Source organism: Flavobacterium xizangense (assembly GCF_054075145.1).
In genome coordinates, this window is sequence record NZ_JBSIPG010000008.1 from 115,343 (window position 1) to 173,013 (window position 57,671).

Consider the following 57,671-nt stretch of genomic DNA (forward strand, 5'->3'; position numbering starts at 1 on the left):
AAGAAAGATCTCTTGTTTGAAACGGACATTCTTTCAGAATATCAAAATCATATTTCTTTGGATAAATAATCTGAAAATTAAGCGATCGCAAAGTCGCAACAATCTTCTTATTAAAATAAACATCTTTGAAACTGTCAAACGGAACATTAAAATGGGCAGCCAATCTTTTAGCCTGAACTTCATGTTCGTTGCCCGAAAATAATCGTGCTGCTTTTACCGGTTTTTCGGTGTATTGCATGTAGCACAAACAATCCTGCTGTAATTCCTCAAAAGTCAATGGTTTATTATTGAAAGGATTCAGTGAAATACTCCAGGTTCCTGTCGATAATAAAACAAAAGGCTCCGTAAAATTAATTGTATACGGAATTATTGCCGATGAACTGTCATGAAGACCAACTCCAATTGCCAGATCATTTTCTTTTTTCAAAACATCTTTTCCGTAATGCAACGGCGGAATTTTAGCTGAAATACCTTCGTTTTGAAGCCATTTATGATACTTCATCTTTTTAAAATTCCAAAGATTCGTATGACAGCCAATACTTGTAATATCGGCGAAAGCTTCATTTGTCAGCAGAAAACTCAAATATTGCGGTAAATGAAGACAATATTTTACCTTTTCAAACAACTCTGGCTTTTCTTCCTTAAGCCTGTAAATCTGCATTCCAGAATTAAGACTTCCTAAAACCGGAGAAGCTGTTTTGACTGCAAATTTTTCTTCGCCTTTATACTTGTTGTAAAACCCTTTTTTTAATTCCTCTGGATAATCTTTTAGATAATTATACAGAGGAGTCAAAACTTTTCCGTTTTCATCAATGTACACAAAACTAGCACCGTATGTACTAAAATTGATTGCTTTTAAAACATAGCTGGTCAGCTCTTTTATTTCTGATAATCGATCGAGTATCCAGTTTTTCAGAACATCAATATCTTCACAAGGAAAACCATCTTCATCTGTGGTTTCATCAAGATTTACTGATTTTTCCCAAACAATCTTATAATTTTCATCAAATAAAAAAACCTTTTTGTTTGTTTTACCAATATCAAAAATTGCAACTACATTCATTTTTTTTAATTGTAAATTGTTAATTATCAATTGTTAATTTTAGATTCATAATTTATAATTAAACAATTAATAATTTATAATTATAACCCTGTTGCCATTGTTTTTAATCCTCTTTCACCAATTAGATTGCTTCTAACGGCAAGAGAGCGATACAATTCAACTGGATTTAAAGCGGCTCCAGAACGCAAACGAGCTTCAGCAACTAATGCGCGAACATCTGTACGGAAAGCATTTTGAAGAATTTCCTGTGCTTTTACTACGTCATTTTCTTCTTGAGCTTGTTCCAATGCTTTTCTGTCAACAGAAAGTGCTTGAGCATATGCAATCATAATTGCTTCTACAGATTGCAATAAATCTTCTAAAGGATCTTTAATATTGTGAGATGCATCAATCATCCAGCCTAAATCTTTGGCGTGGTTCATTCCTCTTGCATCCATTCCTTCTACTAATTCATTGAAAATCAAAAACAACTGATAAGGTTTTAAAGCTCCAGCAGTTAAATCGTCGTCTCCGTATTTTGAATCATTAAAGTGGAAACCTCCTAATTTATTATCCATCAATAAAATAGAAACAATTTGCTCAATGTTTGCATTTGGCAAATGATGTCCTAAATCAACAAGCGTTTTTGCTTTGTCACCTAATTTTTGAACGTAGGAATACGACTGTCCCCAATCGGCAACAGTTGTGGAGTAAAAATTTGGTTCAGCACATTTGTATTCCAAGAATAATTTCCAGTTTGAAGGCAATGCATCGTAGATTTCTTCTAAACTTTCTAATGTATTTTGATACGCTTTACGGAAGTTTAATTGTCCAGGGAAATTAGATCCGTCAGCCAACCAAACCGTTAATGAATCAGATCCTAATTCGATTCCGTGTTTGATAACCTCGATATTGTGAGCAATTGCTTGTTTACGAACTGCTTTATTTACGTTTTGAAGCGAACCATATCTGTAAGTATGCTCTGCACTTGCCTGATCCTGAAACGTGTTCGAGTTCATGGCATCAAACTTTAATCCGTGCTGTGCTGCAAGCGTTTTGATTGCTTTATAATCAGTCGGGATATCCCACGGAATATGAAGCGAAATCGCTCCAGAAGCATTGTTTAATTTATGAAGCAAACCTACATCTTCAATTTTTTCTTCTAATGAACGAGGTTCTCCTCCACCTGCAAAACGTCCAAATCTAGTTCCTCCAGTTCCTAAAGCCCAAGATGGAATCGCGATTTGAAAGTCAATTAATTTTTGAATAATCGATTCTGCATTTTCTATTTCTGATGCTGTAAAAGCAAATTTATTTTGATGTTTTTTCAGCAATCCCTCGTTATGAGATGCAATATTGTTTGATTCAATTAACATAGCATTTTATTTTATTAGCGCACAATTTAACACATTATATCGATTGCGCTCTTGGTTAATCATAATTATTTTTTTGCGTTTTTTTAGTTCTTAAATTTTAAAAAAATCTAACGCTCGAAAATTTCCGAACGTTAGATTACAAAAAACCACCTTTGTTTTAAACTTAAAAAAACTAAACAATCTATCTGTAAAAGCCCATTCCGACACCGCCATCAACGTTTAGAGCGTTTCCTGTAGATTTACCTAATAAACCACCAACGAAAGCAAAACACGCGTTTGCGATATCATCTGGCAATATAATTTCATTTAATAATGTACGTTTTGCATAGTAAGCCGGCAATTCTTCAACTGTAATTCCGTATGCTTTTGCACGTCCTTCTGCCCATCCGCCAGACCAAATGTTTGAGTCTGAAATTACAGCATCTGGATTAACTGTGTTTACACGAATTTTATCAGCTCCAAGTTCAGCAGCCATTAAACGTGTTAAATGCGCCTGAGCTGCTTTTGCAGAACCGTATCCAGGATTATTTGGACCCGCAACTACTGCATTTTTAGAAACAATATTTACGATATCTCCTCCAAAACCTTGTTTACGCATTACTTCGATTCCGGCTTTAGAAACAATAAATTGTCCTTTTACCAAAATATCATATAATCTGTCCCACTCTTCTAAGGTATGCTCAGCAATAGATTTAGAAATACTGATTCCGGCATTATTTACCACAATATCAGCACCTCCAAAAGCTAGAGAAGCTTCATCGAATGCTTTTTCTGTACTATTAGGATCTGTAACATTCAATAAAGTACTTGAAACAGCATCTTTACCAAATAATTTCACAAACTCAGCTGTAGCCGATTCTAAGCGCTCTTCGTTAATATCATTGATAACCACACAAGCACCCTCCTGAGCAAATTTCTTCGCGATAGCTTTACCAATTCCGCCGGCAGAACCTGTAATTACAGCTACTCTTCCTGACAATGCTTTTGGTTTCGGCATACGCTGTAATTTAGCTTCTTCCAATAACCAATATTCGATATCAAATGCTTCTTGATGAGGCAATGAAGTATATTCTGAAACTGCTTCAGCACCTTTCATTACGTTTACGGCATTGATATAATATTCTGACGCCAAACGCGCCATTGTTTTATCTTTTGCAAAAGTGAACATTCCAACTCCAGGGTATAAAATCACAACTGGATTTGGGTCACGCATTGCAGGTGAATTTGATTTTTTGCATGCATTGTAATAGTTTTTGTACATTGCACGATATGCTTCAAATGCTGGTTTTAATTTCGCTTTAATTGCATCAACATCAGACAAATCTTCGTTTGGGTCTAATTCTAAAACCAGTGGACTGATTTTAGTTCTTAAAAAGTGATCCGGGCAAGAAGTTCCAAGCGGTGCTAATTTTGAAAGATCATTAGAGTTAATGAATTCCAAAACTCTTGCATCATCTGTATAATGTCCAATCATTTGACGCTCTGAGGAACAGAAACCTCTTAAGATTGGAGCTACTTTTGCTGCTTTTAATTTACGATCGGCTTCTGGAAGACTATCGATTTTTTTACCTCCAAAAACTGGACGTTTTTTTCCGTAATTGCTTTCTAAATATTCAGCACATTTTTCGATTACTTCCAGCGTATTAATGTAACTTTCATATGCAGTATCTCCCCAAGTGAATAAACCGTGAGATCCTAGCATAATACCGCGAAGTTTTTTTCCTTTCTTTTCAGCTTCTTCCAAACAGCTTCTTAATTGAAGTCCAAGGTCAAAACCAGGGCGTTGCCAACCTACCCAGCCAATTTCACCGTCAAATAATTCTTCTGTGATTTTCTTTCCATCTTTTGCTGCAGCGATTGCAATTGCCGCATCTGGATGCAAGTGATCGATATGCTTGAAAGGCAAGAAACCGTGCAAAGGTGTATCAATTGAAGGTGCTTTTGAAGCTAAATCAAAAATACAATGATTGAACAATTCCACCATTTCATCTTCAAACTCAATTCCTCTGTACACATTTTCAAGGTTGCGCAATCTGTCTAAATAAAGCGCTGCACAGCCTGATTTTGTCAATGTTCCGATATCTCCACCAGAACCTTTAATCCACATAACCTCAGAACTTTCGCCTGTTAATGGATCTTTATCTGTAATTTTTACCGACGTGTTTCCACCTCCGTAGTTTGTCAATCTTAAATCGGCTCCAAGTAAATTAGAGCGATAAATAAAAAGCGCTACTTCATCACCAGCTAATTCTTTTGCTTTAGCGTCATCCCAAAGATAGCTTACGTGCTTAAAATTCATATTAGTTGTATTTATATTCGACATTTGGTTGTTTTGATTTTAGTTGATTTTTATAATGAATTCCCGATTCCTACTACAACAATCGAAAGCATGATTAATCCAATTCCCCACACAAAAGTTCTCATTGTTTTTTTAGAAACTCCTGTCCATTCTTTCAGATAGAATCCCCAGAAATTGGCTGTCAAAATGATAGTCGACATGTGCAGAATCCAAGAACTTGCACCATTTCCTAATTTGCTTTCCCCCATACCGTAAAAGAAAAACTGCAAAAACCACATTGTTCCTGCAATTGCTGAAAACAAAATATTTTTTGAAATTGGTGTTGTGGTATCTGTATAATTACCAAAGGTTTTATTCTTGAAATTCAGATAAATACACCATAAAAAGTTAGTTGTTAAGCCACCCCAAAGTATAACGATATAACTAACATTGTTTTGGAACAAAAACTCACCTTGATTTGGATTTGCTAATTTCCATGCTTCGTTGGCAACATCAGCCATTGGTTTTGCTGCTTCAATTCCGAAGTTGAAAAACGAACTTAAAATACCTGATATAATAGCAATAATAAGTCCTTTTACCAGACTAAAATCTTTGTCTTTATCTTCATGGCCTGTTGCAAAATCCTTTTCTTTCAGCATTCCTGCTTTTCCTAGAATTGCAATACCGATAATACATATTAAGACTCCAGCTAAAACCATTTGTCCACCTGAGTTCGCAAACATACCACTGATTGACTCTTTTCCTTCAACTGCATTAAAATGATAATAAATTGGTGGAATCAAAGCGCCGAAAGCAGAACAAAAACCTAAAGTGATTGAGTTTCCTAATGACATTCCTAAATAACGAACTCCAAGACCATAAGTAAGTCCGCCTACTCCCCAAATTAATCCCATTATAAATGCTAATGCTTTAACAGATGGAGCGGCTTCTGCAATAATTTCAGTAAAATTTGGAATAGTCAAATAAGCAGCAATTGGTGGAACGATCAACCAAGAGAAAAAACCTCCTATAAGCCAATAGCTTTCCCATGCCCAATTTTTTACTTTCTTGAATGGCATATAAAAACTGCCCGAAGAGAAACCTCCAATGGAGTGAAAAATAATACCTAGTAATGATTCCATTTAATAATTTTAGTTTGTGGTTATTGATAGTTAATCTGGTTTTGTAAAATAAGAGAATGTAAAAAAGAAAACTGTCCTGTACTATCCTTTATGATTTTAGGAATTATGTTAAAACCAAAGAATATTGCGAAGAAGAATGGTTTTTAAGTAGAAAAATAAATTTAAAATTTCTATTTTAGCAATCGATTTCGTAATTATTATATCATCAATTTGTAATAATGAAGCAAATCTCCAAAAACATAAAATTAGCCTTATTTAATTCTTTCTCTTTGTGAGAAAAGTAGCAATTACAGCACTTTATCGGATTTTAAGTAAAGCTTATATCCAAATTTTAATTCAGAATTATGCTCGTGAATTTTTCAGCATAATTTTCAATACCTGCAAAATGATTAAACTTATTAAAATTGATGAAGATTCAAGGGTTCCAAAATACAAGCAGATTGTAGATTCAATTTTACAGAATATTGCCAACGGAAATCTAAAAATAAATCAAAAAATACCTTCCATTAACAGTTTCAGCGAGGAGTTTTATATGTCTCGTGATACTGTCGAAAAGGCTTATAATATCTTAAAAGAGCGAAAAATTATTTCTTCTATCAGAGGAAAAGGCTATTATATTACCCGAACAAAACTCGAATCAAAGGTAAATGTTCTTTTTCTGTTCAATAAACTGAGCGCATATAAAATGAAAACCTACAGTTCATTTATTAATACTGTTGGTGCAAATGCGCATACTGATCTTCATATTTATCATTGTGACGAAACCTTATTTCTAAACCTGCTTGACAAATTCGAAGGCGCTTATGATTATTATGTCATCACAACACACTTTAAAACAGATGAATTAAAACATTTAAGTTTTACTGATGATGTTGTAAAAGCAATCGAACGCATTCCGAAAGAGAAATTGGTCATTATGGATAATATCAAACTCGGAATGGAAGGCGAAATCATCAAAATTTATCAGGATTTTGAGAATGATATTTATAATGCTCTAAAAGAAGGTTTATCGAAAATTACTAAATACAAAAGGCTGATTTTGGTTTATCCTGAAAAAGCGGTTTATCCTTATCCAAGAAGAATCTTGCACGGATTCAGAAAATTTTGTGTGGAGCACGAAATCAATTTTGAGATTCTGAGCGAAGTTTACGATGATATGATTCTGAAAAAAGGTGATCTATTTATTACTATTGAAGAATCGGATTTGGTGAATTTAATGAAACAGATTCGCGATGAAGAGTATATTTTAGGAAAAGAAATTGGCGTAATCTCTTATAACGACACACCTCTAAAAGAATTACTAGGCATCACGGTTATGTCAACCGACTTCAACGTCATGGGAGAAACAGCAGCCCGAATGATTTTAAATAAAGAAAAAGGTGAAGTGAAAGTGCCTTTTAATTTTATTGATAGAAATTCTATCTAAGGGGCTAAGGTTCTAAGGGACTGAGGTTCTAAGGTTTTTCAAAGTTTGTCATTTCGAGGAACGAGAAATCACACTCGTTTATCGACACAGATTTTCGTCATTCTTTGTAGAGTTTCTAGTGTGATTTCTCGTTCCTCGAAATGACAATATTGCGTTCATAAAATGCGAAAGACGCACTGCTGTGCGTCTCTACAATAAAACCTCTTATAAAAAAAAACTTAGAACCTCAGTCCCTTAGAATCTTAGCACCTAAAAGAAAACTATTTCTTAACCACCAAAGAAATATTCGGTTTTGGCGCTGGTTTCATGTCTTTTCCCATATAAAAACTTGTATGTGGAGGCTGATTATAACCTACATTCTGCCACGCAATACTCAATCTGTATTGTGGATCATGCATTAAAGTATATTGTCTTATACCAGTCGGAATTGTGGTCGAATAAATTCTCAATTCTTTATTATCCTCAGATCTTAAAATTAGTTCTTCACGCCAGTCGCCTAGAATATCTGCAGAAAGTGCCGGAGTTGATTTTGTTCCATTATTAGAAACGGCTCCTGTTGCAGTAAACAATCTTCCTTTATTGTATTTATCGATGTAATTTGAATTCAGAATTTCTCTTGAAGTGTCACCATCCCAATAAATTAAAAAATTGATTGAACTTGGCGCTTTTCCAACAACTTTCCCTTTCATATTGTATAAATCTGGCGAACCCGAATACCAAAACTGCGCCCCTTTCAGCTCAGGGTCAATATTATCTGCAACGCCTCTTCCAACATCTTCATTTATAGAACCTGTAAATAAAACTTTTCCATCTTTCGCAGCAAAAATAGTTGCACCAGGACCCGTTGTGCCATTTTCAATTTCGTGAATTCCAAAAACTTCGAGACCTGGAAGATCTGGATCTAAGTCTGAAACGTGGATAGCATCACCATGTCTGAAACCTGTTGTATATAAACCTTCTCCATTATCATCCACACACATTGATCCATAAATAATTTCATCTTTGCCATCATTATCAACATCTGCAACGGTAAGATTATGATTTCCCATTCCGGAATATGGATTTTCAGCATCTTTACTGTCAAAAACCCATCTCGAAATCAGGTTGCCATTTTTAAAATCCCAAGCCGCTAAAACCGTTCTTCCGTAATAACCACGGCACATTACAACACTCGGATGAACGCCATCTAAATAAGCAACACAAGCCGTAAAGCGATCAATTCTATTTCCTTTTGTGTCGTTTCCTCCACTTCCGCCATGTCCGCCCCAGCCTGCCAAATCGCCTCTTTCAGCAATATAATCAACAGTTGTAACAATCTTTCCAGTTCTTCCGTCAAAAACAGAAAGATATTCTGGACCTTTCAAAATCTTCCCATAAGTTCCTGAATTCGGATCTCGGTCAACCCAATCTTTTGAAGCATCGCCAACAACATTATTCTGACTGTCTGTGGTTCCATCGGCAGTTTTGCAAACCAATTCAGCAATTCCGTCTCCATCCAAATCATACACCATAAACTGTGTATAATGTGCGCCTTCGCGAATGTTTTTTCCTAAATTAATCTGCCATAAAAATTTTCCTTCTAAAGTATAAGCCTGAAATATGGGCGGATCTGTAATTCCTGTATGCGAATTGTCATGTGCTTTTCCGGTCATATGTATGATTAAATCGTATTTTCCATCGCCGTCTAAATCTCCAACCGAAAGATCATTTGCAATATATCCTTCAATTGGTTTTAATACTATTGACAAATAATCTTTATCAGAACTTGAAGCAGGAATCGTAAAACTTCCTTTTGCATCTGATTCTTTTCCTTTTAAAACTGTTTTTACAAACCAAGTATTTTCTTCCTGAGCATTTGCTTTTGCATCAACAAAATTAGTAGCACCCAAAATTGGTTTGTCATTTAATTTAACTGCTTTTTTACTACCACTTTTACGATATAAATTAAAAGCAAGATTATCAGGATCAGTTCCTAAAACGCGCCAGCTTATAAAAAACTGGCCTTTATCTTTTAAGGCAATAACGCCTCGATCAAGATTTTCCATTTGCCTTTGTGCAAAAATAGAAACAGATAAAAGTGATAGTATTAATAGAGTTATTTTTTTCATGATTGGTTTAATTATTTGAATAGTAAAAATTTCACGCAGATTTAAAATGATTTTAGCAGATTGACGCAGATTTTTTAATTTATTTCTATCGTTCCTCGGAATGACAAAAACTTAGAACCTTAGTATCTTAGCACCTTAGAATCTTAGAAATCAAAACATCTTTTGGAATCCTTCGCTTTGCACTTTCCAGGTTCCATCTTTTGGGAAACCCGGATTTGGTTCAATTGCTCCGTCCCAGCCGGCGCACATCATGGCAACGGCTGTTAATAATCCGCCATTTCCTGGGAGATATAATGTCAATCTTTCTGCCTGATAATTATGTCCGTTTTTCAAATACGTATTTGTGGTTACATTCATAAACAAGGCATCAATAGCTTTTTCTGGCATATTTAATCTTGCTGCGGTCATTGCTGTCATCGGGAAATCCCAACCCCAAGTTTTGTCCCATGACCACGTTTTCCATACCAAATCAAAAGTATTTTTCATGATTTTTTTATCCAAAAGAGAAGTTTCAGGAAGCATTCCGAAAGTTCCTAAAACTGATGGATGATCCGTTTTGAATTCTGGATTTGTATACGAATCTGTTGCGCTTTCTGTTGCCAGATAGACATCTCCAGAAACCGGAAGTTTTGATAATTTAGCCAAAACTTTTTCCCATTTTTCAGGCACATCTTGGTTTAACCCCTGTTTCCATGAAATTGCCGTTTTTAATGCCCAATTCCAATAAGCCAATTCATAAGTTGGATTAAAAGTTTCCATCGCCTTAAAGCGTTCTTGAGCCGGAATAACGCCCGGGCCTAAAACAAAACGATCGTTTTTAGCATCATAATTTGCAAACGAAGCCATAAAATCGGCGGTTGCAAAAACGCGTTCACTATATAGCTTCAAGGTAGCAGCTGTTGGATTTGCACGATAAATCAATTCAGCATAAGTTATAAAATGCGGCTGCTGCCAAATCAAAAATGAGCCTACAGATGACGGGCTTTCATTTCCATCAGGATCAGTCATTTTTTGCCATCTTGCGCCTTCAAAACCTTGTCTTTTGGCAATATTTTTAGCTTTATCAAAAACTTTTTGATACCAAGGAAGACTTTTTTCCAACAATTCTGCTCGGTTCCAAAGTGCAAAATGAACACCGTGCCACCAATGCATTTCTAAATGCGGTTTTCCGTACCAGCTATTATATGTCAAACCGGTTTCCTGAGGCGGTACTTTTCCTGTACATTGTACTTTTGTCAAATATTGCGAAAGAATCACTCTTCGTTCCAACTCCTTCGCACGCGGATCTGTGCTTCCAAAAAAATCAACTGCTGCACCGCTTTTCCAGAAATTTTCCCAGCCTTTTATACTGCTGTTTTGAATATTTTCAAAAGAAGAGTTTTCAGTTTTATTTTCTGCCAAAGCAAAAAGACAACTCAATTCTAATGTATTGGTGTTTGAGACTTCCACAACAAAATAATGATCTGAAGTTTTTTTAATTTGGGCATTTCCTTTCCACATTAAATCAACGTTGTACGAAATACTGTCCATTACATGCGTTACAACAGCTTCAGTTTTTGATTTTTGTTTTAATGTACTTGTATAATTTTGCGTTCCTTCATATTTAGTTCCGAAATCTGACCAGTCACCAGTTGGAAACGGAATTCTCAAACTAATTTTTAAGCGTTTTTGCTGTAGTAAATCGGACTTTACTTTTACGCCAATTGCATCTTTTTCCTGATGGGAAGCTGTTAAAACCGTTACAGGAATTCCTTCTACTTCAAAATAACTTTCAATTTCGCCTGTCCATAAATTCAGTTTTTGAGAAATTGATTTAATATCTGAAACTTTTGCTTGACTTCCATCTTTCTTCAAAATTTCAAAACCCAAATTCCCCAATTGGACTAAATGCGGATTCTGTCTGAACCAATTTATAGCATCGACTTTTCTTTTTGGCTCTTTAATCTGAACGGTATACGAAATATTTCTTCCGTACTGCTGATACTCTTTTAAAGTCTCAGAAAACTTAAAATTCTCCGTATTTTTATAACTGTCCCAACCCCACTCCGACTCCGTTCCTAACGGAATTCCGTTTTGATAAGTTTTCGGAAAAGTCTGCAATCCCGTTGCATCGACCGTAAAGGCAAAAGCACCATTTCCAACTGTCAAAGAAGCCAAAGTATCGATAGCTGTGATTTGAACATTGTGACGATTTACTAATGCTTTTCGATCTATTTTTTGAGCGGACAACGAAATCGCAAAGAGAAATAAAGTAATTAATTGATATTTTTTCATTTGGTTATTTTTTGGTTTCAGTTTTCAAGTTTAAGTTTCAAAAAGGCTCATTTTACATTTGACAATTATCAAATTGACACATTTTCTAATTAAAAAAATTATCTAATTAAAGTAACACTCATCAAACCAATCACCACATCATTGGCAATTGTCTTAAGAGTCATATTTTTCAATGTTTTATTTTTATCTAATGGCAAATCCAGAATTGTTCCAGCACCACCGTCAACGCCATAATTTGTAAATCCTTTTATTACGGTGAAATCTGTAAAATCCCTTGAAATTTCTCCGGTTTTCAAATATACTCTTGGCGGTTTCGGCGCATCGGTTGTAAAAGCAAGTCCGTCAACGAAATAATCCTGTTCGATTGGCCACCAGTTTTCTGGGTTTTTCAACTCTAAAATTTCAGATGTTCCGTCGCTGTAATTTACTGCAATTTCTCCGTTTGTGATTCGGCTTTGCATTGGGTTTGTTGTTCCAGCCATCATAAAATAAGCATGTGAAGCTTTTCCGTTTAACGGAATATCACTACTTTTCGGATAATTATCCCACATCGAAGTAAAAATGATATTTTTCTGATTTTCTTCTGAAGGTGTCTTGAACGGAATTCCGTTTGAGGCCTTAATTTCTCCAGTTTGTTTTGCTTTTTCACGCAAACCTTTATCATCAATTTTTACCGAAATATTAGGATAACACCAATTTCCAATTCCTTGTTTTGGAAGCTGTAAAGTCACCGTTTGTGGCCTTGGAGATAAATATTCATTCGTAAAAATATCTATCACTTTTGCATTGAAATAAGAAGAAAGCGAAATGGTTTCAGCTCGTTCTGATTTCTCCAAAGGAATATCCCAATCTGTCACTTTCTCTAACTCTTTGTTGCCTTTTAAAGTAAATTCAATTGATTTCCACCAAGAAAAATCACCTTGTTTTAATTGAATGAAAAATGTTTTATTTCCCTCGCCATTTACAATTGATTGAAAAGTTCGTTCTGATTTTACAATTTCACCCAAAACCGCCTGCGGATCATAAACGGAAACAATTTCTCCTTTTCCAATAAGAATATTTAAAGCATCTCCAGAATTGTATGAATCTTTAGTAATCATTGTTGCCAAAGTGCCACTTTTCCAATTAACAACTACATCATAAATTGCATTATACGAAACTTCAATACTGATTCTTGGATTTCCAATACTTTCGGGAATTACTTTCCATGAAACACTTTTGCCGTTTACTTTAATACTGTCAATTCCGTCATAATAGGCATTCAAAATCAAATTCAAATTCATTTTTGGTGCAAAATGGTTTTCAATATGATAATTATCTTGTCTATTTTTTCTGTTGAAAGCAATTGAAATATCCGGAACTTCTAAAGACGCTTCGTTCCATTCTGATGGAAAACCGGGCTGAATCGTCAAAACTTCTGCAACCGCATCAGGCTTAATTCCAAAAAGTCCTTCGACCAAAGTTCGAGATGCCATTCCGATTGGGTCAGCAAAATCACGATACAATTCGCCACGCATTTTATCCTGATACAAAAGCTGTTCAAAACCTCCCGGAGAAGCGCCCAAATACATACTTTCGATCAAAACACTTTCCCAAATTTTAAAAGCTTTTTCCGGCTGTCCACCTTGCCAAAATGCTAGTGAAGTATGCAATTGCTCCGCCAAAGCCACATTATTAATGGACCAAGTATAAGGTTGCCAATTTGTTGTACTGATTACATACAGCTCTTTCTTATCTAATCCATCTGCCGTAACTGGAATATGCGGAATTTGATTATTTACATAATTCAGCATTTGATAACTCTCAAAAGGATTTGACAATTCTGAATCTATCGTGTGATAAATGCTCCAGACTCCTGGTGAATCGTGCAATAATCTGTTTCCTAAAGCATCTTTATATTCGGCAAAAATTCCTTTTTTAGAAAGCCAAAGCTGTTCATTTGAAGCTTTTAAAATTTTTGCCGCTTCGTTTTCGTAAGGAGTTGGATCTTTTTGAATTTTTCTTGCCAATTCAGCGACCGTTTTATTCGCATAATAATTATAAGCCGAAGAATGAATTACGGCGCCACCGCTATATTGCAAAGCGTCGCTTGCCCAAATTGTGGCGTAAGCATCATAAAGTCCGTCGTTATCCGGATCAAAATTCCTTTTTTCCCAATTTAAATGACGTTCAATTGTGGGCCACATTTCCTTTAAAAAAGCAACATCACCCGTCCATTTAAAATGTCGCAACATCTGATCAATAAAAACCAAATTCATATCATAATGATGCGCAACAGTATTTTTATTTGGATTTCGGGAAATGTAACCACTGCTGAACATTGAAGTTCCTATTTCTTCTTTTTGGCGTGCCAGATTTTTTTCTTCATCAAAAACAATCGGACCACTTTTTGGCGAAGTTACTTGCGAATTACTGTAACTTGTAAAATGAGTTTTTGCTCTGTCGTGCCATCCTAACGGATCTGCTGTATATGCTCCACGCCAAGCATTTAAGTACATTCGCCACGCAATTGCGCCATGAAGATACGCTGGATTTTCCCAAATTCCATCAGAAGCAATTGCAAGTGCAGCTCCTAAATTATTGATATAAGGATCAGGCGTTTTGACTTTAACTCGATTTGCCAAAATCTGTGTTTCCTGAACTGATTTTTCATAAAGCTGCGCCATTTGTTTTTGAGAAACAACCGTTTTTATTTCTTCTGGAGAAAAAAGCCAATACATTGCTTTTTCAGAAATACTGCTTGTGTTACCTGAAATAACCGGCAAATTTTCTGCACTTGAATTATATAATTCTAAAGGTGAATTTTGATTTTTTGCGTTTGCCAAAACCACTTTCGATTCGGGAAAAAAGCCACTTAAAGTTTTATTATTTCCTGTTTTCTGTTTGTTGCTTTCAGAACCGTATTCCAGCAAAAAAGACTGCTTCTGCAAAGTGTATTTATTATTAAGACAATAATCAGGCTGTAAATAAAATACCGATTCCGGATCGGCACCTATGTCGCCGTCACGACTAAATTTCTTTCCAGTTGCGCCACCAAAAACCCAAATAATATTCACATTTTTAGAAACCGAATTTCCATAAACTTTTACAATAAAACCTTCTTTTTCTTTTAAAGCAACAACATCAACAAATAATTTTCCGCTTCCTAAAATCGCATCTTCAATTGTGTAATGCATTGTTCCTAAAACGTAACGCGTATCAATTTTAGAAGATTCAGTAATCCATTTGCTCTCTTTTCCGTTTACAATTCCGAATTTAAAGTTTCCTCCCATTCCCGGCATGTACATGGCAAATTCTGGCAAATCGCCTGTTTCAACTCGAAATCCGGTATTCGAACCATATAAAGCTCGATTGAATTTTCGCGTGCCATTTTTTAAAACAAAACTATTTTCTTCTGGCGCATAATGCAGTTTGCGAACTTCTTTATTTTGTCCAAAAGTCAAGACAGGAAATAAAAAAAACAAACTTAAAAACGTTATAAAAAAATATTTTTTTGTTTTCATAAAGCAGTAAAAAAGGGCTAAAACTAAATAAGAATTAAATAAAATTAAAATCGCTTTTTTTTATCAATTCAATAATTATGATGCAATTTCTTTGTTTTTTTGTGGTATACTATCCTGTACCTTCCTGATTTACGAAATATAAAAAGTATATTAATTTTTAGCGTTTTTAAATTCTTTTTAACATCATAGTACAGGATACTATATCAAAAATGAACCATTAAGTTTGAAAATAAAAAAATTAAAATCTCAAAAAATTGGTAAAAATCAGTACTTTCTTATCGATGGTTGTTTGTTTGGCAATACCGAATCAGTTCTTTGCTATGCATTCTAATTTGCCTATCAATAATACTGTTTATTCTTCTTCAGAAAATAAAAATGACAGCATAAAAAACAATGCAGAATCACAGCTTTTTGTCTTTGGAAATTTGCCAAAAAGCAAAAAAAACACTTTAATAGACAATGCATTAGTTTATACAGATACAAAAGGTTTTGGCTTTGATTTTAATTCGGCTTCGAATGTAAAAATCAATGCGAATTCTTTCTCAGTTACAAAACCAACTTACTTTTCAGTTGCCGTTCCGGAAGGCAATTATCAAGTTGAAGTTACAATAGGAAGCACCGAAAAAGATTCAAAAGTGACCATAAAAGCAGAATCAAGACGATTAATGCTAAACGAATTTGTTGTAAAAAAAGGACAAAAAATCACTCAGACTATTAATGTCAATGTCCGAAATATTAAAATTGACGATCAAACCAATATCAGTTTAAAAGACCGTGAAAAAGAAATTTTAAACTGGGACAATAAACTGACACTTGAATTTTTAGGCGAAGCTTTTATCCAAAGTATGAAAATAACTAGAAAAGACAATCTAACCGTTGTATATCTTGCCGGAGATTCAACGGTTACAGATCAAGATGTTGAACCTTGGGCATCGTGGGGACAATTCATTACCAATTATTTTGATCAAAATATTGTGGTTGCAAATTATGCCTATTCTGGTTCATCATTAAGTTCGTTTAAAGGAGCAAATCGTTTGAAAAAAATACTTTCAGAAATAAAAAAAGGAGATTATTTGTTTGTGGAATTTGCGCATAACGACGAGAAAATAAAAGGCGAAGGCAATGGCGCTTTTGGATCTTACTCGACTTTATTGGCTGAATTTGTAAATTCGGCTAAAGAAAAAGGTGCGATTCCAGTTTTGGTGACACCAACACAGCGTCGATTTTTTAACGAAAATGGAACTTTAAAAGAAACACACGGAGATTTTCCTGCTGCCATGCGAGCTGTTGCTCAAAAAAACAATATCGCTTTGATTGACATAACAAAAATGACAACCGAGTTATACGAAACTTGGGGCGACGAACCTTCTAGAAAAGCTTTTGTACAATATCCTGCGAATACTTTTCCGGGACAGGAAAAAGCCTTAGACGACAATACTCATTTTAATGGATTTGGAGCCAACGAAATTGCCCTTTGTGTTTTAAAGGGAATTCGTGAATTGGATACTCCGTTAAAAAAACACATCAAAAAAGAAACACCAGATTATAATCCGAAGAAACCAAATTTCATTTCAAGCTGGACTTTGCCTATGAGCGCCCGATTTGAAATTGTTAAACCAGATGGCAATTAACCATCAATGAATCACTTTACTATGCTACTAAAAAACACTATCCAAAATCTCTCCATCCTTGCATTTTCGCTTTTTCTGACCCAAAACAGCAATGCGCAGCAAACCGATAAAGTTTATCTTTCAGGAAAAGATTTTGAACATCCTGTAAAATGGGATTTTTATTGTACCGAAGGAAACAACAGCAAAACTTGGTCAAAAATAAATGTGCCTTCTCAATGGGAATTAGAAGGTTTTGGCGAATATACTTATGGTCGCTGGTACAAGGAATTGAACCAAAAAGAGCCAAGCAAAGAAGAAGGTTTATACAAATATGAATTTGAAGTTCCGGCATCTTATAATGGAAAAGATGTTTTGATCGCTTTTGGCGGTGCGATGACGGATACGGAAGTAAAAGTAAACGGAAAACTGGCCGGAGCGATTCATCAGGGCGGCTTTTATGAGTTCAAATATGATATTTCATCTCTTTTAAAATATGGTTCGAAAAATATTTTAGAAGTACACGTATGGAAACATTCGGCAAATAAATCAGTAAATGCAGCTGAGAGAAGAGCGGATTGGTGGCTGTTTGGAGGAATCTATCGTCCGGTTTGGTTAGAAGTTTCGCCAAAAACTCATATTGAAAATATTGCTGTAAACCCAAAAATGGATGGTTCGATTACAGTTGATTTGAATTTGAAAAATGTTTCTAAAAACACCACTTTAGAAGCAACTTTAAAAGGTTTAAACGGAGAAAATTTTCAAACTTTTACTTTTCCAATAAAAGCAAAAGCAACCAAAGAAAGTATTGCTGCACAATGGAAAAACATCAAACCATGGAATCCAGAAAATCCAAATTTATATGATTTACAATTGGTTTTAAAACAAAACGGAACTGCTGTTCATCAATATGACAAACGAATAGGTTTCAGAACTTTGGAGTTTAAAAAACAAGACGGAATTTATCTTAATGGCACTAAAATCATTATGAAAGGAATTAACCGTCACTCTTTCTGGCCAGAAGGCGGAAGAAGTACGAGCAAACGCATTAGCGAACTGGATGGAAAATTAATCAAGGACATGAATATGAATGCCGTTCGTGGGCATTATCCGCCAGATACGCACTTCTTGGAAGTTTGCGATTCTCTTGGTCTTTTTGTCTTGAACGAATTGGCTGGCTGGCAAAATTCTTATGATACAGAAACTGGAAAAAAATTAGCGACTGAAATGATTACGCGCGATGTAAATCATCCTTCAGTAATTATTTGGGACAACGGAAATGAAGGCGGATGGAATTATGATACTGATAAAGTCTTTGCAGATCTTGATCCGCAAAAGAGAATCGTGATTCACCCTTGGGCTGATTTTAATGGCTGGGACACGCACCACTACCCGACTTACTTAACGGGAATGCACCGATTTAATGCCGGCGAAAATGTGTTTTTCCCAACCGAATTTATGCACGGAACGTATGACAACGGGCATGGCGCGGCGTTGGAAGATTTCTGGAATCGTTACAAAGAAAGTCCGCTTTTTGCAGGAGGATTTATGTGGGCGATGTTGGACGAAGCTGTTTTTCGCTCAGATTGGAAAGGTGATGCAAAATTTGATTCAAAAGGTTCTTTGGCAGCTGACGGAATTTTAGGTCCGCATCGTGAAAGAGAAGGAAGTTATTATACGGTAAAAGAAGTTTGGGCGCCAATTCAGTTTCAACCAAAACAAGTTACAGAAGGCTTTGACGGTTCTTTTTTAATCAAAAACGACTATCTTTTCAGTAATTTGAATACTTGCAAAATGGAATTCAAAGTATTACAATCAGATAAAAATGTGCTTTATACGACTGGAACTGCCAAAGAAATAAGCGGAGGAAAAATCGAAATTCCGAGTATTGATCCGGGAGAAACACGCAAAATTCAGCTTGCCGTTCCTAACAATTTTGCAGAAGGCGATGTTTTGTCAATTTCTGCTTACGACCAATTTGGCAAAGAAATTTATACTTGGACATGGCCTATTCACAAAGCTTTATTTTATGCCAACAAATTTTTAGCGGTTCAAAATACAAAAGCAAAAGCATCGGCTGTAAAAACAGGAACTGAAGTTACTTTAAAAGGTGGAGATGTTACGGTTGTTTTGAGTTCAGCAAATGGAGAAATTACATCGGTTAAAAATGCAACTTCCACAATTCCGTTGACAAATGGCCCACGACCTATTGGAATGAAAGCGAAATTGAAAGACATTCAGGTTGCTCAGGAAGGCGATAAAGCGGTTTGTACGGTTTCATATGTTGGCGGAATCTCTTCAATTAAATGGACTATGGAACCAGACGGAAGATTCAAAATGGAAATGGTCGTTCTTAAAAACGAAAAAGCACCAAGCGGTTTTGATGGTTTTGACGGCGCTTTCTTTGAAGATAAAATCAACTCTTTCGGAATTACGTTCAGTTTTCCTGAAAAAGATGTTACTGGAATTAAATGGTTTGGAAGAGGGCCTTATCATGTTTGGAAAAACAGAATTAAAGGAACAACATACGGAATCTGGGAGAAAGAGTATAACAATACGATTACCGGAGAAAGTTTCGAAAATCTAGTTTATCCAGAATTTAAAGGTTATCACGCCAATTTATTGGGAGCAAACTTAAAAGCAGGCGCTTCATCATTTAAAGTTTTCAGTGAATCTGATAATTTATTCTTAAGATTGTTTACACCTGATTTGCCTAAAAATGGTTTCCCAGGAAGTAATCCGCAACCGGCATTTCCAGAAGGCGATATTTCATTTATGTATGAAATTCCGGCCATGAGAGATTTCAAACCTTTGGAGCAACAAGGGCCACAAAGCCAGCCAACAAACATCAGAATTAAAAGCGGTGACGACGGAATTAAGATGAATTTGTGGTTTGATTTTAGAAATTAATTTTTTTGTTTCAAGATTTCTTTGTTTCAAGTTTCAGGTTGAAAAACTATATCATTTTAACCGCAAAGCACGCTAAGATTTTCATCTCTTTGCATTGAGAAACCGCAAAGTTCGCAAAGCTTGCGTACTTCGCGTAAACCCTTGCGACCTTTGCGGTTAAATAAATACACACTATTCACAATTCAAATTATGAAATCAATTAAAATACTTTCTGCATTACTTTTAGCAGTATTATTTTTCAATTTTACAACCAACCAAAACAATAAACCAACCGTTTATATGGTTGGCGATTCCACTGTAAAAAACGGCAAAGGTGACGGTGCAGGAGGACTTTGGGGTTGGGGCGATTATATAGGGCAGTTTTTAGATACTACAAAAGTCAATATCGAAAATCACGCTTTAGGTGGCACCAGCAGCAGAACTTTTCAGGACAAAGGTTTATGGATTGAAGTTTTGAATAAGCTTAAAAAAGGCGATTACGTCTTGATTCAGTTTGGGCATAATGACGATGGGCCTTTAAATGACACTCTTCGCGCTCGCGGAACGATCAAAGGAATTGGAAATGAATCACAGGAAATAGACAATTTAATTACCAAAAAACACGAAACGGTTCACAGCTACGGCTGGTATATTCAAAAAGTAGTTCGTGAAGCCAAATCAAAAGGTGCCATTCCGATAATTTGTTCGCCAATTCCGAGAAACGATTGGAAAGAAGGAAAAGTTCCGAGAAACGACAAATCATACGGTTTATGGGCAAAACAAATTGCTGAAAAAGAAAAAGTTACTTTCATTAATTTGAATGAAAAAATGGCTGTAGAAATGGAAAAACTCGGCGAAGCAAAAGTAACCGGAACGTATTTCTACAAAAAAGATCATACACATACTTCTGCTAAAGGCGCGGTACTTTCGGCTTCGGTTATTATTAATGAATTGAAAGCAAGTAAAAATTCTTTGAAAAATTACATTTTAGCTGATCCTAAAATTGTGCTTCCGCCAAAGAAAAAAGTGTTTTTAATAGGCGATTCAACAATGGCCAACAACAACAATAATCCCGATGCTGTTGGTTGGGGCGTTACTTTTCCGCAATATTGTGACACTACTAGAATTGAAGTAATCAATAAAGCCAGAGGTGGCAGAAGCACCAGAACTTTTGTTTATGAAGGTCTTTGGGACGAAGTAAAAAACCAATTACAGCCCGGAAATTTTGTTATTATTCAGTTTGGGCATAATGATGCGGGTGATATTGACAAAGAAAAATTCAGAGGATCATTAAAAGGAAATGGTGATGAAACGCAAGAAGTAACACGCCCAGACGGCTCAAAAGAAATCGTACATACTTTTGGGTGGTATATGGAAAAATTCATCAGAGAAGCGAAAGAAAAAGGCGCTATTCCAATTGTATTAAGTCTGACACCAAGAAACGAATGGCCAAATGACAAAGCCGAACGCAGAACAGATACGTATGTAATTTGGTCCAAAATTACTGCCGAAAAAGAAAAGGTTCCATTTATTGATTTAAATGATATTGTGTCCACAAAATATGAAGCTTTAGGAAAAGAAAAAGTAAAAGCCTTTTTCCCAAAAGATCATACGCATACGGGAGCCGAAGGTGCAGCATTTAATGCACTGGCGGTCGCTGAAAGTCTTAAAAAATTAAAAGATTGTAATTTGAAAGATTATATCGAGATACCTAAATAATTGTTAATGGTTAATGGTTAATGGTGAATTGTTAATGGTGAATTGTAAATTTCACTTTCGACTTTGGACTTTCGACTAAAATAAAAAAACCTCGTTTAAATTACTTAAACGAGGTTTTTGTTTTTGAATACCTAAGTATTATTTTTTTGATTCTTCGATAGAAACTTTTCTGAATTCTTTCAAAAGTTTTTCAATTTCTAAAGTAGCTTTTCTAGCTCTTGGTCCAGCAGCTTTGATACCTTTTTCAGTTAAAGATTCAGCTTCTGCTTTAAATGTGTCAATTTCGGCGTTGATTTTTACTAATAGATCTTTCATGCTTATACTTGTTAAATTAAGGCGCAAAAATAAAAGTTTGCTGGAACTATAACGCACGTTTAATGTTAAAATTATAACTGTTTTGGCTATTTGAGTTAATAATTATTTAACCTGTTTTCTTTAAATCTCTATATCAACAGATTACAAAAATTTTAAAAATTATTTTTTTTATTTTTTTTCTCCTTTTCTCAACTGTTACTACTTCATAATCATCATTTAATGCTTATTTTAAAGGTATTTCGTAGGAACTTCCTTCGCTTGACGGATAAACTGCCACCTGATCTAGCACAATGCCTGTCTGATTCACCTCAACTTTGATTGTGTGTTTTCCCTTCTCTAAATTCGATGCAGGAAGTTTTACAATCGCGCTGTTTCGTAAAACATTTTCTTTCCATGTTTTATCTCTGTCTTTCGTATTTGTTTTAAAATTTTGTAAGACAGTTTTATCCAATTGAACACCAATTTCATGATCGAAATTGTTAGCGTGCGTTGGCAGCAAACGAACTTCTATTTCATATTCTCCAGCAGTCTCAATTTCAAATTCATAAATTACAAAAGGTTTTTCTGTTTTGAAATACTGCTGTTTCAAGGGAAACAAAGTAATAGCATTGTTGCTATATCCTAATCCATTGATTGTTTTCCAATTGTGATTTTTAAAACCCTTTTGTGAAACAAATTCTTTGGCTTGAATTGCAATTCTATTTTCTGTCGATTTTTGTTCTTTTTTGATGAATTCAGGCTTTTTAACCGAATCAAAAACGGGAAGATTTCTAGGATGCATCGACATCATTTTATTCCATTTTCCGTCGCTTAATTTCGTATTGTAAAAATCGGTAAGTGTTTCAATTTTATGGAAAGATTCTGAAGCTAAAAGTTCATATTTTGCTTTTTCTTTTTCATCCGAAGTTATCGCGGCCAAATTCCAATATAAGAACTTATGATTCATATAAGCAGCTCCTTTTATGGGATAAACAGCCAATTGAAACCAAGCATCTTTTCGTTCTTTCGGAATGAATGCAGAAAGACTGTCTATTTTTTCAACAAGTTTATCATAATCCTTTATTCTATTCCAAATTTCTTTTTCTGAAAAATCGGAGAGTTTTACTGGCGTTGTTGGCTCTGTTTGGCTCCAGCCCATATATTCTGGTTTTCTAAGAAATGCCAAACGATAATATTCCTCAAAAATAGCGCTTACTTGAGAACTGATTTTAGGCGTAAATTCTCTTGAAGCCCAATCATTCAAATACTGATTAATTCCATCCGATTTTATACTATTGATATTCCAAGCCATGTCCAGAAAAAGTTCGATATCATATTCAGCCGGTTTTATATCTCCAACATTAACAATCCACATTTTTTTTGCGCCGTTTTCGTACGCTTTGTTCATTTCGTACCAAATCAAACCAGGTTGCATCGTGCTCAGCCAAAGATAATCGTGTGGTCTTCCCCAATAACTGATGTGATAATATACACCACTTCCTCCTGCTCTTTTCTGCTCTTCTTCATTACTCAAACGGCGAATGTATCCGTAATTGTCATCAGGCCAAACCAAAGTAATGTCGCTCGGAACTTTAAGTCCGTTATCGTATAATTCCAAAACTTCTTTATAAGGAACAAATGCCTGTGGAATTTCCGCTAAAGGTTTTTTGAAGGTATTCGAAAGCATTTCACGCTGGTTCACAATAATTCTTTCTACCATCGAAATGGATTCGTTCAAATCCTTCGCACCTTCCATTTTACTGTCATGAACGCCTCGCATTCCGAGCGTCATAATCGTTTCATTTTGAGCTGATTTTAATTCATCTAAACGATCTTGCCAATATTTATCAACTTGGGTTTTATTAGTAAAATAATTGTAATCACCGTGGATTTTTGGTTTCCATTCGTCAACATTATTTCGAAGCATGGGTTCAGCATGAGATGAACCAATCACAATATGATATTTTTGCGCCATTTCTTTATTTCCGGCAATGGTAAAAAATCCTTTTGTTGACGGATGCATAGCTGGCCAAATGGTATTGGCTTTTAAACGCAAAAGTAATTGGAAGATTTTCTCGTACGTTTTTGGACCGATATCTCCCGTTTCTGGTTCAAATGTTTTAGCTGCCCAAGGCTGTAATGCCCAATCTTCATCATTCAAAAAAATGCCTCGATATTGTACCGAAGGCGAAGAAACTATTTTTTGATCTGAAAATTTTAAAACAAGTTTTTCCTGTTTTATTGGATGAACATCGGCCCACCATTTCCAAGGGGAAATTCCTAGACGTTCCGATATTTCAAAAATCGCATAAACGGTTCCGCGAACATCAGAGCCAACTATCAGAAAATTTTCTTTTTCCTTTTGAATCGAAAATTTTTCCCATTGATTCAAAAGTTCTTTTTGCTCTTTTCTGTTTTTAAACAATGCACTTGAAACTTCTCCAATATAAATTCCTTTTTTAGAAAATGAATTTGCTTGAAGTATTTCTGGTCGTTTTCCAATTAATTCTTGAACGTCATCAGCCAATTCATTTACTGCCCAAATAATTAAAGGATCTGTGTTTTTGTCTATAAAGATATTTACTGCATTATTTGAATCTGCAATTAAAAAGTCGGTTGTGCTTTTCTTTTGGCAGAAACCATTTATGGATAAAATCGAGAAAATTGATAGCAGTATTTTTTTCATTTTTTAGATTGCATTATTGGTGGTTTTGTTGGGCCACGGATTTTACGGGTTTAACGGATTGACGCCGGTTTTGTCATTCCGAGGAACGAGGAATCTCCACGAGTAGCTCGGCAAAGATTGGCGATTTAGATTGTGGAGTTTCTTGCGGAGATTCCTCGTTCCTCGGAATGACAAACTTTATGGTTACTTTGTGTTAGACGCACTGCTGTGCGCCTCTATAGAAAACCTCTGGAACTTTGTAACTCTGTAACTTTTAACCTTTATTCAACAACCTTCTTATTCACATAAACATTTTTAAAAGTCACTCCTTTTATCAAACTTTTATCAATATCAGCTTTAACAGATTCAATATTCAAATTTTCGAAAGTGAAGTTTGACAAACGCACATTTGGATCGTTTTCTACTTTATAAAACATTTCGCATTTAAGATCAATATTTTTTAAAGTAACATTATCTCCGTATGATAATGGAACATCAGGACGGCCTTTCAAATCGAAAAATTGTTTCCATGCTAAAATCGCCAGACCGTTTTTGGTTTGCCCTTTAATGTCTTCAAGTCTGATATATTCATAAAGTTGTGGTGTATCAGGTCTCATTTTAAGATGCAGCAATATTGATGGTCCATCAACTTCGCAATTGCGCATGATGATATTTCGGTTATGAATCGCTTCGCTTCCATTGGTTAAAGCCGAATGACAATATCCAAATTTGCAGTCTTCAATAATAATATTGGTGTTTGGTCCATTGTTTTTATCCTGATCTGCATAAGGTCCTTTGCCTCCTTTTAGTGCAATGGCATCATCATTTACAGACATGTTAGATCCTTTTATAAGTACGTTGTTGCAAATATCAAGATCTATCGCATCTGTACTTGGAGCGTCGCCTTTTTGATGTGGAGAATAAATATAAGCATCCAGTATTTTTATGTTATTGCATTTATAAAAATGATTCGTCCAAAAACCTGAATTAATGAATTTTACATCCTGAAATTGCACGTTGTTAGAATTCCATACAAAAACTAATCTCGGTCTGGAAACTTCAAGATTGGTACATTTCGGATTTTCTTTTCTGCGCGCCCAGAAAGCATCCCAATATTTTCTTCCATTTCCGTTTATTGTTCCTTTTCCTGAAATTGAGAAATTATCAACACCATAAGCATTTACCAAAGCCGGAAAATAATCCAGATTTTGGCCTTCCATCCGTGATGGCATAATTGGATAATTAGCAATATCATCAGAACCTTTTAAAACTCCGCCTTCGCTGATGTACAAAGCAGTTTTTGGTTTAAAAAACAACGCACCACTAAGGAAAACACCTTTTGGAATTATGATTAGGCCTCCACCATTTACGGCAGCTTTATCAATTACTTTCTGAATCGCAACAGTTTGAACTTTTGTACTGTCTTTGCTTACACCAAAATCAGTGATTGTGTATTTTTTTCCTAAATCTTTTAATTGAAGTTTCGTGTAGGTCTTAAACCAAACCGGAATTTCAGTTCCATCAGGAAATTTATCGTTCGAGTATTTTTGCGAAAATGTACTTTGAGAAATTCCCAAAACACATAAAACCAAAGTGAAAAACTTTTTCATTGTAAGCTGTTTTATTTTTTATTTATTTCTTTATTTCAATCTTAGTAACAGAAATATAATATCCTGTACTTCCGTAATTTAATTTTCTTTTATCCGACCAATTTGGTCTTTCTCCAGTTCCTGAAACTGTCAAAATATAATTATCTTTTTTCAAAATTGGAGATTTGTAAACTGTTGTTTCTGTCGAATTTTTACTGTACAAATCAACAATTGCTGTCATTATACTTTTTCCTTTTTCATCTGTCAAAACTACTTTAGCATAACCATTTTCATTTCCCACAAAACTTGAAAAACCAATTTGCTGCCCTTTGAATTTTATTGAAAATGAAGCATTTTTATTATCTGATTTACTTTCTTTATCTGTATGACTCCAATTTCCGGAATATTTAATTTCTTTATTGTTGTTTTTCAGAATTTTATTTGTGCTTTTTGGTACAGATGCAATTCCGGTTACCAAATCAATTTGCCAGTTTTCCCGATAAACCGGAATCGAAAGCGACTTTCCTGAAATTGTCAAAGGTTGCCAAACATAAGTCGCTGAAGATGCCTGTCTAGGAAACGACCAACGATCACCCATAAACATATAGGTTGTTTCTTTTGAGCCTCGAATTGGCAAAACAAATGTCGACTGTGAATTCCATGTCAAAGTTTCTTTTGGCGCAATTAAACCTTGAAATTCCCAAGGTCCCTTAATCGAATTTGAGGTGTAATAATAATTGTCATTTTTCTCCCAACTTGTCAAATGCGAACCAATAAAATAATACAGATTATCTTTTTTCAACATAGTTGGCGATTCAAATCCGGTTGTAATATTTTCATTTACTTTCTCTGTAACCGATTTATAATCATCACTTAATTTATATATTTCACCGCCATGAACTAGAATATATCCCGAATTATCAGTGTCCTGAAAAGTTCCCATATCCCATTTTTTGATTGGTTTTCCGTCAAATAAAAGCGGACCTTTAAATTCATACGGACCTTCAATATTTTTTGAAACTGCATAACCCACAAACTGATCTTTATACGTTAAAGTATCGGCGTGCATGTACATTACAAATTCATTGGTTTTTGGGCATTTCATCACTTTTACTCGTTCACCAACACGATTTGGTCCTAATTTTCCAGATTCTTGCAATGGAAGCGCTACTTTTTCAAATTTCCAATTGTAAAGATCTTTTGAAGAATAACAATTAAACCCTGCAAATGCATTGCTGGTATCGCTATGCGCTTCTCCAAATAAATAAAATGTATCTTTTTCTTTTATAATGTTTGCTCCGTGCGCGCTTACAATATTTCCGTTTTGGTCAAGCCAAGGAACACCAGAATAAATGGCATCTATTTTTCCTGATTCTTGCGCAAAAGAAACCGCCACATTGCTCATAAAAACAGTGAAAATTAAGCGACACAAAACTGAATAATTCTTTTTAAACATTTTATTAATTACTTTTCACTTTTTACTAATCACTTTCTTTTCAGCCATTCTTTCGGAACATTTACAATACAGATATTCAGCGTTCTATTATCTTCAGAAAGCATTGCCGACTGAATTTCAATTTTTGTCCCATCTCTGTTAAAAGTTGGGTGAACGTGATCTGCAGCTGTTTCTTTATGTCCGGTTGTCAGCATCATCATTTCATTGGTCTTTCTGTCAATTAAATATAAACTTCTTGAGAAATCATCGCCAACAGCCCATCTTCCGTCAGAAGAACCATGAACATGCCACAAACCGCTACCACTTTTAGTTTGGCCTGCAATAATCATTTTGCGTGTTCTTAAATTTACGATTGCCAAACCTGTAGGTTTTTCTCTCGTTCCAGAATTTCCCCAATTGCTTTCCTGACCTGGATTTTGAGGATTTCGAACTTCGGTACTAGACGTAACTTCAACGGGAGCATCTTTCTGAATATCAATTTTTCGATGACCCATAATCGCCATCGCCACCTCATCTTTAGAAATTACAACTTCGTGCGTTACCCATTCAAAGTCTGATTCTGGATACAAAGGTCTCAAACCTGAACCATCGGCCATTACCGTCCATGTACGTTGCGGAGATTTTCCGCCAGTTTCCCAGCAAAAAACTAATTCGCCAGAATTCCAAATATTGGATTGAATATGTCCAACTTGAAAAGGCACTGAAACGACGTGTTTAATTTCGCCGGTTTTGATATTCATACTGCTGATACCGCCCGGTCCTGCGCCCATATTTCTTGGTCCAAAACTCTTTTCAATTTTTACATTTGGATCCAAATGTCTTGCTGCTTCTTCTTTTCCAATTCTGAAATAAACGCGATCTTCATTAGCATCTAAAGCCATATCGCCAGAAGCGCCCATTTCTGGATTTGTAGTCCCGCAAACGCGTTCATAAACTGACACAGGTTTCATTTTTCCTTTTTCACTATCGGCAAAAACAGCTTCGAGATTTACTTCCATAATCTGCATTTTATCGCCCTCGCCTTTTCGCATAAAATACAATTTCATTGATTTTTGGGCCATGCATAATGTTCCTGTATAACCGCCTTCGGTAACTTGAACCATTACACCTGATTTTTCGTTGACCGCCATAGCTTCTCCGTTGGCTCTTTTAGTTCTAAAAATGAGCCATTCGCCATCAGAAGTCCATTGCGGGTGCGTTGGATACGTTTTTGAATCTCCCGCTGATTTTGTGGTTAAAAAAATTAAATCGATACCTGTTACGGGATCTTTGATTATCTTTTTTTCTGATGGAAATCGTTTTCCAATCTGCGCGAAAGCGATTGTGCCGAGAAACAAAAAAAGTATATTTATTGTTGATTTCATATTTTGTTGGTGTTTTGCCACGAAGATGCTAAGACGCAAAGTTTTTCGCATTTTATTTCATCCTGACGAGTGAAGGATTACAAACAGAACGTTATGAACGAATTTCAAAACTCATAATTCATAACTAATAACTCCTAACTTACTTATGCAGATTATCTTTTCTTTCAATTTTCAATTGAATAGAACTGTCATTGATTTGAAACTGACTGTCTTTTAAAAGCATAATTACTTCGGCTCCGGCCAATAAAACTGGACCATAACCGTGAGCGGCAAAAACATTTACTGGACGATAGTAATAAAATGCAGGATCAAAACCCATTCCGGTTCCAACGCAAGTTCCTTCTACTTGACCTTTGTCATTAACTTTTGTTGCAACAGCATTCCAAGCCAATAAAACTGCTGGTGCGTATGTCATTTTATCGACATAACCACGATTTATTGCTCTAGCAATAGAATACGCATAAATTGCCGTTGCCGAAGTTTCTAAATAAGAATCATTTCTATCTAATAATTGATGCCAAAAACCGGTTCCGTCTTGATATTGAACCAATCCCGCGATGTGCTTTTGTAATTGTGCCAAAACCTTAGGATAACCGGGATGATTTTTTGGAAGAACTTCTAATAATTCAACCATTGTCATAACTGCCCAACCATTTGCTCTTGCCCAATGAAATTGAGGATGGACCGTCATAGATTCAACCCAACCGTGCATATAAATCCCTTTTTGGCTATTAAACATTCTTTCAGAAAACTGATTCACTTGTTTTACTGCGTCGTCAAAGTATTTTACATTTCCAGTATAACTTCCCATTTGTGCCAAAGCAGGTACGCTCATAAACATATCGTCTAACCAAAGTGTGTTGTCCTGCGGTCTGTTTCTTGCCAGAGTTCCGTCTTTTAATCGGAATTGTTTATTGCTGATAAAATCAATGTAATTGTTTACCAAAGGATCAATATTGGCTTTTAAACCGTCTTTTTTGGCTTTAATAAAAGCTGCACAAAGCGCTCCGGCAAAATCTAATGCTTCAGGATGAAGCGTTTTCAGCATGTCTTTATCCTTGATGTTTTTTTCATTATAATTTTCTGCAATATCAGCGATTAACTGTATTCTTTTATTCGAATAATCTGCAAAATATTTTTCACCAGTTGCTTTTGAGACCAAAAGCATTCCGGCATACGTAACACCCCATTCATAACTGGTCAATCTGAAAGCACCCGGTTCAAAAACAATATCCTGATTGCCTTTTTTATAATCTGTAATAACAGCTTTAGTATTTGCATCGACAATTTTTGAAGCCGAATTTTTATCTAAAAAATTATAAACTCGGTCCAAAACCACTTTTATATCTTCCTTTTGCGGAATAACATATGGAGTTGGATAATCAGGCTGCATTAAATGCAATGGCGCTGTCGCATCTGTTTTTTGTGCATTTGCATTTGTAAATGATGCGAACACAAGCAATGCTAAAAAGGTTGATTTATAGTTCATATGGTTAGTGTGTTAGTTTATAATTGTTTTATTTTTATTTACTGATTTCAACCGTTATTTTGGCAGAAAGCTGTTTTGCCAAAGTGGTTACATAATTGCTGAAATAAGCGGCATCTTTAAAATTTTTATCGGCACTCAGTTCCCAGCCTGCAATGGCATAGTAACTGATTTTCTTATTGTTTTCTATTGATAATTTTGCCAAATAAGAATCCGTTAACTGACCTGTTTTTGGTGCTTCGATATAACCTTTGTATATTTTTTTCGGAACCAAAATCGCAGTTCCCAAAATCCATTCGCGATTATAGGTCAAATAATCATGCTGAATAAAGCAAACCCAATCACCAGCCTCTACAACCTTAAGTGGATTTTTATTGTTTATGTTTGAAATTGCCGCAAGAAAAGTTTCTCTACCTTTAAGTCCACTTACGGAAACGGTGTTTTCATAACCGTACATTCCCGGCCAGATTGAAGTCGTTTCCTGAACATGATAATTATTTCCAGATGCTTTCCAGTTTTCGTATTTATAACTTAAAACCGAATTAACGGGACCTTCGCTCACGATTCTGAAAGTTGTTTTTTCGACATTATTCAAAGTGTCGTTTGTCAAAATTCCGAGTCGATTGATTTTGTCGTTTATCAATAAAGCGTAACCGCCTAAACCTGCAGAATTTCCAACAGGAAAAATATCTCTTCCCCAATCGTACATTACGTGGTAATTATCTTCAACAGCTCCTTTGCTGTTAATTCCAACATTTTCTGGCGTAATAGCAGGGATTCTTTTCCCGAAAACATCTTTAGAATTTCTTCCATCCAAATAATGTCTGAAACCTACTTTATCATTTTCCCAAGTTGGCCCATCAGTTTGGTATTTCTGGAAACCTAGTTTTTTATGTACCTGATTTGCCATTAAAACTTCCTCTGTCGCTGGATGAACGGGTAAATCTTTAGCTTCTCTTTTTCCGAATCTTACGCTTGTTTTTATTGGGAATTTCGGATCTTTCAAAGACCAAGTTAATTTTGCAGTTTTCCTTTCGTTTGGAGCAAAATCAGTTACTAAGAAAAGTTCGTCCCATTTTCCATCACCATCTAAATCATTTAACTGTGCCGGAATTGTATCATTTTTAGCAATCAAAATTGGAAAACTATTTGCGACATATTTTGATGCAATTTGGCTTCTTTTTATGCTGATTGCTTTTTGTGGCACTGCTATATCAGATACGTTTTTTAAAGTAACTTTTTGTGCATTGCAATTCGCTAAAATTGCTGTTGCAAAAGCTATTGACAAATAATATTTTGTTTTCATTTTTTTCTTTTTGTTTCAGGTTTTCTTTGTTTAAAGTTTCAGGTTCAATCCAAATGAAAAACCTCTTTTAATGAAACCGAAATTGGTGAATTATCAGGATTTGTATCCATAATATCGCCCATATATGCCCACCATTTTTTTACTATTGGATGATTTGGCAAATAATCAAAATCAAAATCCGAACTGATTTTCTGAACTGCAAAAAGTATCAATGTTTCTTCATCTAAAAAAATACTGTAATCCTGTATTCCTGTTTCTGAAAGCAAAGCCGATAATTCTGGCCAGATTTCGTCATGTCTCTTTTTGTATTCCGCTTCAAAACCAGGTTTTAATTTCATTTTGAAAGCGTTTCGAATTGTGCTTTTATTTGCCATTTTATACTATTTTAAACCCATTGGGTGTAATTCACATTTTTTTTCAACACATAGAACATAAATTTTATTTCTAGAAAAGAGTTTAAAAAGAAACTGGTTTCTAACACATAGTCTACTATGTTTGTTAAAACAAGTGAAACACCTCTTTTACGCCTCCAAAATCTATGTCTCTATGTGTTAATATTTATAGTCAACAAGTTATTTTAAATTTATTTGAACAGGCTCATCTCTATTACAGATAATTTCGCCATTTATATATTGCAATTCTGCTATTTGAATAGAACTTCTTTTCGTTTCATAACTTTCAATTCCTTTATTTTCGGGGGTTCTACCGGGATGTGTGAAATAAAAAATATACGCTCGATCGCCATTTATAACAACATCAGGATGTCCGCCGATTACTTTATCATCTTCGCCAGTTCCAGGGGTTTGAAGAATATTTTTTTCTTGGCGTTTCCAATTTAAAAAATCCTCAGAAGAAAAAATATTCAAACCTCTCCAAGAATCTGTTACCATCCAGTTTTTTCCTTTCCATTTAAAAACTTTTGGACCTTCTCCTCTGTCTTTAATGATTTTCACGCCACTGTCCGTCCAATTGTACAAATCTTTACTATCAGCATAATAAATTGATTTACCGTCATTTTCATTATTGTAAAACATTCTCCAGGTTCCGTTTGGTAATTGAAAAACTGAAGCATCGATGCAACGTTCTGAAGCTAGTTTTAATTCTGATTCAAAATTCCAATCCATTAAGTTACTACTTGTCAAATGAATTATCGAACGCGGATGATACCAATCATTAAAAATTCCGGGCACAATTGTCAAATACATATGATATTTATTCTTATATTTAGTGACATCTGGCGCCCAATACGTTACATCTTTTAATTTATAATTGATATTACAAGTATCTTTGTATGTCCATTTTGCACCATCTTCAGAAGTTGCAACGCCAATTTTTGTTCCATGCACCCAAGTAATTCCTTTTGCTGTTGAATCTTTTGCTCTCCGATTGGTATAAAACATAAACCATTTTTTCTCTTTTTCATTCCAAATAATCGTTGGATCGGCGGCTCCGTCATAAATCGGGTCACGAAATAATGGCTTTGATGCAATATGCTTTTTATCTTTTTGAATGTCTTTTTGTGCTGTCATTGTTACGCTAAACAATGAAGCTATTAGGATTAAAAAAAGATATTTTGGTTTAATTTTCATTTACTTTTCTGTTGTTTTTTGTCATTTATTGCTCAATCTTGTCATTTCGACGAACTAGGAATGACAAACTATGCGCATTTACTTCATTTTCATTTCATTCTCTGTCACCCAATCATCAGTCCTAAAAGGCGATGCCGGCAAATTTTTAACATTGAATAAATTGGGTTCTGGAACTGCTTTCCATGCAAAACGAACCGCAACTGGTTCTTTTACACTTGGAGATGAAACTATAATTGTCTTTTTGTCGATTTTGGCTGTTGCCGGATAAAACACTTTGTTGTTTCCTGCAATTTCAAACTCCTTTAAATCTTCGTTGCTATTTTTAAATCCGTTAGGAACATCATCAAAAAACAATTTAATTTGCTGTTTTTTGATTTCCATACGACTGTAAGTTGGTCCAGAATATACTAATTTAGTTTCTCCATACGTTTTTGCTTTCGCTATTAAAGCTAAACGATAACCAACAGTTTGTTTATCAATTGGATGAATATTTTCTGCATTTCCAATATCGGTTGTGACGACCATTCCGCTGTTTGGAATTACTTTTGAGGACATTAATTGTGCTTCTCTGATGTATGGATTTTGTCCTTTGTGTGGTGCAATCTGAACAAAATAAAACGGAAATTCACCTTGATTCCATTCGCTTCTCCAACTTTTTACCATTGTCGGAAAAAGGGTTCTGTACAAAAATGCCTTTTCTGCATTACTTTCTCCTTGGTACCAAATCACACCTTTCATTGTATAATTGGTTACCGGATGCAACATTGCATTGTATAAAACATAAGAGGTTTTATTTTCTTCTTTTTTTGGTTTTTTAAGCTGCGATTTCGAAATATCATTATTATTTGCAAGGCGTTCTTTTTTCAAATCAGCGTAATACGTTTCTAATTTTTCCTGAAACAATTTTTCGTTTTTGGCATCTTGTTCCAAAATTGGAAGAAAATCTGGATTGCTTTCTAGAACTGTTTGCGAAGTCCAGGCTTCGGCTTTAGTTCCGCCCCAAGAAGTTGAAATCAATCCGATTGGGGTTTTAAAATTTTGATATAAATCTCTTCCAAAGAAATAAGCAACAGCTGAAAAAGATTTAATAGTTGAAGGAGAGCAAACATTCCAATTTCCTGCAACATCTTCTAAAGGTTTTTGAGAAGCTTTTGTCTGTACTGTAAATAATCTGATTGATGGAAAATCCGCGTTTTGAATTTCTTCTTCATAATTTTTCACTCCGGTTTTCCAGGTTCCTTCTTCTTTTCCAACAGGAAAATACATATTAGATTGTCCAGAACAAATCCAGACTTCACCAATTAAAATATTTTTAAGAATAATTTTATTCGAAGCATCGATTGTAATATCATATTGTTTTTCGCTTCCTGATGGTGTATTGACACCAGTTTTCCAAGTTCCATCAGCATTTGCTGTAATCTCAACGGGGCTATTTTGCCAGCCTAGTTGTATTTTTATTTTTTCGTTTGGAGAAGCCCATCCCCATAAATTTACTTTCGAATTTTGCTGTAAAACCATGTTATCACCAACTAATGCAGGCAATTTTACCTGAGCAACACCAGTCAGGTTTAATCCTAAAACAATGAATAATAACAACAATTTCTTTAAATAAATCATTTGGAATATAATTTTAATACTAAAACTTTAAAGATAAAGCACTAAAACGATATCGGTATCCTGTGCTTCCCTGTTTTGGTTCAGAAATATAAAAAACAAAAAAGGCAGCAACAAACGTTACTGCCTTCGTAAAATCAAAACCACTTAATTTTACCATTACCATATTAACGAAAACCAATATCCTTAAAATGATAATCAAATTTAAATATTACATAACTGAAAACTATCCTGTTGTACCCTGCTATATAATAAAAAAAACCGCCTCAAAAACTGAGACGGTTCCTAACATAAAAAACCAAAAAATAAGTTTGATATTAATACCCTGGATTCTGCATAGCGGCTTTTTGTTCTGCAGTCAAAGGTTTTCCGCTTGCATAAACTCCGTCAAGAAAAGTCTGTGGAATTGGACGCAGGTTATGATATTCCTGAATATTTGCAGCCGCTTCAATATTATACGCTTTTGCTCTGGCAACTAATGTTTTAGTACGGCTTAAATCTTCCCAACGGTGAAATTCTCCACACAATTCTCTAGTGCGTTCATTAAGGACTAAACACAACATTCTGTCATAATCAGTTCCGTATCCTAATTTTGCAATTACAGCCATATCTTCAGCTGGTAATGCAGTAATACTATTAATTGCTAAGTTTGTTGCAGTTGTTGCAACTGCAATATTATTTGACTCATAATACGAGTTTTCAGGAATATAAGAAATTGGAATTCCTGCCTGACCTGTCGTTGTATATGCCGCTGAACCATCCGCGTAAGCAGCACGATTTTCACCTGCTTTGTATGCAGCACGAGCACGAACCGTATTGATATAAGGCAACGCATCAGCATATGTTGCGCCACCAGCTTTTGCCAAACGAATTTTTGCTTCGGCAGCCATTAAGTAAGTTTCTCCAGAACGAGCCAATGTAATATCACGCGATCCTTTTATATTACTCAAATCGATTCTGTTTCCGTCCATATACTTACTTAAAGAAGGAAATCTTACATCGGCCATTAATCCCACTTTATCAGCTGCATAAGCTACATAAACACTCGGAATTGTTTTTCCTGTTTTTGGATAAATGATCGCATCCGTATTTTTAGTTTTTGCAAAACGTGTGTCTGCAGCTGTATTGACAATATACATAATTCCTAAATCACCATTTTTATAAACAGCTCCAGATGCATTATTGACAATACTTTTTGTTTGGAAACTTTTCCAGAAACGAGAATCATTTACATGATCAAAAGCATCATATACAAAATAAGTTGGGGCCAAACGGCTAAAAGGTCTTCCGCCGGCAAGGTTACGCTTCATTTGGGGCAATTGGTCGTAAGTAGAAAGGAAATATAAATGCTGCTGATTTCCACCAGTTGTTAATGTACTGGCATTGAACTGTGCAGATAAAATTAATTCTGGAAGTTTTTCGTTAGCACCGTCAGCAGTTGTGTATGACCATAAATTATCATAATTCGCTGCTAATGGGTGGCGGGAAATTACCTCATCAGACAAAGCAACCACTTGTTGTAAATCGGCTGTTTTTGTAGGCCCATTCCAACTGTCATTAATTTCGCTCGCGCGAGTCAAATAAGCTTTTGCCAAATAATGAGCCGCAGCATCTTTAGTGATTTTTGCCGGAGCTCCAGCATTTCCTAGCAAATTATAAGCTTGGGTAAAATCAGCAATTACCTGATTTAAAACTTCCTGCGGTGAAGCTCTTGTAAATTCTAATTCGACCGTAGAACTTGTTTTTAATTTTAAAGGAACAGCGCCATATTGACTTACTAATTGCAGATAACTAAAAGCTCTTAAAAAGTAACCTTCACCTAAAGCCGTTTTTTTGATGGCATCATTTGATGAAACAATGTTTGTAGCCGACTCAATTAATGTATTGGCATTCCCAATTCCGATATATAAGTTATCCCAGTGTGTATTTGCCGCAACAGTATTCGCATTCGAAACTGTTACAAAAGCCTTAAATCCAGAAGAATACGAATTCCAAATCCAGTTTGAAGGGTCACCTCCGGCGTGAAATTCATCAGTTCCAGATTCTGTTGCGGTAAGCGGTACTTCTCCTTGAAATTCTGCCGCAAATACTTGATAATACGTTCCGACTGCCAAAGCCTGAATTCCAGCTTCTGTCTTATAATAATCTGAACTGTATGCCGTTGTCAACTCTTCGTCAAGAAAATCTTTGCTGCAAGAACTTCCTAAAGTCAGTGCTGCAACAAGCATCAAGTTGATATATAGTTTTTTATAATTTTTCATAATGATATTTTTTAATTATTTAGAATTCTACATTTAACCCTAAAGTTATACCTCTGTTTGAAGCCGTAGTCTGCGTATCCAAATCAGTCCATTTTACTTTTGTGAAAATCATGCCCGGATTTGTTGCCTGGCAATATAATCTCAATTTAGAAAGTCCAAGGCTCTGTACTAATTCTTTATCAAAACGATATCCTAAAGAAATATTTCGCATTTTCAAAAATGAACCATTACGATATCCTAAAATTGGATAATATGGATCTCCTGTTCCTGCTGAATAAATAGGCTTTTGATATTCTGAATTTGTATTATTATCAGTATAATAATTAATTGATCTCTGGCTTCCTTTTGCTCCTTCGTTTTCACCTAAGGTGTCATATAAATATCCCATACGTCCATATACAAAGAAAGATAATTCAAAATTTTTGTAGCTGAAAGTATTTGTCATACCCACGATATATTTTGGATCTTTTGAACCAATAATTACGCGGTCATTGTTTGCATCAATTTTATAGTCTCCGTTTTGATCTACAGGTCTTGCATTACCAAAAGAGAAAATATTTGAACCTGCTGCAGCATTGAATTTTGCCATTTCGGCTGCATCTTCAGGTTTCCAAATTCCGTTTGATTCGAAACCATAAATTACGTTTTGAGAATCTCCAATAAATAAATTATTGTTAATATCGTCGAATTTTCCGTTTTGAAGTGATACAATTTTATTTTGCTGGTATGAAGCACTAATATTAGTTGTCCATTCAAAATCTTTACTTGTAACGTTTACAGTAGTCAAAGTAAGTTCAACACCTTTCCCTTCCGTTTCTCCAACGTTTTGATAAGTATCTTTAACTCCAATAACCGTTGGCACACTGCTTTTTAGCAATAAATCTGTAGTTCTACTTGTAAAATAATCCAAGGCACCAGAAACTCTATTACCAAACAATGCGAAATCAATACCGTAGTTAAACTGAGCAGTTTGCTCCCAGCCTAAATCAACATTTCCTAAAGAAGTATTATTTACAACACCAGATCCGTTAGGGTAAACAATACCAACTAATGGCGGCTGCGTTGCATATGCAGGAACAGCAGCATTTCCGGTAACTCCATAACCAACTCTCATTTTTAATTGGTTAACCCAGGAAACATTTTCTAAGAATTTTTCTTTGTTTAAGACCCATGCAGCCGAAGCACTTGGGAAAAATGCCCATCTGTTTTCTGCAGCCAATTGCGAAGCCCCGTCAAAACGTCCAGAAGCAGTAAATAAATATTTATCGGCATACGAATAATTTACCCTTCCCATGTAAGACAATAAACCAGTATCAGTCAAACCTGAAGAATAACCCGCAAGCGTAACATTTGCAGGATTTAAGGCATTCCATTTGTTTTCAGGATTTTTAATATCATTTGCTGACATTGAACTGCTCTCATTATGATATTCCGTCTGGCTCATTAACAATGTTCCTCCAATAGTATGATTTCCAAATGTTTTATTGTAGAAAATCAAGTTATCTAATGTATATGAAATCGTTTTTTCGTTTGTAAGCGCAGCAAAACTAGTTCCTGAACGAATCGCTGATTTACCATCTAAGTAAACACCATCACGATAAGAAGTAAGGTCTGGACCAAAATTAATACGGTATTTCAATCCGTCAAGTTTTGACGAAATAGCTCCCAAATCAAACTGAGCATACAAGCTACCAAAAGCACGTAATGTTACACGTTGATCTTGAGACAATTTATATTCATCAACAGGAGTCCTGATAGTTGAATCTCCCCCGGGATTATCAATTCTGTTTCCGTTGCTGTCATAAGGAACTGCGTACGGAAGATTTGTACGGGCAGTTGCATAAATTCCAGTTGAACTTGTAACAGCAGTTCTACCTACATTTGATTGCCCGTATTCATTTATACCATAACTTGTATTAAGACTCACACCCATAGAAAACCATTTTGTTGGTGTAATATCAACATTGGCAGTTCCGCTGTAACGCACATAGCTTTGCCCAAATAAAGTTCCTGTATTATTCAAGTAACCAAAAGAACCATACCCTTTCATTTTTTCAGTTCCACCACTAACACCAATAGTATGCTGTTGCGTAATTCCTGTACGAGTCACAAATTTTGTCCAGTCTGTAGTAGCAACTTTAGAACCATCCCATGTTGTAGTAAGATTTCCATTGGCATCTCTCCAACCTTTTTCAATATTTGCCCATGCAGAAGGATCTGCAGAAGCTAAGAAAATCAATTTATCATTTTCGATATTTGGCGCATCTCCTTTAGGAAAAGCAGATGGATTAGAGTAATATCTTCCCCAACGGCGGAATTCAATATATTCTCCGGCAGACATCATTGGAGCATTTTCGTGAATCGTTTCTGTCACAAGAGAAGTATCATAATTCAGCGTAAATTTTCCGTTTTTACCTTTTTTTGTTGTAACGATAATAACACCATTTGCACCACGTGAACCATAAATTGCGGTTGCAGAAGCATCTTTTAAAACGTCGATTGTTTCAATATCAGTTGGATTTAAGAAATCGATACCTCCAGAATTGGCATCAACACTAATTTTTCCTGTTGAAGCATCAGTAACCAATCTTGAATTTAAAGGAATACCATCCACTACATAAAGCGGTGCATTTGAAGCAGAAATTGAACGAGCTCCACGAATGGTAATATTTCCCACACTTCCTGGACGTTCATTTGACGAAACATCAACACCCGCAGCTTTTCCCTGCATAGCCTGTACGGCATTAACTACTGGTCTTGAAGCAATTTCTTCGGCATTTACACTCACGATTGATCCGGTAAGATCCTTTTTCTTTTTTGTACCGTAACCTACTACGACTACCTCTTCAAGAGAATTGTCTTCTTCTTTTAGTACAACATTGTAAACCGTTGCAGCTCCTACCGTAATTTCTTGTTTTTTAAAGCCAATAAAGCTGTAAACAAGAACATTTCCAGAAGCAGCATTAATAGAGTAACTACCATCCAAGTCAGTACTCACTCCATTCTGGCTTCCTTTGATGAGTACATTGACACCCGGAATTGGCAATCCTGCAGCGTCTTTAATAGTGCCTTTGACTACTTTGTTCTGCGCGTAACCAGATGCATGGAATAATGCAATCATGGCTATCAGCAACAGCACATTCAATTTGTTTTTCATAAAAGTTAAATTTGGTTAATTAATTAGTTACTCAAATTTATTTAGAAGTTAATTTCGTACTGTCCTGTAGTGTCCTGTAAAGTAATTTAGTACCGTTCTAATTTACAGAGTTTTACAAGTTCAATTTAAGATTTTTTTAACCATAAAATCCTTCAAACCATTGATTTTCAAAGGGAATTAAGGAAAAAACTTCTAAATACGAATATGCGAATTAAACAATATTTTTTTTTCACATACCATAATTTTATTCAAAAATTTTTATTGAATAAAAAGCAAATATGCGAAATTTATGATAAAATAAAACATAAAATGTAATCGATTGTATTTTTTACTTGAAAATAATTTCCAGCCAGTTTTTTAATAGTAATCTGTCAATCTCATTTTCGTCTAAACCAAAAAAAAAAACCGTCTCAAAAATGAGACGGTTTTCAAAAACAAAAATTTAAAAAGTTTAATTGTAACCTGGATTCTGCCAAGCTGCTTTTTGTGCTGCTGATAAGTTAGAACCATCATCGTTTAACAATCCATCAATAAATGTTTGAGGAATAGGACGAAGTTCATGTTTCCCAACTTTAATATTAGGAGCTGCTTCAGCATTAAACGCTTTTGCACGCTTGATAAGCATTCCAGTACGAGAAAGAGTTTCCCAACGTTGCCATTCTCCTAAAAGCTCACGAGTAGACTCGTTAAGAATAAAGTTTATAGCACGTTCTTTATCTGTTGAAGCCCCAACTTTAGCCATAACCGCTTCATCTTCAGCTGGCAAATTATTAGGGAAAGATTTCAATGTCAAATCAGATGCTGCTGTTGTAACAGGTATTGTTGGATTAGATAAATAATATGTATTCATATCTAAATTTGAAGCCGTAAAGTTTGTAGCTGAACTTCCTGTATTTAAAGGATTTACTTTAAACGCCTGAGAACCATCATTATAATAAGATCTATTTTCTCCCGCTTTCCATTGTGCTCTAGCTCTTACTACGTTAATATCCTGCATAGCATTTCCATATTGACTAAGACGAACATAACATTCTGCACGTATTAAATACGTTTCAGCAAGACGAGCCATAATTACATCACGGTGAGCATCACCTCTTTCAGCAGTACGTGAACCATCTTCAGTTTTATTGATACCTGCGAAGAAGTTACAAATTGGCTGATTTTTGAAAGTTGGAGCAACGTAAGTTCCGTTTTGGTACAATACCGAAGAGTTAGGTACATATTGTCCTTTTTTAGCTGTCAAAGATCCACTTGTAGGTGTTTGTCTTGTATTCCATTCTGGCAAACGACCTGCTGCATCTGTCCAAGTTGGAGCCTGAACGCTCGCACCAAATTTAGCACCATCGTAAGTATTGTCATTTTTAGTATTTAAAATCATAACAATTGCAGGATCTCCAATTTTAACTCCAGAAGGATTAGGCGCGATTACAGTATTAGCACCGTAAACAGTTCTAAACGTTTTCCACATACGAGCATCGTTTACGTGATCAAACACTCCGTAAGTATATTCTGTAGGACGGCAACGCTGAAAATCCATACTTCCAATCCAAACACCACGTTTTACCCATCCTCCAGAAAAACTAGAAAATTGTGGAGCGAAATAGCTATATGTACGGTTTCCAAAACGACCAACTGTAGAAGCATCACCATTATGACCAGCAGCCATCAAAATTTCATTAAGCTGCTCATTCGGACAGTCAATTCCCGTCCAGTTTGCATATAAATCACTATAATTAGGTGTCAATGGTCCACGCGCTGTAATTGCATATGAACAAGCATTGATTGCTTCCTTAAGATCCGCATCTTTGTAAGAAGCATTCCAAGCATCATTACGCTCTGAAGCACGAAACAATAACGCTTTTGCTAAAAAGTGTGCAGCAGTTGCTTTTGTCCAGGTAACTCCTTTTCCATAAGTAAAAACTTCACCTTCAAAAAGACTATAAGCCTGACGGAAATCAGAAATTACTTGTTCCCAACATTTTTCTTCTGAAGCACGCTCATAGTTACGAACAACTCCTTCAATAGGTGTAGTTTGAAGAACAACACCTCCGTATTGTGCAACAAGTCTATAATAGTTATATCCTCTTAAGAAATAAGCATGAGCTAAACAACGGTTTCTGATTTTTACATCTGAAATTACTTTTTCTGCTTTTGCAATGATAGTATTACAAGATGCAATACCATAATACATTTCATCCCAAAGCGCATTTGGGTTAGTTGCATTTCCATTTGCCGCTCCTGTTGAAGCTGATGCACCTACTGGTCCAAAACGATTATCGTATGTATTCCACATTTCGTTAGTAAGGTCATTTGCATTGGTAAACTCATCTGTACCATACAACGTATTTCCATATGACCATTCAAACCCAAAATGCCAGCGAATATTACCATAAAGAGATACTGTTAGTGCCTGAAGACCTTCAGGTGTATCAAAATAAGCGGTCGAATATGCATTTGTTTGTTCTTCGTCCAGAAAGTCTTTCGAACACGAAGTAAAAAACACCCCTGCCATTAATAAAAGACCGATTCCTATATTTTTTATATTATTCATTTTTTTACTTTTATTGTTATACTTCAATTCGCCACAATTCATCAAAACCCAACTTCAACCCCCATAACAAAACTGCGGTTGTAATACGTTCTCTCCGTGTCAAAATCATACCAGTCTAAAGATTGATAAATACTTCCCGGATTTACAGCCTGAACATAAAATTTCATGTTTGCCAATCCAACTTTATTTGCAACGTCTTTAGACAAATTATAACCCAAAGAAATATTACGAATTTTTACGAAAGATGCTTTTTGGAAACCAAGAAGTCCAGAAAAAGGATCTGCTGAACCTGAAGTTGCCTGACCCAAAATTGGTTTTTGGAATTCAGCATCTGTATTGTCTGGAGTCCAGTAATCAGTTTCACGTTGATTAGCATGAGCCGTTAAAGCTTCTCCTCCTAATGAAGCAGTATAACCTGCACGACCGTAAAGATTTATTCCTAAATCAAATCCTTTATAAGTAAAGTTGTTGTTCCATCCCATTGTATAATAAGGATTGCTGTTACCTATAACTACACGATCAGTACCATCCATTTTGTAATCACCATTTTGATCTTTAGGTCTCACGTTACCTGGCGTAAATTTATAACCGTTAGCATTCCATTTAGCCATTTCAGCAACATCTTCTGGAGTATTTTGCCAAAGACCATTATTATCATATCCGTAACGAACAGCGATAGACTGTCCAATAAACCATGAGTTACTTACCATGTCTTGTGCACCATTTGCCAAACTTACAATTTCATCTTTTTGCCATGCACCATTTAAATTTGTTTCCCATGTAAATCCTGTAGCAGTTTGGATCGGAATAAGATTAAGCGTGACCTCAACTCCATGATTTTTCGTTTCACCAATATTCGAAACAATATATGGATAACCTGATACTGGTGGTATATCTACTCTTAATAATAAGTCTTTAGTATTAGATTTATAAGCATCAATAGTACCACTGATTCTGTTGTTTAAGAAACTAAAATCAACACCAAGATTGTATTGAGTTGTTTTCTCCCAACCTAAGTTTTTATTAGGCATTCCTGTTTGAGTATCTGTATAGTAAGGCTCGTTTGTAGTAAAACCAATAGCATTACTCTGACCATTAAAAGGAAGGAATATTTGGCTAATATTACCTAAAGTTCCGTAAGGATTAACTGAAGAGTTTCCAGAAGTACCAACCCCTAAACGAAGTTTTAAGTTTTTAATCCAATCAACATTTTTCAAGAATTCTTCGTTATTAAGACGCCAAGCCAATGCCGCAGAAGGGAAGAAATCCCATTTATGTCCTTCAGATAATTGCGTAACTCCATCCCAACGTCCTGACACTGTTAACAAATAACGATTGTCATAACCATAATTCGCACGTGCCATATAAGAACTAATTGCGCGTTCTGTAAGACCAGAACTCATACGAGCATTATTAGCAGCATTTGTAGCATCTACTGACCCCATTGCATTCCATAAAAAAGAAGGTTTTGGAATATTATTAGCACTCATAGAAGAATTTTCGATATTCCAAGATGATGCTGTTTGTAATAAAGTTAAACCAACTTTATGCTTAGCAGCAAATGTACGGTCGTAGTTAATGATATTATCAATAGTCCAAGAAAAATCACGACGGTTTTGAAGACGGGCAAAATTAGTACCTGCACTACCATTTGCGTTAATTTTTAATGATGATGTTCCATCGATATAAGCACCTTCTCTCCAATGACGGAAATCAGGGCCAAAATTTAATTTATAAGTAAGTCCTTCTAATGATTTTGACATTTTACCAAAATCTAAATTAGCAGAGAAATTAGCCAAAACTCGCAATGTTTGCGATTGTTGTGTACTTTTATCCCACTCATTCATAATAGTGTAAACACCTGATTCTCCACCCGGGTTAATGATTAAATTACCGTTTGCATCATAAGGAACAGCAATGTTATAAATTTGTTTAGCTGCACCATAAATTGCGTCTGGAGATGTTCCGCTTCTTGCACTTAAAGTTGACATCCCATAATCCTGCTCGCTCCATGAAACATTGAAAGATGCAGTCATTTTAAACCAATCCACCGGAGTAATATTTGAAGTTAATTTTGCCGTATAACGTTTGTACCACTGCCCTTTCTGAGTTCCTTCATTATCTAAATAACCTACAGAACCATAAGTATTTACTTTTTCAGAACCTCCACTAGCACTAATAACGTGCTCTGTACTAACTCCCGTCTGCGTTACATAATCAGTCCAATTAGTGTTAATTACTTTAGAAGCATCCCAAGTACCACTTGCCCATCCTCTTAATACATTGTCTCTCGAAGTTTGGCCATCTAATGCACTGTCAAAAATCAATTTATCGTTTGCAAGAGTTGGAGTCGCTGGATTAGCATATTTGGCTGGATCAAGATTGTAAGCTGCCCAGCGTCTGAAAGTAATAAAATCAGCTGCGCTCATTGATGGTGATCTGTCAACAATATCAGAAGTAGTTACTGTACCAGCATAATTTAAAGTAAATCTACCTGATTTTCCTTGTTTAGTTGTTACAATGATAACTCCATTTGCTCCACGTGATCCGTAAATAGCTGTTGCTGAAGCATCTTTAAGAATATCCATCGATTCAATATCTCTTGGATTTAAGGTTTCAATTGCAGATGCAGACATTAACGGCACGCCATCAACAACATATAAAGGATCATTACTTGCTGTCAAAGATCTATTACCACGAATACGTACAGTACCAAGAGATCCCGGACGCTCGTTTGTAGTAATATCAACTCCGGCAATTTTACCCTGTAGTGCTTCAGTTGCACTTGAAACAGGTCTGTTCATTAATTGCTGTGCATTTATAGTTGAAACTGATCCTGTTACGTCTGATTTTTTCGCAGTTCCATAACCAACAACTACAATCTCATTAAGTTGAGATACTTCTTCAACAAGTTTTACATTAATTTCTGAAGAAGTACTAACTGTTCTTTCAACAGATTTTGAACCAGTAGACGAATACACTAATACTTGCCCTGTATTTGCGCTTATTGAGTATTTACCATCAAAATCAGTACTTGTTCCCTGTTTTGTTCCTTTAATAAGTACATTTGCCCCTGGTATTGGCAGACCTGCCGCATCAGTGATTGTACCTTTAACCACTTTGTTCTGCGCATAACCTGCTGTCTGCAACAGCGCAAACATGACCAAAATCAGCAAAAGACTAAATTTGTTTTTCATAAAAGTTAAATTTGGTTAATTAATTAGTTTATCCAAATTTATTTAGAAGCAGGTGGCACAGCATCCTGTAGTATCCTGTTAACTTTCAGGTTCTTATAATTAATTTTATGTTTTTATTAACTCAAAAAATATTCAACTACCTGATTTACAAGGGCGAATAAGTGTGTAATCCACAAATAAATTATCCGAAATTTTCTTTAATATTTTTTTTGTAATTCATAGTTATTCTAACCCAAAAATATGAATTGAGAAAAAAATATGACAAATTACTACTCTTTTGATTTTTAATAAAATGATAGAAAACAGGACGCTACAGGATAGCAAATTGAGTTTCTGCTACTACTTTTACCTTATTACAACCATCAAAAAGTTACTATTATATATCTGTATACTTATATGAAGTAAGTAAATTAGTAACCGCTTTATAAAACTATTGAACCATAACCAATGAAAATAACCACATCAAATTGTCTTATCATCTTTTCTTTCTGTTGGATTTTAAGTGCATCGGCTCAGGAAGCAAATTCGCCTTGGCCACAATCTACAAATATAAATCAGCCTTGGGCGCGCTGGTGGTGGATGGGAAGTGCTGTAGATAAGCCAAACTTAAAAAAAAGACTCTTAGATTTTCATAATGCAGGAATTGGCGGTGTAGAAATTACTCCTATATATGGTGTAAAAGGTGAAGAAGCTAATTTCATTGATTATCTATCGCCAAAATGGATGGAAATGCTCGACTATACCATTCATGTGGCAGACAGTCTACACATGCAAGTTGATATGGTTTTAGGAACAGGATGGCCTTATGGAGGATCGCATGTGACGGTTGCCAATGCCGCAACAAAACTGATTATTGAAAAATATCCGCTAAAAAAAGACGAAACATTTGACCGAAATATTACTGTTGAAAACAAAAAAGAAAAAAATCCTACTGAATTATTATATGTAGTAGCTTATGGAAATGATGGCTCGTATATCAATTTGACCAATCAGCTTAAAAAAAATCAAACCAAAATAAAGGACAAAGCTATTGACGGAAAAGCTGTTGAAATTCCGAACCAAACTGAACCAAATAAATTAAAATGGAAAGCAAAAAAAACAGATTATACTCTTTACGCTGTCTTTAGCGGAAAAACAGGACAACAAGTAAAAAGAGCGGCACCTGGCGGAAGTGGTTTTACTTTAGACCATTATTCTCAAGAAGCATTAGATGCATATGTAGTTCCGTTTAATAATGCTTTTAAAGGTCGAGAAGGCAAAATAAGAGCTATTTTTAATGACAGTTATGAAGTTTATGGCACCGATTTTACGCCTAAATTTTTCGAAGAATTTCAAAAACTGCGCGGTTATGATTTAAAAAAAGAATTGTCTTTATTATTGAATGAAACCGACAGTGAAATTGGTAACCGAATTAGAAGTGATTATCGCCAAACAATTGGTGATTTGTTATTGAATAAATTCGATAAACCATGGACAGAATGGGCACATTCTAAAAACTTTAAAACCAAACTTCAAGCGCATGGATCTCCCGGAAATCTAATTGATTTATACGCTGCCGCAGATATTCCTGAATGCGAAACTTTTGGTTCAATGCCTTTTGATATTCCGGGTTTCAGAAGAGAAAAAGAAGATATTCGTGAAGGCGATGCAGATCCGGTAATGCTAAAATTTTCTTCATCGGCAGCACATATTTCGGGAAAAAATCTAGTTTCTTCTGAAACTTTTACGTGGCTTCGTGAACATTTCAAAGCGGCTTTATCGCAATGCAAACCAGAAGCCGAGGATTTAATGTTGAGCGGCATCAATCATATTTTTCTGCATGGTTCTACCTATTCGCCAGACAGAGCTGCTTGGCCGGGATGGCAGTTTTATGCTTCGGTAAATTTCAATTCAAATAATAGTATTTGGGAAGATGCTCCTTCTCTATTCTCTTATATTGCAAACTGTCAATCCATGCTGCAGCAAGGAAAATCAGATAATGAGATTCTGCTTTATTGGCCAATTTTTGATACTTGGGACAAATATCAAAAAGGAACTTTATTTTTTGAATTCAAAATACATTCACTTCAGGAATGGCTCCATCCGACTTCTTTCTATGCTTCTACCAAAAAACTAATGAATCAAGGTTATGGCGTAGATTTTATCTCTGATAATTTCATTGCCAATGCAAAAGTAATTGACGGAAAAATTATCCTTAATGGCACAAATTTTAAGGCTTTAGTAATTCCTCCAACGCAAAAAATGCCCCTTGTAACTTTGCAGAAATTAATTGAATTGAAAAAAGCCGGAGCAAATATTATTTTTGAAAGCCTGCCAGAATCTGTTCCCGGTTTTAATGATTTTAAAAATCAGGAAAAACAACTTCAAACTCTTTTAACTGTAAACAATGAATTGGTAAAACCAACTTCAGATGTTTTAAAAACTTTAGAAAACGCTCAAATCTATCCTGAAACGCTTGTAAATACAGGTTTAAAATTTACAAGAAGAAATGTAGATGGTGAAAAAATATATTATTTAGTTAATCATACCACTAAAACAATTGATGGATTTATCCCAATTCAGGCTGGAAATAAAGAGGTCGTTATTTTAAATCCGCTTACGCGAGAATTTGGAAATGCCATTGTACAAAAATCGGCCAATACAACATTGGTGAAAATTAAAATTGCTCCGGGAGAATCTTATTTTTTAAAGACTGAAAATACAGCTTCGCAGAAAAAATGGAATTATTATGAAGGAACTGCAGATGCAATTCCGTTAAAAGGAAACTGGAAAATCAACTTTGATAAAGGCGGACCACAATTACCTCCAAGTGCTACTATTTCAAATTTAGAATCTTGGACAAAATTAAGTCCTGAAGCCGAAGCTTTTTCAGGATCAGCAACTTACACATTAGAGTTTAATAATCCAAATGCCAAAATTGAAAATTGGAGTTTGAACTTGGGAGATGTCCGCGAAAGCGCAAAAGTTTGGTTAAATGATGAATTCATTGGCACTGCTTGGTCTGTGCCTTATCAATTAAACATCGGGAAATTAAAACCCGGAAAAAATATCTTAAAAATTCAGGTTACGAATCTTTCTGCAAACCGAATCCGAGACAAAGAATTAAAAGGCGAAGAATGGAAAATTTTCTATGAAATTAATATGGTCGACAAAGATTATAAAAAATTCGATGCTACAAAATGGGCTCCAATGCCATCAGGACTTTTAGGGCCAATCACAATCACGCCATTAAAACAGCTAAACTAACTATTAACTAAGAATACAAAAAATGAAAAAATTATCTTTATTCTTCTCAATATGCTTTTTGTATACGTGTACGATAAACGCGCAACAGCCATTTGATAAAAAATTAGTTCTAAAACAAATGATTTTGGCTAATGATTATTTTATGCAAAAATGGCCCGAAACGGGCAAAACAATTATCACAAACAAAGAACGTCCAAGCAATATTTGGACACGTGGTGTTTATTATGAAGGATTAATGGCGCTTCATGAAATTTTTCCAAAAGAAGCTTATTATGATTATGCTTATTCTTGGTCAGAATTTCACAAATGGGGATTCAATGGAGGCAACACAACTCGTAATGCAGATAATTACTGTGCGGCGCAGACTTACATCGACTTGTACAATTTAGAGCCAGATGCTAAGAAACTAAAAAATACAAAAGCAAACATCAATATGCTTTTAAATACGCCTCAATTAGACGATTGGTCCTGGATTGATGCCATTCAAATGGGAATGCCAGTTTTTGCCAAATTAGGGGTTTTGGAAAAAGACAATCGTTATTTCGAAAAAATGTACCAAATGTACATGTACTCAAGAAACAAACATGGAGATAATGGATTATTCAACCCAAAAGATGGTTTATGGTGGCGTGATGCTGATTTTGATCCTCCGTATAAAGAACCAAACGGAGAAGATTGTTACTGGAGCCGCGGAAATGGATGGGTTATTGGTGCATTAGCAAAAGTACTTACCATTATTCCTGAAAATGCACCGCACAGAGAGCAATATGTAAAAGATTTAAAAGCAATGGCAGCAGCATTAGTTCCAATTCAGAGAGCTGACGGATTCTGGAATGTAAGTTTACATGACCCAACAAATTTTGGTGAAAAAGAAACTTCTGGAACTGCTTTATTCGTTTACGGAATGGCATACGGAATCAACAGTGGTATTTTGAAAAAAGAAACTTACTTACCAGTTGTTCAAAAAGCTTGGGATGCAATGATAAAAGAAAGTTTGCATACAAATGGTGCTTTAGGTTTTTTACAATCAACAGGAAAAGAACCTAAGGACGGTCAGCCACTTTCATATGATAAATTTCCTGATTTTGAAGATTACGGTTTAGGTTGTTTTTTACTTGCAGGTTCAGAAATTTATAAAATGAAATAATGAAAAAAACGCTCTTATTTCTTGTTTTAATTCTTTTTAAAACCTCGATATTTTCTCAGGAATTTAAGAGAGAAAAATACAACTTCAATTCAGATTGGAAACTAAAAACCGGAGACTCTAAAAATGCAGAGTCTTTTGGTTTTAATGATAGTTCGTGGAAAAAAGTCACACTTCCGCATGCATACAATCAGGAAGAAGCTTTTGAAAAAGACATTGAACATCTTACCACAGGGATTGTCTGGTATCGAAAAAAGTTTAAACTTCCAAAAGGAATCAAAAACCAGAAAATATTTCTGGAGTTTGAAGGAATTCGACAAGCTGGAACCATTTACATCAACGGTCAAAAAGTTGGAATGCATGAAAACGGCGTAATGGCTTTTGGTTTTGATATTTCAGATTTAGTTAAACCTTTTCCACAAGAAAATATTGTTGCTCTGCGAATTGACAATGACTGGAAATACAAAGAACAGGCAACTGGAGCGGCTTATCAGTGGAATAACATCAACTTTAATGCAAATTACGGCGGTATTCCAAAAAATGTTTTTCTTCATATAACCAGCAAATTATATCAGACACTTCCACTCTATTCTAACCTAAAAACAACAGGAGTTTATATCTATCCTTCTAAAATTAATATTCAAGAAGGAAACGCTGTCATCAATGTGGAAACCGAAATTCGAAATGAATTTGATTCTGCAAAAACAGTTGAATATGATGTAATTATTGAAGATTTGGAAGCAAAAAAAGTAGCTATTTTTTCTGGTGAAAAAATCATAATTTCTGCGAATGAAACTAAAATATTAAAAGCAAATTCTCTCGTAAATAATTTACATTTTTGGAGCTGGGGATATGGTTATTTATACACCATAAAAACCATTTTAAAAATTGACGGAAAAATTGTTGATGAAGTTGCAACTAAAACCGGTTTCAGAAAAACAGCTTTCGCTGAAGGACAATTTTGGCTTAATGACAGAGTTTTACAAGTAAAAGGTTATGCACAAAGAACCAGCAACGAATGGCCTGCAATTGGTATGTCAGTTCCTGCTTGGATGAGTGATTTCAGCAATAAATTAATTGTAGAAGGCAACGGAAATTTAGTACGCTGGATGCATGTCACGCCTTGGAAACAAGATATAGAATCATGTGACCGAGTTGGGTTATTGCAAGCGATGCCAGCAGGTGACGCCGAAAAAGATGCACAGGGCGATACCTGGAAACAGCGTGTAAATTTGATGCGTGACGCTATTATTTACAACAGAAATAATCCAAGTATTATTTTCTACGAAAGTGGCAACGAATCCATCAGCGAAGCGCATATGCATGAAATGAAAAGCCTGAGAGATACTTATGATCCTTTTGGTGGGCGAGCAATTGGCTCGCGCGAAATGCTGGACAGCCAAGAAGCTGAATATGGCGGGGAAATGCTGTATATCAACAAAAGTGCACAAAAACCATTATGGGCAACCGAATATTCACGAGACGAAGGCATGCGTAAATATTGGGATGAATTTTCACCTCCATTTCATAAAGAAGGAGACGGACCATTATACAGAGGAAATCCTGCCACAGATTACAATCATAATCAAGATCGTCATGCTATCGAAAATATTGTACGCTGGTACGATTATTACAGAGAAAGACCCGGAACAGGAAAACGTGTAAATTCTGGTGGTGTAAATATTATTTTTTCTGATTCTAATACACATCATCGTGGCGAGTCGAATTACAGAACAAGCGGTGAAGTTGACGCCATGCGTATTCCTAAAGATGGTTACTGGGCCCATCAAGTTATGTGGGACGGATGGGTCGATGTCGAAAAACAACGAACGCATATAATGGGACATTGGAACTATGCTGAAAATACTGTTAAAAATATTTACGTCGTTTCTACAGCACCAAAAGTCGAACTTTTTGTGAACGGAATTTCGCAAGGTTTTGGAAAAAGAAGTAGTGAATTTTTATTTACTTTCGAAAATATTGCTTGGAAATCGGGTACAATAAAGACGGTTGGTTACGATGAAAATGGAAGTGTTTTTAGTCAAGACGAAAAAAGAACTGCGGGAGAACCATCTCAAATCAAATTAAAATTATATGCACAACCACAAGCAATGCTTGCCGACGGTGCAGATACTGCTTTAATTGAAGTTGAAGTAGTTGATAAAAATGGAAATCAGTGTCCAGTCAGTAATAATATGATTTCGTTTTCTTTAAACGGGCCTGCAACTTGGCTTGGCGGTATTGCTCAAGGCCCAAAAAATTATATTCTTTCTAAAGTAATTCCGGTTGAAAATGGCATTAATCGAGTTTTAATTCAGTCTTTTGATAAAGCCGGAAAAATAACTATTTCCGCGCAATCCAATGGTTTAAAATCGGCCGAATTATCGTTTGAAACTAAAGATGTGAATTCTGTAAATGGCCTTTCACAAGAATTGCCTGGAAAAAATCTTCTTTCCAATTTAGAACGTGGACCAACTCCAAAAACGTCTTCTTATACACAAAAAAGAATTCCGGTAAATATCTTAAATGCCGTTTCTCCTTCAAATAACAATGATACATACAAAAGTTATGACGACAATGAATTAACGGAATGGAGAAATGATGGAAACATTGCTACAGGATCTATAACTTATACGCTTTCAAAACCTTCAATTGTAAATGAAGCTGTTATAAAATTTACAGGCTGGAGAACTAAAATTTATTCGATCCGAATTTTAGCTGACGGAAAAGAAGTATTCAAAGGAAATACTAGTCAAAGCTTGGGTTACATTACTATTCCACTAGAACCAGTTTTAGCTGAAAAAATTACAATTGAATTAATTGGTGCTAATACCGAAAAAGACATATTTTCAAAAATTATCGAAGTAGATCCAACAAAAGAATTAGATTTATATAAAGATAAAACATCGGTTGATGCGACCGGGCAATTACGCATTGTCGAAATAGAATTTTATGAAAAAATCAAATAACTTAAATCGTTTAAAAGCAACATTGCTTTTTGTTTCTTTATCACTTACAATTCCAGTGCTTTCGCAGAAAAAAGAAATTCCATTATGGGATAAAATTCCAGACGAGATTATCTCAAAAGAATATTCTGAAGAAGTAGATCACAAAAACGAACTTTCAGAAGGAGTTCGAAAAGTAACGTTGCCGACACTTACGGTTTATTTAGCAGATCCAGAAAAATCAAATGGAACATCTGTTGTAATTTGTCCCGGAGGCGGTTATGGAATGCTTGCCATCAACAAAGAAGGCTTTAAAGTTGCCGAATGGTTTAATAGTTTAGGAATAAATGCTTTTGTCTTGAAATACAGACTGCCAAGCGATTTAATAATGAAAAACAAAACCGTTGCTCCACTTCAAGATGCGCAAGAAGCAGTAAGACTTGTTAGAAGAAATGCTTTAAAATGGAAACTGAATCCGAATAAAATTGGCATTATGGGCTTTTCTGCCGGAGGACACTTGGCTTCTACTTTGTCAACACATTATAACGACAAAGTTTATATGCCTTCAGACACAACTAGTGCTAAACCAAATTTTTCGATTTTAATTTATCCTGTAATTTCTATGCAGGAAGGCGTAACGCATCAAGGTTCTAAAGACAATTTGCTAGGTAAAAATGCCTCCAGTGAATTAGCTGACAAATATTCAAATGAAAAAAAAATAACTACTGAAACTCCAAAAACATTTTTAGTTCATGCAACAGATGACAAAGCAGTTCCGGTTGAAAACAGTATCAATTATTATCTGGCATTAAAAAAAGAAAAAGTTCTGTCAGAAATGCATTTATATGAAAACGGAGGTCACGGTTTTGGATTAGGCGTAAAAGGAACAAATGCAAACTGGCCAAAAGACTGCGAAAAATGGCTAACAGCAAACAATTACACTTTAAAACCAGATGGTTATGTATTTAGCTATTTTAAAGGAAATGGTGAAGACGGACTACATTTAGCTTATAGCGAAGATGGCTATAAATGGACTGCTTTAAAAAACGACACTTCATTTTTAACGCCAGAAGTTGGAAAAGACAAATTAATGCGAGATCCATGCGTCATTAAAGGTGGAGATGGATTATATCATATGGTCTGGACGGTTAGCTGGACTGATAAAGGCATTGGATACGCTTCTTCAAAAGATTTAATTCATTGGTCAAAACAAGAATTTATTCCAGTAATGACTCACGAAGAAAAAGCTAGAAATACCTGGGCACCGGAAATTACGTATGACGAAAAATCAAAAATTTATATGATTTATTGGGCTTCTACGATTGACGGAAAATTTTTAGAAACAAAATCGGAAGAAGAAAAAGGTTATAACCATCGAATTTATTATACCACAACCAAGGATTTTAAAAAATTTGCAAAAACGAAATTACTATACGAACCTGGTTTTAATGTAATTGATGCTACAATTGTAAAGCAAGGTCAGCAATTTGTTATGTATTTAAAAGATGAAACACGAAACCCAGTTCAGAAAAATATCAAAATTGCATTTAGCAAAAATTTGACTGGTCCATATAGTCCAGCAAGCAAGGCTATTACTGGTGATTATTGGGCTGAAGGCCCCACCGCAGTAAAAATAGACAACAATTGGATTGTTTATTTTGATAAATATACGCAAAAAAAATACGGAGCTGTTAAGAAAACTTCAAAAGGCTGGGAAGATATTTCACAACAAGTAATTTTTCCAACAGGAACACGTCATGGAACAGTTATAAAAATTTCTGTAGAAGAAATCAATACTTTAAAAAAAGAATAACATTCCATTCATTTGAAAATAAGAAAGCAGGATATTGAGCAACCTATATCCTGCTTAAAAAAAATGAATTAATATAATTTTTATATTTTTTTATCACATTAAAAAAAACAATCCTTTATAAAAGTTATTAAATTGAGTTTGAAAAATAGAACTGTTTAAAAGGTTCTCATCCTTACTTTGATTTTTAAATTTTGAATTGTCTGTAAGATGTCGTTTTAGTTCACTTATTATTTCAGGTCTTGTTTTTGTATTATCCAAAACAATTAAACTACTAACTTCATCTAAAAAAGATAAACTACTGTATAGCTGTTTATTAAACAGGCAAACCAAAATATTTCGCCCTTTCTTATCCATCTTTAAGAATTCTAATAATTCGTTTTTTTCATAAACAACGAATATTGAACGATCAAATTGAATTGTGTCTTTTTCGCTATTAAACAAAAAAGATTGTTCTAGAAAATCGAACTCATCTTTGAATCTTTTTTTAAACATTTTTAAAAAGATGCCCTTATTATCACGTACTAAAACTTTTTCCCTCTTCATAATGCAATAAGATTTTTTTATTATTTAAATTTAAAAAGTCATTAAAACAATGTTTTATAACATTAATAATCAATCACTTAATATAACTCAGCAAAGTTAAACACAGGAAATTATGATTGTTTACACTATAAGACAAAAAACAATCATTATAAGCTTTATATCAATAATATGATAAAACATTGTTTTCATGATTTTATAAGAATTATCTAAAAAACCATATTAATAGCAAGAGCACTAGATAAAATGACAATTTTATCTTCAAAACTGGTAACAATTTCATCGATTATTATATCATATTTACCACTTGATCTAATTGAATCATCTCTACGCGTTATTTTTCCAATTTCATTTTTACTACTATTAGCGATAGTAAAACACAAACCCTTTTTATTACCATATATTAATGCTATAACTTCATCAGCGGCATTTAATATTTTTAGATTGCGCTTAAAAAAAGAAAACCGTTGCTCAATGCTTCCTACTTTCTTCCCATCGGCATCTTTGATAACAATTTTTGAATAGAAAACATGCCAGCAGCGTGATAAGGATACTTTCAAAACTCCATTTGCATTTCGTAGTTCAAATACAACCAAAAAAATGCTCAAGCCTTTATTTTTATGTGCAATGGGCTTTCCTTTTGTAATAAAGCCAATGCATTCGCGTCTATCATTATAAATCCTAATTTGATTACGAGATTTTTTTCTTTTTTTGTCAATAAAGTAACTTCTAGTATCAAAAAAAATTGTTTTCATTAAATTTATTGTTATTCTTTTTTACATACGATTTTGTTTTTAAAACATCGAAAAGCTTATACCTATCATTATTTGTCAAATAAGTTTAAAGGCAATAAATAAGCAAAGAGTCCGAGTTTTAAAATCAAAATACTTTTTCAACAAATTTTAGTAATAGGTGTCACTCTATCTTCAACAAAGGCAATCAACTCTTTCATATTCCTGTTTTTAGCACATTTGTTAGATATTGAAATTATATATCCATTTCTCTCTTTTACGTAGAGAAGAAAAAAGTCTTTGGTCAAAATCGCTTTTTCAATTTGGCTCCATTTATGACTTATTTCCCCCAAAGGTGAATGAATATGTATAACGGAACTGGTGAAATTTAATTTATATTTCGAAATAAATTTATCGAACTTCAGAAGCCTTTTGATCAGTTGAAAAATAAGACTGCAGATAGTATTTACAAACGAATACTGCAACAGAAAAAAGAGTATTATAAAGATTAGGTTTCTAATAATCCATGTAACATAATCACTGCTATTGTGTAAATAAAAAAAGTCAAAAAAAATGACAACGATTAAAATCATTCCTGAAAGGATTCGAATTCTTCCTTCCCATAAATTTTTAAAATACATTTTATTTAGCTTTCGTATTTCAGTGACATTTAATTCGAATTCCAGAGAAAAATGAGAATCACTCATATTAAGATCAATTTTTTTTTAGATTTTTTTGCTTTGTTCATTTGAAATGAACATACAAAATTACTCTAACAGTGATTGCTTAGCAAAGCTATTAAGTCATGAATATATTAAAATAAGACATCTTTTCCTTTTAATAAAAAAGCTACAAAAACTCCTTACAACAAGTTCTAATCAATTAATTTAAAATACTCGTCTTTTTATACAAAAAAGACGTTTTAAAAATGACTTAAATAAGACATAAAAACAATAGATTAAGACATAAAAAAAACATTCTATTTATTTTATTTTCAAATAGTTAACTATAACAAATCTTTATATTTTTTTCTTTATTTTTTATTTACTTTTGGCCGCATTTAAACATATTAATAGCTAATTTCCTTTAAAATGAAAGCTGAAAAAATCGAAAAAAAACTCAAAGAAAGAATCAAGGAATTAACTTGTCTATATGAAATTTCTAAAACAATTTCGAAATCGAATTTATTTGAAGAAAAAGTTCTAATAAAAGCAATTAACAGCATCAAAAAAGCGTGGCAATTCAGTGAAGATGCTATTGTCGAGATACGACTTGGAAATTATCATCTAACAACAACTGAAGTTCCAGAAAACAGTATATTTCAGGTCAGTTTTATCAAACTTCCCGATACAAAACCAG

The 57,671-nt window shown here is 34.8% G+C and carries 33 protein-coding genes (2 of these 33 running past the window's edge); 9 read left to right on the forward strand and 24 right to left on the reverse strand.

Annotated features, from left to right (window positions below; translation table 11 throughout):
- The 4 genes from ACWA1B_RS17135 to rhaT all read right to left on the reverse strand — a co-directional run.
- A protein-coding gene (locus tag ACWA1B_RS17135) for an FGGY-family carbohydrate kinase (RefSeq protein ID WP_456908973.1) crosses the window boundary here: on the reverse strand, positions 1 to 1,063 show its 5' portion. Its footprint begins 299 nt before the window's first position; the window shows 1,063 of its 1,362 coding nt (coding positions 1-1,063); it begins with the start codon at positions 1,061 to 1,063; its stop codon lies off the left edge, out of view.
- Between the two features lie 80 nt (positions 1,064 to 1,143).
- Positions 1,144 to 2,418: a TIM barrel protein gene (locus ACWA1B_RS17140; protein ID WP_456908975.1), complete on the reverse strand. Its 1,275-nt coding sequence runs from the start codon at positions 2,416 to 2,418 to the stop codon at positions 1,144 to 1,146.
- Between the two features lie 181 nt (positions 2,419 to 2,599).
- Entirely contained in the window at positions 2,600 to 4,741 is a 2,142-nt protein-coding gene (locus tag ACWA1B_RS17145; RefSeq protein WP_456908977.1) for a bifunctional aldolase/short-chain dehydrogenase, read from the reverse strand.
- A 26-nt stretch (positions 4,742 to 4,767) separates the two neighbouring features.
- On the reverse strand, positions 4,768 to 5,838 hold the full coding sequence (gene rhaT / locus ACWA1B_RS17150) for an L-rhamnose/proton symporter RhaT (RefSeq protein WP_456908978.1): 1,071 nt from the start codon (positions 5,836 to 5,838) through the stop codon (positions 4,768 to 4,770).
- 385 nt (positions 5,839 to 6,223) lie between these two features.
- Here rhaT and ACWA1B_RS17155 point away from each other — a divergent pair, with 385 nt between their 5' ends.
- Positions 6,224 to 7,264, forward strand: coding sequence for a GntR family transcriptional regulator (locus tag ACWA1B_RS17155; RefSeq protein ID WP_035651106.1), 1,041 nt, complete (start codon positions 6,224 to 6,226; stop codon positions 7,262 to 7,264).
- 260 nt (positions 7,265 to 7,524) lie between these two features.
- Here ACWA1B_RS17155 and ACWA1B_RS17160 read toward each other — a convergent pair whose 3' ends face one another.
- The 3 genes from ACWA1B_RS17160 to ACWA1B_RS17170 all read right to left on the reverse strand — a co-directional run bounded on the left by ACWA1B_RS17160 (position 7,525) and on the right by ACWA1B_RS17170 (position 15,110).
- Entirely contained in the window at positions 7,525 to 9,372 is a 1,848-nt protein-coding gene (locus ACWA1B_RS17160) for a rhamnogalacturonan lyase (protein WP_456908980.1), read from the reverse strand.
- Positions 9,373 to 9,522: 150 nt separating this feature from the next.
- Positions 9,523 to 11,646, reverse strand: coding sequence for a hypothetical protein (locus tag ACWA1B_RS17165; RefSeq protein ID WP_456908982.1), 2,124 nt, complete (start codon positions 11,644 to 11,646; stop codon positions 9,523 to 9,525).
- A 98-nt stretch (positions 11,647 to 11,744) separates the two neighbouring features.
- Complete coding sequence (locus tag ACWA1B_RS17170) at positions 11,745 to 15,110, reverse strand: DUF4450 domain-containing protein (RefSeq protein WP_456908984.1); 3,366 nt, start codon at positions 15,108 to 15,110, stop codon at positions 11,745 to 11,747.
- 293 nt (positions 15,111 to 15,403) lie between these two features.
- Here ACWA1B_RS17170 and ACWA1B_RS17175 point away from each other — a divergent pair, with 293 nt between their 5' ends.
- From ACWA1B_RS17175 to ACWA1B_RS17185, 3 genes are all read left to right on the forward strand, one after another.
- Entirely contained in the window at positions 15,404 to 16,780 is a 1,377-nt protein-coding gene (locus ACWA1B_RS17175) for a rhamnogalacturonan acetylesterase (protein ID WP_456908986.1), read from the forward strand.
- Between the two features lie 21 nt (positions 16,781 to 16,801).
- A complete protein-coding gene (locus ACWA1B_RS17180) occupies positions 16,802 to 19,666 on the forward strand; it encodes a glycoside hydrolase family 2 protein (RefSeq protein ID WP_456908988.1) in 2,865 nt (954 codons plus the stop codon).
- 189 nt (positions 19,667 to 19,855) lie between these two features.
- Positions 19,856 to 21,364 (forward strand): rhamnogalacturonan acetylesterase, encoded by a 1,509-nt coding sequence (locus tag ACWA1B_RS17185; RefSeq protein ID WP_456908990.1) that lies wholly within the window; start codon positions 19,856 to 19,858, stop codon positions 21,362 to 21,364.
- A 138-nt stretch (positions 21,365 to 21,502) separates the two neighbouring features.
- On the opposite strand, the gene ACWA1B_RS17190 is transcribed toward ACWA1B_RS17185, so the two are convergent.
- From ACWA1B_RS17190 to ACWA1B_RS17255, 14 genes are all read right to left on the reverse strand, one after another.
- Complete coding sequence (locus tag ACWA1B_RS17190) at positions 21,503 to 21,679, reverse strand: histone H1 (RefSeq protein WP_026729959.1); 177 nt, start codon at positions 21,677 to 21,679, stop codon at positions 21,503 to 21,505.
- A gap of 223 nt (positions 21,680 to 21,902) precedes the next feature.
- On the reverse strand, positions 21,903 to 24,344 hold the full coding sequence (locus tag ACWA1B_RS17195; protein WP_456908992.1) for a glycosyl hydrolase 115 family protein: 2,442 nt from the start codon (positions 24,342 to 24,344) through the stop codon (positions 21,903 to 21,905).
- Between the two features lie 260 nt (positions 24,345 to 24,604).
- On the reverse strand, positions 24,605 to 25,933 hold the full coding sequence (locus tag ACWA1B_RS17200) for a rhamnogalacturonidase (protein WP_456908994.1): 1,329 nt from the start codon (positions 25,931 to 25,933) through the stop codon (positions 24,605 to 24,607).
- Between the two features lie 22 nt (positions 25,934 to 25,955).
- Positions 25,956 to 27,317 (reverse strand): family 43 glycosylhydrolase, encoded by a 1,362-nt coding sequence (locus tag ACWA1B_RS17205; RefSeq protein WP_456908996.1) that lies wholly within the window; start codon positions 27,315 to 27,317, stop codon positions 25,956 to 25,958.
- 80 nt (positions 27,318 to 27,397) lie between these two features.
- Positions 27,398 to 28,732 (reverse strand): hypothetical protein, encoded by a 1,335-nt coding sequence (locus ACWA1B_RS17210; RefSeq protein ID WP_456908998.1) that lies wholly within the window; start codon positions 28,730 to 28,732, stop codon positions 27,398 to 27,400.
- A 139-nt stretch (positions 28,733 to 28,871) separates the two neighbouring features.
- Positions 28,872 to 30,221, reverse strand: a complete 1,350-nt coding sequence (locus tag ACWA1B_RS17215; protein WP_456909000.1) for a glycoside hydrolase family 88/105 protein — start codon at positions 30,219 to 30,221, stop codon at positions 28,872 to 28,874.
- A 34-nt stretch (positions 30,222 to 30,255) separates the two neighbouring features.
- Positions 30,256 to 31,524, reverse strand: coding sequence for a DUF4861 domain-containing protein (locus ACWA1B_RS17220; RefSeq protein WP_456909002.1), 1,269 nt, complete (start codon positions 31,522 to 31,524; stop codon positions 30,256 to 30,258).
- Between the two features lie 44 nt (positions 31,525 to 31,568).
- The gene (gene rhaM, locus ACWA1B_RS17225; RefSeq protein WP_456909004.1) at positions 31,569 to 31,898 is read right to left on the reverse strand and encodes an L-rhamnose mutarotase; all 330 of its coding nucleotides are present in this window, start codon (positions 31,896 to 31,898) and stop codon (positions 31,569 to 31,571) included.
- Between the two features lie 198 nt (positions 31,899 to 32,096).
- Positions 32,097 to 33,113 carry a family 43 glycosylhydrolase gene (locus ACWA1B_RS17230; RefSeq protein WP_456909006.1) on the reverse strand — a complete coding sequence of 339 codons (1,017 nt, stop codon included), beginning with the start codon at positions 33,111 to 33,113 and terminating at the stop codon, positions 32,097 to 32,099.
- Between the two features lie 78 nt (positions 33,114 to 33,191).
- Positions 33,192 to 34,730, reverse strand: coding sequence for a sialate O-acetylesterase (locus tag ACWA1B_RS17235; protein ID WP_456909008.1), 1,539 nt, complete (start codon positions 34,728 to 34,730; stop codon positions 33,192 to 33,194).
- A gap of 314 nt (positions 34,731 to 35,044) precedes the next feature.
- Positions 35,045 to 36,988 carry a RagB/SusD family nutrient uptake outer membrane protein gene (locus ACWA1B_RS17240; RefSeq protein ID WP_456909010.1) on the reverse strand — a complete coding sequence of 648 codons (1,944 nt, stop codon included), beginning with the start codon at positions 36,986 to 36,988 and terminating at the stop codon, positions 35,045 to 35,047.
- A gap of 19 nt (positions 36,989 to 37,007) precedes the next feature.
- Positions 37,008 to 40,145 (reverse strand): SusC/RagA family TonB-linked outer membrane protein, encoded by a 3,138-nt coding sequence (locus ACWA1B_RS17245; RefSeq protein ID WP_456909012.1) that lies wholly within the window; start codon positions 40,143 to 40,145, stop codon positions 37,008 to 37,010.
- Positions 40,146 to 40,596: 451 nt separating this feature from the next.
- Positions 40,597 to 42,696 (reverse strand): RagB/SusD family nutrient uptake outer membrane protein, encoded by a 2,100-nt coding sequence (locus ACWA1B_RS17250; protein WP_456909014.1) that lies wholly within the window; start codon positions 42,694 to 42,696, stop codon positions 40,597 to 40,599.
- Between the two features lie 41 nt (positions 42,697 to 42,737).
- Complete coding sequence (locus tag ACWA1B_RS17255; protein ID WP_456909016.1) at positions 42,738 to 45,893, reverse strand: SusC/RagA family TonB-linked outer membrane protein; 3,156 nt, start codon at positions 45,891 to 45,893, stop codon at positions 42,738 to 42,740.
- A gap of 447 nt (positions 45,894 to 46,340) precedes the next feature.
- Between ACWA1B_RS17255 and ACWA1B_RS17260 the strand changes: the two genes are divergently transcribed.
- The 4 genes from ACWA1B_RS17260 to ACWA1B_RS17275 are packed head-to-tail and all read left to right on the forward strand — an operon-like array spanning position 46,341 to position 55,041.
- Complete coding sequence (locus ACWA1B_RS17260) at positions 46,341 to 49,139, forward strand: glycosyl hydrolase (protein ID WP_456909018.1); 2,799 nt, start codon at positions 46,341 to 46,343, stop codon at positions 49,137 to 49,139.
- Positions 49,140 to 49,161: 22 nt separating this feature from the next.
- The gene (locus tag ACWA1B_RS17265) at positions 49,162 to 50,286 is read left to right on the forward strand and encodes a glycoside hydrolase family 88/105 protein (protein WP_456909020.1); all 1,125 of its coding nucleotides are present in this window, start codon (positions 49,162 to 49,164) and stop codon (positions 50,284 to 50,286) included.
- On the forward strand, positions 50,286 to 53,252 hold the full coding sequence (locus ACWA1B_RS17270) for a glycoside hydrolase family 2 protein (RefSeq protein WP_456909022.1): 2,967 nt from the start codon (positions 50,286 to 50,288) through the stop codon (positions 53,250 to 53,252). Before ACWA1B_RS17265 ends, ACWA1B_RS17270 begins: the two co-directional genes overlap by 1 nt.
- On the forward strand, positions 53,236 to 55,041 hold the full coding sequence (locus ACWA1B_RS17275; RefSeq protein ID WP_456909024.1) for a prolyl oligopeptidase family serine peptidase: 1,806 nt from the start codon (positions 53,236 to 53,238) through the stop codon (positions 55,039 to 55,041). The genes ACWA1B_RS17270 and ACWA1B_RS17275 overlap by 17 nt, the downstream gene beginning before the upstream one ends.
- Positions 55,042 to 55,134: 93 nt before the next feature.
- Here ACWA1B_RS17275 and ACWA1B_RS17280 read toward each other — a convergent pair whose 3' ends face one another.
- From ACWA1B_RS17280 to ACWA1B_RS17290, 3 genes are all read right to left on the reverse strand, one after another.
- Positions 55,135 to 55,584 carry a hypothetical protein gene (locus ACWA1B_RS17280; RefSeq protein ID WP_456909026.1) on the reverse strand — a complete coding sequence of 150 codons (450 nt, stop codon included), beginning with the start codon at positions 55,582 to 55,584 and terminating at the stop codon, positions 55,135 to 55,137.
- A 206-nt stretch (positions 55,585 to 55,790) separates the two neighbouring features.
- Positions 55,791 to 56,336, reverse strand: a complete 546-nt coding sequence (locus ACWA1B_RS17285) for an LURP-one-related/scramblase family protein (protein WP_456909028.1) — start codon at positions 56,334 to 56,336, stop codon at positions 55,791 to 55,793.
- Positions 56,337 to 56,473: 137 nt separating this feature from the next.
- On the reverse strand, positions 56,474 to 57,019 hold the full coding sequence (locus tag ACWA1B_RS17290; RefSeq protein ID WP_456909030.1) for a YcxB family protein: 546 nt from the start codon (positions 57,017 to 57,019) through the stop codon (positions 56,474 to 56,476).
- Between the two features lie 384 nt (positions 57,020 to 57,403).
- On the opposite strand from ACWA1B_RS17290, the gene ACWA1B_RS17295 reads away from it, so the two are divergent.
- Positions 57,404 to 57,671 carry the start of a sensor histidine kinase gene (locus ACWA1B_RS17295; RefSeq protein ID WP_456909032.1) on the forward strand. It continues 824 nt past the right edge of the window, so only the first 268 of its 1,092 coding nucleotides appear in the window; the start codon lies at positions 57,404 to 57,406; the stop codon falls past the right edge of the window.

Excerpts from the sequence above, each read along its gene's own strand:
- ACWA1B_RS17140 (WP_456908975.1), bottom strand. The coding sequence starts at position 2,418 with ATGTTAATTGAATCAAACAATATTGCATCTCATAACGAGGGATTGCTG.
- ACWA1B_RS17145 (WP_456908977.1), bottom strand. The coding sequence starts at position 4,741 with ATGTCGAATATAAATACAACTAATATGAATTTTAAGCACGTAAGCTAT.
- rhaT (WP_456908978.1), bottom strand. The coding sequence starts at position 5,838 with ATGGAATCATTACTAGGTATTATTTTTCACTCCATTGGAGGTTTCTCT.
- ACWA1B_RS17155 (WP_035651106.1), top strand. The coding sequence starts at position 6,224 with ATGATTAAACTTATTAAAATTGATGAAGATTCAAGGGTTCCAAAATAC.
- ACWA1B_RS17160 (WP_456908980.1), bottom strand. The coding sequence starts at position 9,372 with ATGAAAAAAATAACTCTATTAATACTATCACTTTTATCTGTTTCTATT.
- ACWA1B_RS17165 (WP_456908982.1), bottom strand. The coding sequence starts at position 11,646 with ATGAAAAAATATCAATTAATTACTTTATTTCTCTTTGCGATTTCGTTG.
- ACWA1B_RS17180 (WP_456908988.1), top strand. The coding sequence starts at position 16,802 with ATGCTACTAAAAAACACTATCCAAAATCTCTCCATCCTTGCATTTTCG.
- ACWA1B_RS17185 (WP_456908990.1), top strand. The coding sequence starts at position 19,856 with ATGAAATCAATTAAAATACTTTCTGCATTACTTTTAGCAGTATTATTT.
- ACWA1B_RS17190 (WP_026729959.1), bottom strand. The coding sequence starts at position 21,679 with ATGAAAGATCTATTAGTAAAAATCAACGCCGAAATTGACACATTTAAA.
- ACWA1B_RS17195 (WP_456908992.1), bottom strand. The coding sequence starts at position 24,344 with ATGAAAAAAATACTGCTATCAATTTTCTCGATTTTATCCATAAATGGT.
- ACWA1B_RS17200 (WP_456908994.1), bottom strand. The coding sequence starts at position 25,933 with ATGAAAAAGTTTTTCACTTTGGTTTTATGTGTTTTGGGAATTTCTCAA.
- ACWA1B_RS17205 (WP_456908996.1), bottom strand. The coding sequence starts at position 27,317 with ATGAGCAATGTGGCGGTTTCTTTTGCGCAAGAATCAGGAAAAATAGAT.
- ACWA1B_RS17210 (WP_456908998.1), bottom strand. The coding sequence starts at position 28,732 with ATGAAATCAACAATAAATATACTTTTTTTGTTTCTCGGCACAATCGCT.
- ACWA1B_RS17215 (WP_456909000.1), bottom strand. The coding sequence starts at position 30,221 with ATGAACTATAAATCAACCTTTTTAGCATTGCTTGTGTTCGCATCATTT.
- ACWA1B_RS17220 (WP_456909002.1), bottom strand. The coding sequence starts at position 31,524 with ATGAAAACAAAATATTATTTGTCAATAGCTTTTGCAACAGCAATTTTA.
- rhaM (WP_456909004.1), bottom strand. The coding sequence starts at position 31,898 with ATGGCAAATAAAAGCACAATTCGAAACGCTTTCAAAATGAAATTAAAA.
- ACWA1B_RS17230 (WP_456909006.1), bottom strand. The coding sequence starts at position 33,113 with ATGAAAATTAAACCAAAATATCTTTTTTTAATCCTAATAGCTTCATTG.
- ACWA1B_RS17235 (WP_456909008.1), bottom strand. The coding sequence starts at position 34,730 with ATGATTTATTTAAAGAAATTGTTGTTATTATTCATTGTTTTAGGATTA.
- ACWA1B_RS17240 (WP_456909010.1), bottom strand. The coding sequence starts at position 36,988 with ATGAAAAATTATAAAAAACTATATATCAACTTGATGCTTGTTGCAGCA.
- ACWA1B_RS17245 (WP_456909012.1), bottom strand. The coding sequence starts at position 40,145 with ATGAAAAACAAATTGAATGTGCTGTTGCTGATAGCCATGATTGCATTA.
- ACWA1B_RS17250 (WP_456909014.1), bottom strand. The coding sequence starts at position 42,696 with ATGAATAATATAAAAAATATAGGAATCGGTCTTTTATTAATGGCAGGG.
- ACWA1B_RS17255 (WP_456909016.1), bottom strand. The coding sequence starts at position 45,893 with ATGAAAAACAAATTTAGTCTTTTGCTGATTTTGGTCATGTTTGCGCTG.
- ACWA1B_RS17260 (WP_456909018.1), top strand. The coding sequence starts at position 46,341 with ATGAAAATAACCACATCAAATTGTCTTATCATCTTTTCTTTCTGTTGG.
- ACWA1B_RS17265 (WP_456909020.1), top strand. The coding sequence starts at position 49,162 with ATGAAAAAATTATCTTTATTCTTCTCAATATGCTTTTTGTATACGTGT.
- ACWA1B_RS17270 (WP_456909022.1), top strand. The coding sequence starts at position 50,286 with ATGAAAAAAACGCTCTTATTTCTTGTTTTAATTCTTTTTAAAACCTCG.
- ACWA1B_RS17275 (WP_456909024.1), top strand. The coding sequence starts at position 53,236 with ATGAAAAAATCAAATAACTTAAATCGTTTAAAAGCAACATTGCTTTTT.
- ACWA1B_RS17280 (WP_456909026.1), bottom strand. The coding sequence starts at position 55,584 with ATGAAGAGGGAAAAAGTTTTAGTACGTGATAATAAGGGCATCTTTTTA.
- ACWA1B_RS17285 (WP_456909028.1), bottom strand. The coding sequence starts at position 56,336 with ATGAAAACAATTTTTTTTGATACTAGAAGTTACTTTATTGACAAAAAA.
- ACWA1B_RS17290 (WP_456909030.1), bottom strand. The coding sequence starts at position 57,019 with ATGAGTGATTCTCATTTTTCTCTGGAATTCGAATTAAATGTCACTGAA.